50 protein-coding genes and 1 pseudogene (1 of these 51 only partly in view) are annotated in these 56,785 nt (G+C 63.0%); 27 read left to right on the top strand and 24 right to left on the bottom strand.

Annotation, left to right across the window (positions count from 1 at the left end):
* Positions 1–121: 121 nt before the first annotated feature.
* The 7 genes and pseudogenes from ACOZK4_RS05835 to xth all read left to right on the top strand — a co-directional run bounded on the left by ACOZK4_RS05835 (position 122) and on the right by xth (position 6,247).
* On the top strand, positions 122–2,191 hold the full coding sequence (locus tag ACOZK4_RS05835) for an ATP-dependent helicase (protein WP_421590978.1): 2,070 nt from the start codon (positions 122–124) through the stop codon (positions 2,189–2,191).
* A gap of 1 nt (position 2,192) precedes the next feature.
* Positions 2,193–3,281 carry a DNA polymerase IV gene (dinB, locus tag ACOZK4_RS05840; RefSeq protein ID WP_421590979.1) on the top strand — a complete coding sequence of 363 codons (1,089 nt, stop codon included), beginning with the start codon at positions 2,193–2,195 and terminating at the stop codon, positions 3,279–3,281.
* 90 nt (positions 3,282–3,371) lie between these two features.
* Positions 3,372–3,962 carry an SOS response-associated peptidase family protein gene (locus ACOZK4_RS05845; protein WP_421590981.1) on the top strand — a complete coding sequence of 197 codons (591 nt, stop codon included), beginning with the start codon at positions 3,372–3,374 and terminating at the stop codon, positions 3,960–3,962.
* A gap of 522 nt (positions 3,963–4,484) precedes the next feature.
* Positions 4,485–4,667 (top strand): hypothetical protein, encoded by a 183-nt coding sequence (locus tag ACOZK4_RS05850; RefSeq protein ID WP_421590983.1) that lies wholly within the window; start codon positions 4,485–4,487, stop codon positions 4,665–4,667.
* Positions 4,668–4,811: 144 nt separating this feature from the next.
* On the top strand, positions 4,812–5,012 hold the full coding sequence (locus ACOZK4_RS05855) for a DUF982 domain-containing protein (RefSeq protein WP_421590985.1): 201 nt from the start codon (positions 4,812–4,814) through the stop codon (positions 5,010–5,012).
* A gap of 143 nt (positions 5,013–5,155) precedes the next feature.
* The gene (locus ACOZK4_RS05860) at positions 5,156–5,413 is read left to right on the top strand and encodes a hypothetical protein (RefSeq protein ID WP_421590986.1); all 258 of its coding nucleotides are present in this window, start codon (positions 5,156–5,158) and stop codon (positions 5,411–5,413) included.
* A 46-nt stretch (positions 5,414–5,459) separates the two neighbouring features.
* Positions 5,460–6,247 (top strand): annotated as a pseudogene (gene xth / locus ACOZK4_RS05865) (exodeoxyribonuclease III).
* Between the two features lie 217 nt (positions 6,248–6,464).
* Here xth and ACOZK4_RS05870 read toward each other — a convergent pair.
* The 5 genes from ACOZK4_RS05870 to ACOZK4_RS05890 form a co-directional block, all read right to left on the bottom strand.
* The gene (locus ACOZK4_RS05870; RefSeq protein ID WP_421590988.1) at positions 6,465–6,986 is read right to left on the bottom strand and encodes a hypothetical protein; all 522 of its coding nucleotides are present in this window, start codon (positions 6,984–6,986) and stop codon (positions 6,465–6,467) included.
* Positions 6,983–7,417, bottom strand: a complete 435-nt coding sequence (locus ACOZK4_RS05875) for a tape measure protein (RefSeq protein ID WP_421590990.1) — start codon at positions 7,415–7,417, stop codon at positions 6,983–6,985. Before ACOZK4_RS05875 ends, ACOZK4_RS05870 begins: the two co-directional genes overlap by 4 nt.
* Positions 7,418–7,560: 143 nt before the next feature.
* Positions 7,561–8,364, bottom strand: coding sequence for a helix-turn-helix domain-containing protein (locus ACOZK4_RS05880; RefSeq protein ID WP_421590991.1), 804 nt, complete (start codon positions 8,362–8,364; stop codon positions 7,561–7,563).
* 396 nt (positions 8,365–8,760) lie between these two features.
* Entirely contained in the window at positions 8,761–12,183 is a 3,423-nt protein-coding gene (locus tag ACOZK4_RS05885) for a beta strand repeat-containing protein (protein ID WP_421590992.1), read from the bottom strand.
* A gap of 441 nt (positions 12,184–12,624) precedes the next feature.
* Entirely contained in the window at positions 12,625–12,861 is a 237-nt protein-coding gene (locus ACOZK4_RS05890) for a hypothetical protein (protein ID WP_313532329.1), read from the bottom strand.
* A gap of 286 nt (positions 12,862–13,147) precedes the next feature.
* Here ACOZK4_RS05890 and ACOZK4_RS05895 point away from each other — a divergent pair, with 286 nt between their 5' ends.
* Positions 13,148–13,582, top strand: a complete 435-nt coding sequence (locus ACOZK4_RS05895) for a pyridoxamine 5'-phosphate oxidase family protein (RefSeq protein ID WP_421590993.1) — start codon at positions 13,148–13,150, stop codon at positions 13,580–13,582.
* On the opposite strand, the gene ACOZK4_RS05900 is transcribed toward ACOZK4_RS05895, so the two are convergent.
* Positions 13,583–14,125 carry a Pycsar system effector family protein gene (locus tag ACOZK4_RS05900; RefSeq protein ID WP_421590995.1) on the bottom strand — a complete coding sequence of 181 codons (543 nt, stop codon included), beginning with the start codon at positions 14,123–14,125 and terminating at the stop codon, positions 13,583–13,585.
* A 181-nt stretch (positions 14,126–14,306) separates the two neighbouring features.
* On the opposite strand from ACOZK4_RS05900, the gene ACOZK4_RS05905 reads away from it, so the two are divergent.
* On the top strand, positions 14,307–16,265 hold the full coding sequence (locus ACOZK4_RS05905) for a CHASE2 domain-containing protein (protein WP_421590997.1): 1,959 nt from the start codon (positions 14,307–14,309) through the stop codon (positions 16,263–16,265).
* Between the two features lie 3 nt (positions 16,266–16,268).
* On the opposite strand, the gene hutC is transcribed toward ACOZK4_RS05905, so the two are convergent.
* Positions 16,269–17,003, bottom strand: a complete 735-nt coding sequence (gene hutC / locus ACOZK4_RS05910; RefSeq protein WP_421591212.1) for a histidine utilization repressor — start codon at positions 17,001–17,003, stop codon at positions 16,269–16,271.
* Between the two features lie 91 nt (positions 17,004–17,094).
* Positions 17,095–18,441, bottom strand: coding sequence for a formimidoylglutamate deiminase (locus ACOZK4_RS05915; RefSeq protein WP_421590999.1), 1,347 nt, complete (start codon positions 18,439–18,441; stop codon positions 17,095–17,097).
* Positions 18,442–18,556: 115 nt separating this feature from the next.
* Here ACOZK4_RS05915 and hutI point away from each other — a divergent pair, with 115 nt between their 5' ends.
* The 7 genes from hutI (at position 18,557) to ACOZK4_RS05950 (ending at position 26,392) form a co-directional block, all read left to right on the top strand.
* Positions 18,557–19,780 (top strand): imidazolonepropionase, encoded by a 1,224-nt coding sequence (gene hutI / locus ACOZK4_RS05920; RefSeq protein WP_421591000.1) that lies wholly within the window; start codon positions 18,557–18,559, stop codon positions 19,778–19,780.
* 40 nt (positions 19,781–19,820) lie between these two features.
* Entirely contained in the window at positions 19,821–21,356 is a 1,536-nt protein-coding gene (gene hutH / locus ACOZK4_RS05925) for a histidine ammonia-lyase (protein ID WP_421591001.1), read from the top strand.
* A 1-nt stretch (position 21,357) separates the two neighbouring features.
* Complete coding sequence (hutG, locus tag ACOZK4_RS05930; RefSeq protein ID WP_421591002.1) at positions 21,358–22,158, top strand: N-formylglutamate deformylase; 801 nt, start codon at positions 21,358–21,360, stop codon at positions 22,156–22,158.
* A gap of 16 nt (positions 22,159–22,174) precedes the next feature.
* Complete coding sequence (hutU, locus tag ACOZK4_RS05935) at positions 22,175–23,851, top strand: urocanate hydratase (protein ID WP_421591003.1); 1,677 nt, start codon at positions 22,175–22,177, stop codon at positions 23,849–23,851.
* A complete protein-coding gene (locus ACOZK4_RS05940; protein WP_421591004.1) occupies positions 23,851–24,429 on the top strand; it encodes a HutD family protein in 579 nt (192 codons plus the stop codon). The genes hutU and ACOZK4_RS05940 overlap by 1 nt, the downstream gene beginning before the upstream one ends.
* A gap of 84 nt (positions 24,430–24,513) precedes the next feature.
* The gene (locus ACOZK4_RS05945; protein ID WP_421591005.1) at positions 24,514–25,500 is read left to right on the top strand and encodes an aldo/keto reductase; all 987 of its coding nucleotides are present in this window, start codon (positions 24,514–24,516) and stop codon (positions 25,498–25,500) included.
* A gap of 115 nt (positions 25,501–25,615) precedes the next feature.
* Positions 25,616–26,392, top strand: coding sequence for an ABC transporter substrate-binding protein (locus ACOZK4_RS05950; RefSeq protein WP_313531783.1), 777 nt, complete (start codon positions 25,616–25,618; stop codon positions 26,390–26,392).
* A gap of 42 nt (positions 26,393–26,434) precedes the next feature.
* Here ACOZK4_RS05950 and ACOZK4_RS05955 read toward each other — a convergent pair whose 3' ends face one another.
* Positions 26,435–26,650: a hypothetical protein gene (locus ACOZK4_RS05955; RefSeq protein WP_421591007.1), complete on the bottom strand. Its 216-nt coding sequence runs from the start codon at positions 26,648–26,650 to the stop codon at positions 26,435–26,437.
* A 143-nt stretch (positions 26,651–26,793) separates the two neighbouring features.
* On the opposite strand from ACOZK4_RS05955, the gene ACOZK4_RS05960 reads away from it, so the two are divergent.
* Positions 26,794–27,750: a LysR family transcriptional regulator gene (locus tag ACOZK4_RS05960; protein WP_421591009.1), complete on the top strand. Its 957-nt coding sequence runs from the start codon at positions 26,794–26,796 to the stop codon at positions 27,748–27,750.
* Between the two features lie 79 nt (positions 27,751–27,829).
* On the top strand, positions 27,830–28,954 hold the full coding sequence (locus tag ACOZK4_RS05965) for an NAD(P)/FAD-dependent oxidoreductase (protein ID WP_421591011.1): 1,125 nt from the start codon (positions 27,830–27,832) through the stop codon (positions 28,952–28,954).
* Between the two features lie 36 nt (positions 28,955–28,990).
* Here ACOZK4_RS05965 and secD read toward each other — a convergent pair whose 3' ends face one another.
* The 4 genes from secD to ACOZK4_RS05985 form a co-directional block, all read right to left on the bottom strand.
* On the bottom strand, positions 28,991–31,519 hold the full coding sequence (gene secD, locus ACOZK4_RS05970; RefSeq protein ID WP_421591012.1) for a protein translocase subunit SecD: 2,529 nt from the start codon (positions 31,517–31,519) through the stop codon (positions 28,991–28,993).
* A gap of 104 nt (positions 31,520–31,623) precedes the next feature.
* Positions 31,624–32,040: a hypothetical protein gene (locus ACOZK4_RS05975; protein WP_421591013.1), complete on the bottom strand. Its 417-nt coding sequence runs from the start codon at positions 32,038–32,040 to the stop codon at positions 31,624–31,626.
* Positions 32,041–32,180: 140 nt separating this feature from the next.
* A complete protein-coding gene (locus ACOZK4_RS05980; RefSeq protein WP_421591015.1) occupies positions 32,181–35,651 on the bottom strand; it encodes an AAA family ATPase in 3,471 nt (1,156 codons plus the stop codon).
* Positions 35,651–36,919 carry a metallophosphoesterase family protein gene (locus ACOZK4_RS05985; protein WP_421591016.1) on the bottom strand — a complete coding sequence of 423 codons (1,269 nt, stop codon included), beginning with the start codon at positions 36,917–36,919 and terminating at the stop codon, positions 35,651–35,653. The genes ACOZK4_RS05980 and ACOZK4_RS05985 overlap by 1 nt, the downstream gene beginning before the upstream one ends.
* Positions 36,920–37,176: 257 nt before the next feature.
* Between ACOZK4_RS05985 and ACOZK4_RS05990 the strand changes: the two genes are divergently transcribed.
* Positions 37,177–37,641 (top strand): MarR family winged helix-turn-helix transcriptional regulator, encoded by a 465-nt coding sequence (locus tag ACOZK4_RS05990; RefSeq protein WP_421591018.1) that lies wholly within the window; start codon positions 37,177–37,179, stop codon positions 37,639–37,641.
* Positions 37,642–37,760: 119 nt separating this feature from the next.
* On the opposite strand, the gene ACOZK4_RS05995 is transcribed toward ACOZK4_RS05990, so the two are convergent.
* From ACOZK4_RS05995 to ACOZK4_RS06020, 6 genes are all read right to left on the bottom strand, one after another.
* Positions 37,761–39,953 carry an esterase-like activity of phytase family protein gene (locus ACOZK4_RS05995; protein WP_421591019.1) on the bottom strand — a complete coding sequence of 731 codons (2,193 nt, stop codon included), beginning with the start codon at positions 39,951–39,953 and terminating at the stop codon, positions 37,761–37,763.
* Positions 39,954–40,242: 289 nt separating this feature from the next.
* Positions 40,243–40,518: a DNA-binding protein HupB gene (gene hupB, locus ACOZK4_RS06000; RefSeq protein WP_023516583.1), complete on the bottom strand. Its 276-nt coding sequence runs from the start codon at positions 40,516–40,518 to the stop codon at positions 40,243–40,245.
* Between the two features lie 205 nt (positions 40,519–40,723).
* Entirely contained in the window at positions 40,724–43,150 is a 2,427-nt protein-coding gene (gene lon / locus ACOZK4_RS06005) for an endopeptidase La (protein ID WP_421591021.1), read from the bottom strand.
* Between the two features lie 420 nt (positions 43,151–43,570).
* Positions 43,571–44,848, bottom strand: a complete 1,278-nt coding sequence (clpX, locus tag ACOZK4_RS06010; RefSeq protein WP_257947384.1) for an ATP-dependent Clp protease ATP-binding subunit ClpX — start codon at positions 44,846–44,848, stop codon at positions 43,571–43,573.
* Positions 44,849–45,112: 264 nt separating this feature from the next.
* The gene (locus ACOZK4_RS06015; protein ID WP_421591022.1) at positions 45,113–45,478 is read right to left on the bottom strand and encodes an MmcQ/YjbR family DNA-binding protein; all 366 of its coding nucleotides are present in this window, start codon (positions 45,476–45,478) and stop codon (positions 45,113–45,115) included.
* Between the two features lie 25 nt (positions 45,479–45,503).
* On the bottom strand, positions 45,504–46,136 hold the full coding sequence (locus ACOZK4_RS06020; protein ID WP_313522456.1) for an ATP-dependent Clp protease proteolytic subunit: 633 nt from the start codon (positions 46,134–46,136) through the stop codon (positions 45,504–45,506).
* A 275-nt stretch (positions 46,137–46,411) separates the two neighbouring features.
* Here ACOZK4_RS06020 and ggt point away from each other — a divergent pair, with 275 nt between their 5' ends.
* The 3 genes from ggt to ACOZK4_RS06035 all read left to right on the top strand — a co-directional run bounded on the left by ggt (position 46,412) and on the right by ACOZK4_RS06035 (position 50,059).
* Positions 46,412–48,163 carry a gamma-glutamyltransferase gene (gene ggt / locus ACOZK4_RS06025; RefSeq protein WP_421591023.1) on the top strand — a complete coding sequence of 584 codons (1,752 nt, stop codon included), beginning with the start codon at positions 46,412–46,414 and terminating at the stop codon, positions 48,161–48,163.
* A 67-nt stretch (positions 48,164–48,230) separates the two neighbouring features.
* A complete protein-coding gene (locus ACOZK4_RS06030) occupies positions 48,231–49,481 on the top strand; it encodes a cytochrome P450 (RefSeq protein ID WP_421591025.1) in 1,251 nt (416 codons plus the stop codon).
* Between the two features lie 8 nt (positions 49,482–49,489).
* Positions 49,490–50,059, top strand: a complete 570-nt coding sequence (locus tag ACOZK4_RS06035; protein ID WP_421591027.1) for a hypothetical protein — start codon at positions 49,490–49,492, stop codon at positions 50,057–50,059.
* 63 nt (positions 50,060–50,122) lie between these two features.
* Here the strand turns inward: ACOZK4_RS06035 and ACOZK4_RS06040 are convergent, their stop codons facing one another.
* The 4 genes from ACOZK4_RS06040 to ACOZK4_RS06055 all read right to left on the bottom strand — a co-directional run bounded on the left by ACOZK4_RS06040 (position 50,123) and on the right by ACOZK4_RS06055 (position 52,862).
* A complete protein-coding gene (locus ACOZK4_RS06040) occupies positions 50,123–50,467 on the bottom strand; it encodes a cupin domain-containing protein (RefSeq protein WP_421591029.1) in 345 nt (114 codons plus the stop codon).
* A 64-nt stretch (positions 50,468–50,531) separates the two neighbouring features.
* The gene (locus ACOZK4_RS06045; RefSeq protein ID WP_421591030.1) at positions 50,532–51,815 is read right to left on the bottom strand and encodes an O-acetylhomoserine aminocarboxypropyltransferase; all 1,284 of its coding nucleotides are present in this window, start codon (positions 51,813–51,815) and stop codon (positions 50,532–50,534) included.
* A gap of 115 nt (positions 51,816–51,930) precedes the next feature.
* A complete protein-coding gene (locus ACOZK4_RS06050) occupies positions 51,931–52,359 on the bottom strand; it encodes a CoA-binding protein (RefSeq protein WP_313522461.1) in 429 nt (142 codons plus the stop codon).
* 65 nt (positions 52,360–52,424) lie between these two features.
* Positions 52,425–52,862: a CoA-binding protein gene (locus tag ACOZK4_RS06055; RefSeq protein WP_421591031.1), complete on the bottom strand. Its 438-nt coding sequence runs from the start codon at positions 52,860–52,862 to the stop codon at positions 52,425–52,427.
* Positions 52,863–53,113: 251 nt separating this feature from the next.
* Here ACOZK4_RS06055 and ACOZK4_RS06060 point away from each other — a divergent pair, with 251 nt between their 5' ends.
* The gene (locus tag ACOZK4_RS06060; protein ID WP_421591032.1) at positions 53,114–53,950 is read left to right on the top strand and encodes an EamA family transporter; all 837 of its coding nucleotides are present in this window, start codon (positions 53,114–53,116) and stop codon (positions 53,948–53,950) included.
* A gap of 1 nt (position 53,951) precedes the next feature.
* Here ACOZK4_RS06060 and ACOZK4_RS06065 read toward each other — a convergent pair whose 3' ends face one another.
* Positions 53,952–54,773, bottom strand: coding sequence for an enoyl-CoA hydratase (locus ACOZK4_RS06065; protein WP_421591033.1), 822 nt, complete (start codon positions 54,771–54,773; stop codon positions 53,952–53,954).
* A gap of 146 nt (positions 54,774–54,919) precedes the next feature.
* On the opposite strand from ACOZK4_RS06065, the gene ACOZK4_RS06070 reads away from it, so the two are divergent.
* From ACOZK4_RS06070 to speB, 4 genes are all read left to right on the top strand, one after another.
* Positions 54,920–55,351, top strand: coding sequence for a PaaI family thioesterase (locus ACOZK4_RS06070; RefSeq protein WP_421591034.1), 432 nt, complete (start codon positions 54,920–54,922; stop codon positions 55,349–55,351).
* A gap of 231 nt (positions 55,352–55,582) precedes the next feature.
* Entirely contained in the window at positions 55,583–56,047 is a 465-nt protein-coding gene (gene rplM / locus ACOZK4_RS06075) for a 50S ribosomal protein L13 (RefSeq protein WP_069059156.1), read from the top strand.
* Positions 56,048–56,049: 2 nt separating this feature from the next.
* Complete coding sequence (gene rpsI / locus ACOZK4_RS06080) at positions 56,050–56,526, top strand: 30S ribosomal protein S9 (RefSeq protein WP_421591037.1); 477 nt, start codon at positions 56,050–56,052, stop codon at positions 56,524–56,526.
* 156 nt (positions 56,527–56,682) lie between these two features.
* A protein-coding gene (gene speB, locus ACOZK4_RS06085; RefSeq protein ID WP_313522467.1) for an agmatinase crosses the window boundary here: on the top strand, positions 56,683–56,785 show its 5' portion. 851 nt of this gene lie beyond the right edge of the window; only the first 103 of its 954 coding nucleotides appear in the window; the start codon lies at positions 56,683–56,685; its stop codon lies beyond the right edge, outside the window.

Consider the following 56,785-nt stretch of genomic DNA (forward strand, 5'->3'; position numbering starts at 1 on the left):
CGGGCCTCCGCCCCGGATGACCCGCCGCCGCTAAGCCGTTGAAACGAATCCCTTAGCTGCATCAAGGGGATATCTGGCCGATGGAGGGTCAGGAAAATTTTCTTATGCGTGCTGGGGACAAGTGGCGGCGGCTCATCTCGAAAAACTCAACGATCGCCAGCGCGAGGCGGTCGAGCATGGCATAGGCCTAGCCGACGGTTCAATCGGTGGCCCGTTGCTCATCATCGCCGGCGCCGGAAGCGGCAAGACCAACACGCTGGCCCACCGCGTTGCGCATCTGATTGTCAACGGCGCCGATCCGCGGCGCATCCTGCTGATGACCTTTTCGCGCCGCGCCGCTTCCGAGATGGCGCGCCGTGTGCAGCGCATATGCCGACAGGTGCTCGGGGACAACGCCGCCGTCATGACGGACGCGCTCGCCTGGGCCGGAACGCTTCATGGGATCGGCGCGCGGTTGCTGAGGATGTATGCCGAGCAAATCGGGCTCAATGTCGATTTCACCATTCATGATCGCGAGGATTCCGCGGACCTGATGAACCTCGTCCGGCACGAGTTGGGCTTTTCCGCAAAACAGACCCGGTTTCCCACGAAGAGCACCTGCATCGCGATCTACTCGCGGGTTGTCAATTCGGAGGTCTCGGTCAGGGAGGTTCTGAAAATCTCCTATCCCTGGGTACTCGAATGGGAGGAGGAGTTGAAGCAGCTCTTCGCCGCCTACGTTGAGGCCAAGCAGGCACAGAACGTCCTGGATTACGACGATTTGCTGCTCTACTGGGCGCAGATGGTTTCCGAACCCGAACTGGCCGAGGATGTCGGCAACCGTTTCGACCACATTCTCGTCGACGAGTACCAGGACACCAATCGCCTGCAGGCGTCGATCCTTATGTCGCTGGCGCCCGGCGGCCGCGGCCTGACCGTCGTAGGCGACGATGCTCAGTCGATCTATTCCTTCCGCGCAGCGACTATCCGCAACATCCTTGATTTCCCACAGGAATTCTCGCCGAGGTGCGCAGACGTCATCACGCTCGACCGCAACTATCGTTCGACCCAGCCGATCCTGGCCGCCGCCAATGCCGTCATCGAACTTGCACGCGAGCGCTATACGAAAAACCTCTGGACGGACCGCGCTTCAGAACAGCGCCCTATGCTGGTGACGGTCAAGGACGAGATCGATCAAGCCGCCTATATCGTCGAGCAGGTGCTCGCCAACCGCGAGGTTGGCCTCACCTTGAAGCAGCAGGCTGTGCTGTTCCGCACCTCCAGCCACAGCAGCGCCCTGGAAATCGAGCTCACGCGTCGAAACATCCCGTTCGTCAAATTTGGTGGGCTCAAGTTTCTGGACGCAGCACATGTGAAGGATCTGCTGGCAGTCATGCGGTTTGCACAAAATCCGCGTGACCGGGTCGCCGGCTTCAGGGTGCTGAAGCTGTTGCCCGGCATCGGGCCGCAGACCGCCGGAAAAATCCTCGACACGATCGCGGCCGATCCCGAGCCACTGCAATCGCTGGCGGAAATCCCGCCACCGGCCAAGACGGGTGATGACTGGCCGGCCTTCGTGACGCTGGTCACCGCGCTGCGGAAGGCCGAGGCGGTTTGGCCGGCAGAGATCGGTACCGTGCGGATGTGGTATGAGCCCCACCTCGATCGCATCCATGAGGATGCCGACACCCGCAAGGATGATCTCATCCAACTCGAGCAGATCGCCAGCGGATACGCCAGCCGCGAGCGGTTTTTGACCGAGTTGACCCTCGACCCGCCCGACGCCACCAGCGACCAGGCCGGCGTGCCGCTGCTGGATGAGGACTATCTGATCCTCTCGACGATCCATAGCGCCAAAGGCCAGGAATGGCGTTCCGTCTATCTGCTCAACGTGATCGACGGCTGCATTCCGTCCGACCTTGGCACCGGCACGACCGCTGAAATCGAGGAGGAACGTCGGCTGCTCTACGTCGGCATGACGCGGGCGCGCGACAATCTGGCCCTGGTCACACCGCAGCGCTTCTTCACCCATGGCCAGTCTGCCACGGGCGACCGTCATGTCTACGCGTCGCGGACGCGCTTCATCCCCGCCACTTTGCTGCAGTATTTCGAGACGGCAACCTGGCCGAATATCTCGGCCGCCGCCAGCGAGCGCAGCGCAAATCAGATCCGCGTCGATGTTCGAGAGCGCATGCGTTCGATGTGGAAATAAGATGACCGACGAGGCCGCACCATCAACGAGAAAGATCATCCATGTCGATATGGATGCCTTCTACGCGTCGGTCGAGCAACGCGACAATCCCGAGCTTCGCGGAAAGCCTGTCGCCGTCGGCGGCTCGGCGGCGCGCGGCGTCGTTGCCGCGGCCAGCTATGAGGCGCGCGCCTTCGGCGTTCGATCAGCCCTGCCCTCAGTGACGGCGAAAAGACGCTGCCCGGAGCTGATTTTCGTGCCGCCGCGCTTCGAGACCTATCGCGCTGTCTCCGCGCAGATCCGGGAAATATTTGCCGAACACACGGACCTGATCGAACCGCTGTCCCTGGACGAGGCCTATCTGGATGTCACCGAGAACAAGCAGGGCATTTCAATCGCCACTGATATCGCGACGATCATCCGGGCGCGTATCAAGGAGGTCACAGGCCTCAACGCATCCGCCGGCATCTCCTATTGCAAGTTCCTCGCCAAAATGGCTTCGGATCTCAACAAACCCAATGGCCAAGCAGTGATTTCGCCGAGGAATGGCCCGGCCTTCGTCGAAGCGCTTGCGGTCAAGAAATTCCATGGCGTGGGCCCGGCGACGGCCGCCAAGATGGAGGGGCTCGGCATCTTAACCGGTGCGGATCTCAGGTCGAAACCGCTTGCGTGGCTGCAGGAGCATTTCGGAAAGTCGGGTGCCTGGTATTACAACATCTCCCGCGGCATCGATAACCGGGCCGTCCAACCGGATCGGCCGCGCAAGTCCGTTGGCGCCGAGGACACCTTCATTGTCGATATCGTCGATCTCGCCGCTGCCCGCGCCGAAATCACACCGCTTGCCGCCAAGGTCTGGCGCCATTGCGAGGCCAAAGGCCTCCATGGCCGGACGGTGACGCTGAAAGTCAAATATGCCGACTTCCAGATCATCACCCGCAGCAGGACGACATCAACACCCATCAGCAGGTTGGATGATCTCGAGGCCATCGCGCAATCGCTCCTCGAGCCACTGTTCCCAGCGCCCAAAGGCATACGCCTGCTCGGCGTCGCGCTATCGTCCTTCATCGATGACGAGGAAACCGAGACGGATCAGTTGGAGTTAGAGATCTAGCCGTACCGCTGTCGAAATCCCGACGAGACGCCTTACATTGCCAGGCAGCGCGCCGCGACGCGGTGACAATGCCGGTCATTCGGAGGAGCCATGTGCAACGATTATCGCCTGATGGTCGAACTGGCCTCGGTCATCGAGGAGTTTGAGCACCTGAAGATCAAGATCCGGTTTCCCGAGGGGCGGCCCAATATCGAGGCACGCGAGGACATCAAGATCACAGACGCCTCGCCGATTATCCGGACAGTCGAAGGCGAGCGCGACACCGGCGAACTGGTTCAAAGGCGATGGAGTTGGCCAAGTCCAACTAAAAAGCCGGTCTATAACTTCCGTTCAGAAGGGCGAGAGTTCACCACCAACCACTGCCTCATCATCGCCGATGGTTTCTACGAGTTCACCACACCCATCGACCCGAAAAAGAAGCGCAAGGACAAATGGCTGTTCCGCAAGATCGGCGAGCCTATCTTTGCCATCGCCGGTATATGGCGCGAGACCGAGGACGTAGGTGAGGCTTTCACGATGTTGACGATGGAACCGGGGCCGGACATCGCGCCCTATCATGACCGACAGATCGTCATACTTGAGCGCGACAGCTGGGCCGATTGGCTTGATCCGTCGGTGTCCGCCAAACTGCTGATCAATCCGCTGCCGGCCGGATCCCTCTCGGTGGTGCAGATCGGCTGATGCGCTTCTCCTTTCCTCACAGCCACGCGTTTTCTGGCGGCGAAGTCCGGATCGAAGATGCCGAAGCAACCGAGGGCAAATGCGTTGTGGAATTCGGTGACGGGGTGGCGATGATCGGAGACTGGCATCCGGACCATCACGCCATCGTCCTTGATGTCCCAACCTATCGTACAGCTAGGGGCACGGAGGTTGACGCGCGGCGATGGCGATTGGTCCACGACCACCAAGGTCGCTGGCGCTCGAAACGGTGCCCGTGAGCCGCACCGATCGCTGCTCACAGGAGCGTGGGCCTCATTGGCCTTGAGGCGCGGCTAGAGACGAAAGGCCCGAGCATCCGCCGGGCCTTTCGCTTTTGGCTGTCGCTGGCTGAAGCAAACACACACATTCCGACGACAGCCCACCCCCGGATAAGCCATCCTACATCCATTCCCCGTCGGCGCTTTAAACTTTGACGTATCTGCCGCCCAGCGGAAGGAACATTCCTGGGATTAGCACGGTTGGTCGACATGAAAGGAGTTCGACATGACCGACGATCCAAAAGACCCGAAAAAGCCGCAGGAAATTCCGCCCGGAGAGACGCCGGACTCGCTGCCGGATATTCCCGAACGCCCGATCGAAGAACCTGGACCGGATGTCGTTCCAGAGGAAGCCCCCGACATCACGCCCGTCCCAGGCGAGGAAGTCCCGACGAAGATGGGCAATTAGGGCGTCCGCGCAGAAAGCCGCCGCAATTTCCTCGAGCTGAAGGGAACCACTTTGCCTGAACGGCATTTATCGCCCCGGTCAGATTGGGAATAATGAAATGCTTTCTGTTATTTGGGACAATGCAATCGCCATCCTCTTTCTGGCATGCCCCGCGCGATCGAGATCAAAGACTCGCGGAACGCCATGTTCGTGCTGGCGGAAAGATGGCCGGTGACCTACGGACGCGCGTTCCAGCGGGCGCTCGCATTTTGCGCCAAGGCAATTGAAGGCAAATGCTCGCCATCCAGAGCGCGGTTGGCATTCCTCGCCGCAGCGCGGGAGGCCAACGTCCCGGTCGTTCGCTAAGGCTTGCACCCACGGCTGGTGTTAGCCTGTTCAGGAGACCGGAACGAAACCGCCGCTCTCGGCATTTCTCTGCCACACGATGTTGGCTCGTCGCCCCGCTGTCAAAGCGGGGCGTCTTTTTGGAGCCGTATAGGAGGTCCGCCATGAATGTCAGAATATCTCCCCCGCAACAGCCGATAACCGATCCACATGTCGCGCTGGAATGCGAGCAGGCGATTGATGGCGCAGTACGTGAGCTTGTCGATCATGCCATCGTCGCCGGTTGGCCGCCCGAGGTGGCATTTGAGGCGATCAAGCGCGCCACGGAACGTCAGGCAATGGCCTATCACGAAGATCCCGATCCCGCAGATGACACGATCGAAGCTCGCCCGCGGACAGGCTTCTCGCTGGCGCCCTTCTAATGGCCGTCGAAGGCGACCACGGGCGCTCCGAACGGCATGAGGATCGATGAAGATCGCGACCTACAACTTCAACGGGATCAACGGCCGCCTCGCCGTGCTTCTGCGATGGCTGAACGAAGACGCACCTGACGTCGTCTGCCTTCAGGAACTGAAATCGCCGAACGATCGGTTTCCACGCGCCGAACTGGAGCGCGCCGGCTATGGCGGGTCTGGCACGGCCAGAAAAGCTGGAACGGTGTGGCGATCCTCGCCAGGGGCCTCGTGCCTCTCCTCACGCGACGCGGTCTCCCGGGCGACCCTGACGACACGCACAGCCGCTATATCGAAGCCGCGGTCGATGGCCTTCTCGTCGGCTGCCTCTATCTGCCGAACGGCAATCCCGCTCCCGGGCCGAAGTTCGATTACAAGCTGCGCTGGTTCGCGCGGCTCCAGGAATATGCCAAGGAACTACTCGCTCTCGACATACCGGCAGCGCTGGTCGGCGATTTCAACGTCATGCCGACGGATCTCGACGTCTATGCCCCGGACCGTTGGCGCGACGATGCGCTGTTTCGGCCAGAGGTGAGAGAGGCCGATGCCAATCTCCTTGCCGAAGGTTGGACCGACGCTGTCCGCCATCTGCATCCGGATGAGAGCATCTACACCTTCTGGAAATATTGGCGCAATTCTTTCGAACGCGACGCCGGCCTGCGCATCGATCACGCCCTGCTCAGCCCGGTGCTTACCCCGTGGCTACGATCTGCGAGCGTGCGCCGGCGCCCACGAAGCTGGGAGCATACGAGCGACCATGCTCCGGTTATGATCGAGATCGATCCGCCGGCGGCCGAGGATTAGTCTAACGCAGCGCCAACATGAGCCGCTCACTAACAGTTCGTGGCCGTGCGTGCAGCTCTTCGAAGGAACTGTTGAGCACCAGTGGTTGATGCGCCCCTCAGCCAAGAGGCGCGTCTTGCATCTATGGAATTACATTTGGCACCTGGACAAGCGCGACGATAACCAAAATGCAAAACAACCGGCCTAAGCCGCTCTAAAAGGTTCAAACGAAAACCTTTTAGAGCGGCATGGCGATCTGCCCTGCCTTAAACGGATCAATGGGCTCGCCGACGCGATCCGGCCAATGTTTCAGCCAGGCGCTTTTGATTCCGCTTTCCGTTACCTCGGCATGGCCGAGACTGCCGTCGATTCGATAGCCCATATTCACCTGATCGCCGAGACCGAACCACAGGTTCAGCTTTTCGCGCCGCGCCTCGTCAAACGCCGGAATACCGTGCTTCACCGGATCGAAGCTTTCTGCCGAAGGCAACGCCGGCAGTCCGAAGCTCACAGAACCCGTTTCATGAACATAGAGCTTTCCCGGCTCCATATCTCGATACGCCTCTTTCCGGTTATGCCAGCCGATTGCCACCGGCCGGCGCTTCTCTTCCGAGTAACCGGCGATCAACAAATCGGTTTCGAAATAGTCCGCCTGCTTGTCGTAGAGCGCCATCATGTCCGAAAGATCGCCAACAAAGCCGTCAAACGTCTCGTGGTTCCATTCCTCATAAATCACCGTGAAGGAGTGCGAGGCGTTCACGCCAGCCGCATCAGGTCGGATTGGCGTGCACCAAGGTTTTCGGCGGCCATAGCGGCGCGACCATAGAGCTCAACCGTCGCCTCCAGAGGCGCGGCGTTGTCGAGGGAAAGTTGATAGAGCTGTGTCAGAACGTCAGCCTGCCGGCCTGCGGAGATGCCCGCCACCGCAAGCGAGTTCTGCGCCCTCGTCCATGCCTCGGCATAGGAAACGACCTCACGCACGGAGAGGGCTGCTGCAATGCCACTGAGAGGCGCGACAAGCGCACGGGCGGAACTGCTTCCGATCGCCGACAGCCGGCTATCCATCTGGCGATAGCGGTTCTCAATCTCGCGTGCCTGCACGTTTGTGATGGCCTTGGCGCGCTGAATCTCGCGTTGGTATTGCTTGATGTCGGCGGAGAGCTGCACGACAAGTTTTTCGATGTCTGCCATAAAGTATCCTCGTCTGAATCTGGTCTAAGTTTTCAAAGGCTTGAGCAGGTGGCTTTTTGCCTTCAATTTCCGCACGTTGCGAATGAATGACTGACGCCGGTATGCGGTTGAGAGGCGCCTTGACTTCTTACCCTCCCCCCTCCTCACCCGCCGCCCCGATCAAGGCCGGCAAAATGCAGCCGTTCCCGCAGCAAGCGCAGGCCATCGCCGTGCCGCCGCCTCTCAGCGCTGGTCGCCTCATCAGCGATTTCAGGTGTGATCAAGTCGATGGCGTAGGCATGGGCCTCGACGCCGAGTGCCATCAGGTCGCGGTCCCAACGCCGCATGGCCGCGCTCTCAGCTGCCTTCCGAGCTTCGCCCACAAGCGCAACCTCAGGTTCCGGCCTCGGCGCGGGCCAAGCTCGCCCGTTCAAAAGCCCCTTCAGCGCCATAACCCGCTGAGTGGAAGACTCACCGTCAGCTAGTGCGCCGTTACCACAAGCACCCGTCGGTTCTTTAGATTGGTTACTTAGATAGGTTTGTGTCGCAGAGCTGCGACGTTTAACGTCGCAGCTCTGCGACCTTGAACGTCGCGCGCTTGCGACTTTCACAACAGCATCGGCGGCAGCGCCAGCGCCCATCTTCATGCGGGCATTCCACTCTTCCACTATGGCGCGAAAGCGGGCCCAATTCGGCAGGTACGCGGCACGATGAGACTTGCCGCCATGGCTTGTCTTTTCGATAAAGCCTAGATCGTGCAGCTTCTCAGTGGCGCGGATGACAGTCGCACGGTCTATGCCGAGCAACGTTTCTAGCCGTTCAATGCTAGGATCGCATTGCCCAGTGCCCCGATTGAAATGGTCGATGACAGCGCCAGCAACACGCCGGCTTGCATCTGCTAAACCAGGCGCAATGCTGAGCGCCTTGTAGGCGAACAGAACATCGTTCTTCTGACAGGAATTCGACATATCGCCGCCCTCGCTTTAGAGGGCCGATGACACTGGAAACAGTGAGACACATGCATAAACGAGGCATTGTTTTTCCTCGATAATTTGAAGTGTCTCAATTCTGCTGTAAGTACTGAGAATATGGGAAACCGATGGGCCGTCATCGCCCACCATTCTTTTCCCCTTCCTCCGCAGACTAAGCATCGCTGGTAAGTCGTTTGTCTCGATCGCGGCGCGGCTTTGGGAACTTAGGCATTTTTCCTTTTTCATATGCAGGTCGACGATCGTATACGCTGGCGCGCGTGCGGCGCTTGTCCGCGTATTCAACGTAGCTACGTTCGCCTAATCCTAAAGCTCAAGGCGCCGATAGACTCGGCGCCTTGAGTTTGCGTTCATGCCCTAAGGCGCTGGGCGTACCTAGATGATGAAGAAGTCATTGTGGCTGATGCCGAGCCCCGGGGACAGGGTGGCGAATTGCACCGATCCTCCCGCGGCCTTGCCGTTCGAATCGTAAAACAGTTTCCCGGTATCGGTTTCATAGATGATGCGGTCATTGGAATCGGTGGCTGTGCCGCTGGCATTGGCGGTAAACTGCGCCGCACTCAGCACGCCGACACCGACGATCGCGTTGAAGATGGAATTTTCAAGCCGGATCGTGTCGTTGACGAAGTTGAAGTCGGTGATCTTGTCGATGTTGGTTGCACCGAGCGTCGTGTTGAACAGGAAGGTATCGTTCCCGTTCCCCCCAGTCAGCGTGTCACTACCAGCCCGGCCGTTCAGTGTATCATTGCCGTTCCCGCCAATGATGAGGTTGACGCCGTTGTTGCCGGTCAGCGTATCGTTGAAGGCCGAGCCGGTGAGGTTTTCGATCGAAACATAGGTGTCGCCCAGCGCTTCTCCGGTATTGCCGGCCGGGCTTGTCAGGCTGGCGACCACGCCGGCCGTCGCCGCCGCATAGGAAACACGGTCGGTGCCGGCACCGCCGTCGAGCTTATCCTTGCCCACGCCACCGAGCAGGGTGTCGTTTCCGTCGTTGCCAAACAGGCTATCGTTGCCGCCAAGGCCCGAGAGCGTATCGTTGCCCTTTCCACCGCTGATACTGTTGACGCCGTTGTTGCCGGTCAGCTTGTCGTTGAAGGCTGAGCCGGTCAGGTTCTCGATCGATATATAGGTGTCGCCCAGCGCTTCTCCGGTATTGCCGGCAGGGCTTGTCAGGCTTGCAACCACGCCGGCCGTCGCCGCCGCATAGGAAACACGGTCGGTGCCGGCACCGCCGTCGAGCTTGTCTTTGCCCACGCCGCCGAGCAGGGTGTCGTTGCCGTCGTTTCCGAAGAGGCTGTCGTTGCCACCAAGGCCCGAAAGCATATCGTTGCCCTTTCCGCCGCTGATGCTGTTGACGCTGTTATTGCCAGTCAGTTTGTCGTTGAAGGCGGAGCCGGTCAGATTCTCGATTGACGTATAGGTGTCGCCCAGCGCTTCTCCGGTATTGCCGGCCGCATTGGACAGGCTGGCGATAACGGCAGCCGTGGCTGCCGCATAGGAAACACGGTCGGTGCCTGCACCGCCGTCGAGCTTGTCTTTGCCCACGCCGCCGAGCAGGGTGTCGTTGCCGTCGTTGCCAAAGAGGCTATCGTTGCCGCCAAGGCCCGAGAGCGTATCGTTGCCCTTTCCGCCGCTGATGCTGTTAACGCCGTTGTTGCCGGTCAGCTTGTCGTTGAAGGCCGAGCCGGTCAGGTTCTCGATCGATATATAGGTGTCGCCCAGCGCTTCTCCGGTATTGCCGGCTGGGCTTGTCAGGCTGGCGATGACAGCAGCCGTGGCCGCCGCATAGGAGGCACGGTCAGTGCCGGTACCGCCGTCGAGCTTGTCCTTCCCCACCCCGCCGAACAGGGTGTCGTTGCCGTCGTCGCCGAAAAGGCTGTCGTCTCCGCCAAGACCCGACAGCGTGTCGTTACCATTGCCGCCGCTGATGCTGTTGACGCTGTTGTTGCCGGTCAGCTTATCGGCGAAGGCCGAGCCGGTGAGGTTTTCGATCGACGAATAGGTGTCGCCGGCAGCCTCGCCGGTATTGCTGGCCGCATTGGACAGGCTGGCGATGACGGCAGCGGCCGCATTGGCATAGCTGGCGCGGTCGGTGCCGCCTCCGCCGGACAGCAAATCGCCGCCTGCGCCGCCATCCAGCACATCGTCGCCGCCCAAGCCATTCAATTCGTCCCGCACCGATGTGCCGCGCATCGTTTCGCTGTCATCGTCGCCGAGAATGACCAGTTTGTCGTTTTCGGTGCCGCCCGGGTCGAAATCCTGCACCTGGAATTGCGACAGATCGACGGACGTCGCGTTGAGCATTTCGACGCGGAAGACGTCAGCCGTGCCGACCAGAGCGAAATCGACGACGAGATTGGCCGCAAGGCCGGCGCCGACCTGATCGGCGCGAACGACGACGAGCTTTGCTGGCGCCGCGGCCTGGAATTCGATTTCCTCTATCGATGCGACCGTCGTTTTGACGAGACTGATGTCACCGGTGGCTAGGATGCGGTCCGAATCGGCGCCGCCGTCGATCGTGTCATTGGTGAAGGCATCGAGGCCACCACCTTGGAACGTGTCGTTGCCGGCATTGCCGGACGCGATGTCCCGCAGGGAATCGATGGTGATCGTGTCGCTTGCGCCGTCGCTGACGCTGGTGCGGGTCAGTTGATTGACTTCGCCGGTGATCCGGCCACCACTGCCGTCGGTGTCCCCGGCATCCTGCCAAACGGTGACGAACTTCCCGTTTTGCAGCATGCCGAGGGCGGAAAGAATGTCACGGTCCGAGCCGTCGGCCGCGATTGCAAACTCGCTTGCCAGGTTGGCCGACAGTGCATTGCCGTTCTGGTCGAAGATGCGCGCAAAGATATCGTCGGTGGTGGCGTTGAAAGGTTTCGTCCAGCTGACGACGATGAAGCCGTTCGACAGGACGGCGATATCAGGATCGACTTCGTCAACTGTGCTTGTCGTGTTGACCTTGATGAAACCCGTCTGGGCAACGCCGTTGGCATTGAAAATCTCGAGCGTGATGCCGTTGCCCAGCGTGCCGCCTTCGCTCCAGCCGGAATCCGTATAGACCACGGCCCAGTTGCCGTTCGGCAGCGCGGTCAACGCGGACTGCGTGTTGTCACCAAAGCTGTCGATCAGGAAGTCGGCGGTGCGTACCGTGCCGTCGGCGTTGTAGATCACGGCCCTGAGCGGCTGGTTGGCAGGGTTGGTGTCGGTATAGGTAACAACGAAGCCGCCGTCAGCCAGCCCAACGACGGACGCGTCGTTCTGGATGCCGGTCGTTGCGACAGTGTTGACCGAGATGAAGCCTCCCAACTGCGAGCCGGCTGCATTGTAGCGGCCGACGAAAATATTGCCGCCGAATGTGAAGCTGATGGCAAAGCCGCCACCGTCAAGCGCGCTGGTGACCGGGTCTTCGAACGAGACAGACGGTCCGCTCAGCGTCAGTTCGCCGCCGACCGTATTGCCGTTCTGGTCGAAGATGCGGCCAAGCATGGCGCTTTCGGCAGGATTGTTGTCATCCCAGACGACCAGGACATTGCCATTGGCGAGTTTGGTCAGCGAGGGTTTTCCGGGAGGTTCGGTGTTGGCATCGTCGTAGGGGATGCGGAAGCCGCCGACCTGATTGGAATCGGCGTCATAGAAGTTCAAAAGAATGAAGTTGCCGCTCGCGGTGTTATAGGCGGCAACGAAACCACCATTGTCGAGGCCCAGCACATCCGGCAGAATCTGCGTGCCGGACGTGAAGGTATTGACCCCGAACTGGAAGGTCGTCGTGGTGGTATTGAAGGTGGTGGTAACGGTCATTTGCAGCACTCCTGAACTGATGCGATGGATCGGAATTCAGCGTGATTTCGGCAGAGCCGCAGGTGAGCGCTAATGCACTCAGCGTTGCGCAGCGGGCCATTCGGCAGGGCGAATGACCCGAGTACAAACCCGGCATTTGGGGCGCATGCGCAGTGGGAAACATGGAGAGAAAACGTCTCGTCCGATACGAGCGACGATGATGATGCCGCCTCGGGAACTTTCTCTCAGTTTCTTGGACGCCTTATTCTCCGAAGGTGCCCACAAATAACCAACGTGAGTGGTTCCAGGTTTATTCGGAAATAATTCGATTTTCTAAATTATAATATACAACCATCGCGGTGACATGAGATCCGGGTGATGTGCTGCGAGCCATTGAATCAGAGGCCGATCGATCGACATGCGCGGCGTAGCACGCCCACTCATTTTTGATGAAACAGCGCTTCATGCTGGACGGCGCGGGCCGAAATTGATCCTCACGACATTGCAGAATTCAGGCTGCGGCTTCGCTTGTTGAGCCGATGGATCGTCCTTGGCGTCCGAGCATGGCACCCGTTCGCTCGTGTCGTCCTTCATCTCCTGGAGTTTCCGGTACAGGTGCACCACGACCTTTTTATAAAAGGACACGACTTCACGGTGCTCATCGCGCGGAATGTAGAGTTCGTCGAACCGCTTGGTCATCGTCTTCACCTCCTGCTGAAGCAACAAATTCCCCGCGAATGCCGATGTTCCGGCCTGCCGAGCCTCATGGTTAACAGCGGGTAACAACCATGCATGACGAGCTTCACGGAACCTTCGCCACGCCGCGACATTCCCCTATCGAGCGCGGACCGTGTCAACCGGACGCGACAGGGATGGCGAACATGGTGGTTTTTCCGGTTTCTCATCATGGCCAACGAAACGGCAGTCGAGCGCCCCACCTGTCCGGCCCGTCTCACCCTGCCGCCCTTTGAAGAGGTCACGCCCCATGTCTTCGATGACGCTTCCCGAAATCGCTCGAAAGCTGAGAAAAATCGACTTCTGCATGATGTCGACGCATGGCGGATCGGCCGCCATCACCAACCGCCCGATGAGCAACAACGGCGATGTCGACTATGATGGCGACTCGTGGTTCTTCTCGTTTGAAGACACCAACAAGGTTGCCGAAATCCGCCGCGATCCGCATGTCTCGTTGGCTTTCACAGAGGCCCCTAGCCTGCTCGGCAAACCCGGTATCTTCATTTCCATCGAGGGCGAGGCACGCATCAGCAAGGACAAAGCCGAATTCGCGGACCATTGGGTTCCCGACCTGGAGCGCTGGTTCACGCAGGGCGTGGACACGCCGGGCCTCGTGCTCATCCAGGTGCGCGGCAAGCGCGTGCAGTACTGGGACGGCGAACACAACGGCACAATCCCGCTTTGATCACCGCGTCGCCAAAAGCGCCACATAGGCCAGCACCGTCAGCAGCAGGCCTCGGAACGCAAAGCCCACGAAGCGGTACTTTTCGCGGGCGATGCTGGCCATGGCATCGGCGTTCTGCATGTATTGTTCGAACAGGTAGTCGATGTCGCGAGCGAGTGCCGCCTTGCGAAAATCCTCGCGATGGTGCGGCCAGGCGCCCCAGAACAGCGAAGTGGAATTGTCGACGCGGCGCGGCAGGACGACGAGAATCGCTGATACGATGGAAAAGACGAGAGCCAGAGCGAGCAGGCCGGAGAAGATGTCCGAGGTCCAGTCGCCCTCGGCATAGCGCGACCATGTGAAGACCGCACGGCTTTCCGTTGACGTCACCAGCAGCGCCAGCATGAAGGTGAAGATATAGGCGGCCTTCTGGTCGGACAGCTTCACCTGGTCGTAGAAGACGTCGTTGACGCGGCGGATATGATCGAAATGTTCGAGCGCGATACCCTCGGTGCCGTCGAGCACCGGTTTAAGGATAGCCGCGCGTTCATCGTGTTTTACCATGTCTTGGTCCTTCGCCGTGTTCCAACGTGATAGCGAAGCGCCCCCGGAATGCAACGCCGGCCATGCCGGCCGGCTTGACTTTTTCAGGGGGATGACGAGTGCTGGCGGCCATGCACAATCGCCTGTTTCACTCCGGCTCATACTCCACCGCCCTCCTGCGCTGCCCGGCTGGGAGCGCCGGATGAGCATCCCCTTCCGTCATCCCGGCCTCTGGTCGCGGCGCTCGAAGCGGTTGGCGTTGCTCACCTTTGCGGTCGTGGCCCTTGTTTCCGCGCTGGCGCAGCTGCCCGGCTGGTCGCTCGCCGATCTGCGTGCTTTCGACTATCTCTCGACGATCGACACGCCGAGCCCGCCCAAGGACAGCCCGATCATCGTTGCGATCGACGAACCGTCGCTGGCCGAGATCAATGCGCAGTGGCCCTGGCCGCGCGAGCTGCATGCGCGCCTCATCGAAAGCCTGCGCAAGGCAGGCGCAACCGCCATCGGACTCGACATCATCTTCGCCGAGCCCTCCAACCCCGCCTCCGACGCAGCGCTGGCAGGGGCCATCGGCCCGGATGTCGTTCTGGCGGGGGATGAAAGCACGATCGTCACGCCGCAGGCCGACCAGCTGCTGCGCACCACGCCGCTGCCAGCCTTCACCGAAGCGGGGGCCGTGACCGGCATCGCCTCCATCGCGCTCGGCGGCGACGGGGTTTTCCGGGACCTGCCGCGCTATGAAGACGGCTTTGCGATGTCGCTTGCCCGCGTCGCCGGCCGCAAGAGCGTGTCGCCCGAGGGCCGGCTGCTGCAATCCTTCGGCCCCTCGCGCAGCTATCCGACAGTCTCCTACTACCAGGCGCTCGATCCGGAGAGCATGCTGCCGAAGGATACGTTCAAGGGCCGGGTGGTGATCGTCGGGCTCAGCCTGCAGAATGCGCCGGTCATCAATTCGGGCGGTGCGGACGCCTTCGCCACCTCCTATACCGTACATACCGGCCGGCTTGTGCCGGGCGCGGAAATCCAGGCGACCATCTTCGACAATCTAACGGCAGGCGCAGCCATCCGGCAGGACGGCACACCTTTCGCAATCGCGGCGATCACCCTTGCCGCTTTGCTGTCGGCGCTCTTCGTGCGCCGCGCGACGCGCTGGGAGACGGCGGCGCTCAGCCTCTTTGCCACGCTGCTCATCGGCTTCCTCAGCTTCGCGCTCATCCGCGAGGCAAACCTCTTCATTTCGCCCGTCGGCCCTACACTCGCGCTGCTTTTCGTCGCCGTTGGACAGACCGCGTTCGACTACGCTGAAGAGCGTCGGCAGCGGCGCGAGATCGTGCGTGCTTTCTCGCAATATCTTTCGCCAGCCCTCGTCGAGCGGCTGGCGCGCGATCCCTCGCAGCTGAAACTCGGCGGCGAGCGGCGCACGCTGTCGATCCTGTTTTGCGACGTGCGCGGTTTCACCACCATCGCCGAGGCGCTGAAGGACGATCCGGAGCAGCTGACGACGCTGATCAACCGGCTGCTCACCCCCCTTTCCGATATCGTGCTGAAGCATGGCGGCACGATCGACAAATATATCGGCGATTGCCTGATGGCCTTTTGGAATGCGCCGCTCGACGATGACGAGCATGCCCGCCATGCGGTCGCGGCGGCGCTCGACATGCTGGAGGCCATGACAGCGCTCAATGCCGAACTTCGCGCGGAAGCGGCGGCCGCGGGGACACCCTATCACATGCTGCGCATCGGCATCGGCATCAATACGGGCGACTGCGTGGTCGGCAATATGGGCTCCTCGCAACGCTTCGACTATTCCGTGCTGGGCGACGCCGTGAACCTCGCCTCCCGCCTTGAGGGCGCGTCAAAGACCTATGGCGTGCCGCTGCTGATCGGCGAACGTACGGCAGAGCTCACTGACGAGCACTTTGCCGTGCTCGAACTCGACCGCATCACAGTGAAAGGCCGGACTGCCGCCGCACCCGTCTTCACCGCCGTGCGCAGCCTGCCGGACGTGGCGAAAGCCACCCATGCCCGTTTCATCGAGGATAAATATGCCGGCCGCCTGACGGCCGACGACGCGGCCTTCGATGCGCTTTCGGAGGCAAGCCCGGTGCTGGCGCCCTACTATGAAACGATTCGCGCCGCGCAATTTGCCGGCGGCGCGTGAGGCTCAGACGGCCTGCTTGGGATGGCTCGGGGCGAATTCGGCGACGAGTTCGTGTTTCTCGCCGGGATAGGTCAGCCGCACATGCGTGATGTAGACGCCGCCGCTCCAGGTGCGGCGCTCGACGACGAGGCAGGGCGTGCCGGGTGCGATCGCCAGAAGCTCGGCGGTGCGGGCATCGGCGCCGACCGCGCGGATACGGTGTTCGGCGGCACTCCACGGCACCTGGCTGATCAGCCAGGCCCCCGGCGCGGTGTCCTCGAAACTCTCGTTTGCGGCGTCAGGTACCGCCGCGAGGTTGATAAGGCGCTCCTCCAGGCAGAAGGGTTGAGCACCGGCATAATGCAAAGCGGAAATCTCGACGAGGCGGGCCTGTTCGGCGAGTTCCATCAGGCGACGGTCGGCCGCCTTGGCGGCACGGCTCAGCCGCACGCGCCGCTCGTAACGGTAGGGCAAACCAAGCGATTCGACTTCGAGTCGGATATCGTGGATTTCCAGCACGGCGGACTGGGCATGCGGATGCGTGACATAGCTGCCAGACTTGCGGCGGCGCTCGATCAAGCCGCGCTTGACGAGCTCGGTGATCGCCTTGTTCACCGTCATGCGCGAGCATTGATACTGCTCGGTCAGCTCGTGCTCGAAGGGGATGCGATGGCCCGGCGGCCACTCGCCCGACAGGATCTTGCCCTCCACATCCTCCAGGATGCGGCGGTGCAGCGAGGGCTCCTTGGCCTCGACCACGCTTTTGTCCTCGTCGGTGGAAATGGTCGCCTCCGGCTTGCCGGGCGCGGAATCGCCCGGTGGCAAAGTCATAACGTCTTTCAAGGCGGGCTCAAGCCTCGGCCAGCGCCCGCATGGTCGCGGTGAAGCGCCGGCCAATCGCCGCGCGCGCCACGTGGCGGCCGCCCTCCACCTGCTTGCGGCCATGAACCCAGACGCAATCGACCTCGGCGCCATTGGCGAAGATCCAGCCGTCGAGCAGCGCATCGCTCTCGAGATCGAGGCCGTGGCGGGCCTTCACGCTGACAAAATCGGCGACGTTACCTGCCGCGATGCCCGTTTCGGCACCAAGGGCGGCGGCACCACCGATCAGTGCGCCGTCGAAGAGCGCGCGGCCCGTCGAGCCGCCCGGTGCGGCCAGCACGTTGCGGGCGCGGTGGAAGAGGCGCTGCGAATATTCGAGTTGGCGCAGTTCATCCGGCAGGCCGATCAGCACATTCGAATCCGAGCCGACACCATAACGGCCGCCGGCCGCGAAGAAATCCGGCGCCGGGAAGGTGCCGTCGCCAAGATTGGCCTCGGTTATCGGGCAAAGGCCGGCAATGGCACCGGCTTCAGCCATGCCGCGCGTCTCGGCTTCCGTCATATGCGTGGCGTGGATGAAGCACCAGCGGCCGTCGACCGTCTGGTTGTCCAACAGCCATTCGACCGGGCGATGGCCGGACCAGGCGATGCTGTCCTCCACTTCCTTCACCTGTTCAGAAATGTGGATATGAACAGGCGTGTCGCCGGCCATGGCGACGACGTCGGTCAGCTCCTCCGGCGTGACGGCGCGCAGGCTGTGCGGCGCGACGCCCGTGATGCCTTCCGGCAGCGCATTCGTCAGGGACCGGCAGCGCTCCAGCAGGCGGCCGTAGGATTGGCGGTCGTTGATGAAGCGGCGCTGCCCCTCGCCCGGCGCCGTACCGCCGAAGCCGGCATGGGCGTAGAAGACCGGCAGCAGTGTCAGCGCAATACCCGTCGCCGAGGCGGCCGATGCGATGCGCGCGGCCATCTCGGCGATATCGCCATAGTGCCCGCCATCCTTGTCATGATGCAGATAGTGGAACTCGCCGACGCGGGTGAAACCGGCTTCGAGCATTTCCACATAGAGCTGGCCGGCGACGGCCTCGACATCGTCGGGCGTCATGGACAGCGCGAAACGGTACATGACATTGCGCCAGCTCCAGAACGAATCGCTGCCGGGGCCGCGCATTTCCGCAAGGCCCGCCATGCCGCGCTGGAAGGCGTGGCTGTGCAGGTTCGGCATGCCCGCGACGATCGTGTCGTGGCGCTCGTCGCCAGCTGCTGCGGCCTTGCCCGTTTCCAATGCCGCGATGCGGCCGCCGTCGAGGCTGATCCGCACGTCCTTCGCCCAGCCGCCCGTGAGCAGCGCCTGTTTTGCGTGAATAACGACCATGGCCCGTCTCCCTCTCCCGATTGCATACAATCGACGCCGCCGTTCAAAAATGGCTCTTGCGTCCCTTTCGATTATGTATATACATTATCCCCATCACAGGGAAGAGGCAATCACCATGACGGCAACGGAAAAGGACACGGCCCGCGTCTGGCGCAATGCACGGCTCGCGACGCTCAAGGAAAGCCTGCCGGGTCTCGGCATCGTCGAGAACGGCGCCATTGCGGTGGTTGACGGCCGCATCGCCTATGCCGGCCCCGAGGCCGATCTTCCCGCCGAATTTTCCGCTGCCGAAAGCGTGGATTGCGAAGGCCGCTGGATCACCCCCGGCCTCGTCGATTGCCACACCCACCTCGTCCATGCCGGCGACCGCGCCCATGAATTTGAACTGCGCCTTGCCGGCGCCTCCTATGAGGAGATCGCGCGGGCCGGCGGCGGTATCGTCTCCTCCGTCAAGGCCTTGCGGGAAGCGAGCGAGGACGATCTCGTGCGCCAGACGCTGCCGCGCCTCGATGCGCTGATGTCAGAGGGCGTGACGACGGTCGAGCTGAAATCCGGCTACGGCCTCGACACGGAAAACGAATTGAAATCGCTGCGCGCCGCCCGTCGCGTCGCCGATGAGCGCGACATCACCGTGCGCACCACCTTCCTCGGGGCGCATGCGCTGCCGCCGGAAATGAAGGGCGACAAGACCGCCTATATCGACAAGGTCGTGGGCGAGATGCTGCCCGCCGTCGCAGCCGAGGGCCTTGCCGACGCCGTCGACGGGTTCTGCGAGGGCATTGCCTTCTCGACCGATGAAATGAAGCGGGTCTTCGATGCCGCCAAGGCGCATGGCCTGCCGGTGAAACTGCATGCCGACCAGCTTTCCAACCTGCATGGCGCAGCGCTTGCCGCCGAGTATGGCGCGCTTTCGGCCGACCACCTTGAATATACCGACGATGCGGGTGCGGCCGCCATGGCCAAGGCCGGCACCGTCGCCGTCATCCTGCCCGGCGCCTTCTACTTCATCCGCGAAACCAGGAAGCCGCCGATCGATCTTTTCCGCAAGCACGGCGTGAAAATGGCCGTCGCCACCGACAGCAATCCCGGCACCTCGCCGCTGACCTCCCTCCTCCTCACCATGAACATGGCCGCAACCCTCTTCGGCATGACCGTCGAGGAATGCATCGCCGGCACGACGCGCGAAGCCGCGCGCGCGCTCGGCCTGGTCGATGAGGTGGGGACGCTGGAGGCTGGAAAGTGGGCCGATTTCGTCCTCTGGGACATCGGCCGGCCGGCGGAACTGGTCTATCGCATGGGCTTCAATCCCATGTTTGCCCGGATCCGCAGCGGACATTGATCAATCTTTGCGCAGCCGAGCGCTGCATCGGGGAATAAACATGACGATCACGCTTCACCCGGGCTCCGTGCCCCTGAAAACCCTTGAAACCATCTACTGGACCGGCGAAGCCACCAGGCTCGACGCATCCTTCGACGCCGGCATCGAAAAGGCCGCCGCCCGCATCGCGGAAATCGCCGCCGGCGACGCGCCGGTCTACGGCATCAACACCGGCTTCGGCAAACTCGCCTCCATCAAGATCGCGCCCGCCGATGTCGCCACGCTCCAGCGCAACCTGATCCTGTCGCATTGCTGCGGCGTCGGCAAACCGCTGTCGGAAAACATCGTGCGCCTCATCATGGCGCTGAAGCTGATCTCGCTCGGCCGCGGCGCTTCCGGCGTGCGTATCGAGATCGTCCGTCTTCTCGAGGCCATGCAGGCCAAGGGCGTCATCCCGGTCATCCCGGAACAGGGCTCCGTCGGCGCTTCCGGTGACCTCGCACCGCTCGCCCATATGGCCGCGGCAATGCTCGGCGAAGGTGAAGCCTTCTATGCCGGCGAACGCCTGCGCGGCGGCGAAGCCCTCGCCAAGGCGGGCCTGAAGCCCGTCGTTCTCGCCGCCAAGGAAGGCCTTGCCCTCATCAACGGCACGCAGGTTTCCACCGCGCTGGCGCTCGCCGGTCTGTTCCGTGCGCACCGCGCCGCCCAGGCCGCCCTCGTCACCGGCGCCCTCTCCACCGACGCCGCGATGGGCTCCTCCGCACCCTTCCATCCCGATATCCACACGCTGCGCGGCCACCAGGGCCAGATCGACGCCGCCGCCGCGCTTCGCGCGCTGCTTTCCGGCTCCGTCATTCGTGACAGCCACATCACCGGCGACGAGCGCGTGCAGGATCCCTATTGCATCCGCTGCCAGCCGCAGGTCGACGGCGCCTGCCTCGATCTCCTGCGCTCGGCTGCCCGCACGCTCGAAATCGAAGCCAATGCCGTCACCGATAACCCGCTCGTCCTCTCAGACAACAGCGTCGTCTCGGGCGGCAATTTCCACGCCGAACCCGTCGCCTTCGCCGCCGACCAGATCGCCATCGCCGTCTGCGAAGTCGGTGCGATCGCGCAGCGCCGCATCGCGCTGCTCGTCGATCCGGCGCTGTCCTTCGGCCTGCCGGCCTTCCTCGCCAAGAAGCCGGGCCTCAATTCCGGCCTGATGATCGCGGAAGTCACCTCGGCGGCGCTGATGAGCGAAAACAAGCAGATGGCGCATCCGGCCTCTGTCGACTCGACACCGACCTCCGCCAACCAGGAAGACCATGTCTCCATGGCCTGCCACGGCGCCCGTCGCCTGCTGCGCATGACGGAAAACCTTTCCGCAATCGTCGGCATCGAAGCGCTTGCCGCAGCCCAGGGCATCGAGTTCCGCGCCCCGCTCGTCACCAGCCCGGAACTGCAGAAGGTCATCGCGGCACTGCGCACCGTCGTCGCCACGCTGGAAGAGGACCGCTACATGGCGCCGGACCTCGCGAGCGCCGGCACCTTCGTCACCTCGGGTGCGCTGGCCGCTTCGGTCTCCAAGGGCATCCTGCCGGTGCTGGGGGCATAAGGTGGCGGTCTTCGAAACCCATCAGGGCACCTCGCCCGTCATTCTCGCCTTCCCGCATACCGGCACGGATGTCCCGGCCGATATCTGGGCGCGCCTTGATGACAACGGCCGCATCCTTGCCGATACGGACTGGCATATCGAACGCCTCTATGACGGCCTGCTTCCCAACGTGACGACCGTGCGCGCCACGTTCCACCGCTATGTCATCGACGCCAACCGGGATCCCGAAGGCGTCAGCCTGTATCCCGGCCAGAACACGACGGGCCTCGTTCCGGAAACGGATTTCGACGGCACGCCGATCTGGAAGGATGGCGAGGCACCGACCGAAGCCGACATCGCCTATCGGCTCGCCGATTTCCACGCGCCCTACCACGCGGCCCTCGCCGCCGAAATCGAGCGCGTGAAGGCGATCCACGGCGTGGCGATCCTCTACGATTGCCACTCGATCCGCTCGCTGATCCCCTTCCTGTTCGAAGGCCGGCTGCCGGATTTCAACGTCGGCACCGATATGGGCCGCACGTGCGACAAGGCGATCGAAACGGCGACCTACGAGGTCTGCGCTTCGGCCGAAGGTTACACCAGCATCCTCAACGGCCGCTTCAAGGGCGGCTGGACGACACGCCACTATGGCAAGCCGGAGACCGGCGTGCACGCGATCCAGATGGAGCTTGCACAGGTCAGCCACCTTGCCACGGAGGTTCCGCCCTTCGATCTCGACGAGACGAAGGCCGCAAAGCTCCGCATTCCTCTCAAAGACATCCTGCAACGCATCGAGGCGCTTGCCTCCACCCTGACACGCTGAACCGGGAGAACAGCCAATGACCGCCAATCCTCGCCACAACATCCGCGACGTGCGCGCCGCCACCGGCACCGAACTGACCGCCAAGAGCTGGATGACCGAAGCGCCGCTGCGCATGCTCATGAACAACCTCGATCCGAACGTTGCGGAAAACCCGCATGAACTGGTCGTCTATGGCGGCATCGGCCGCGCTGCCCGCACCTGGGCGGATTTCGACAAGATCGTCGCCTCGCTGCGCGATCTCGAAGAAAACGAGACGCTGGTCGTGCAGTCCGGCAAGCCCGTCGGCATTTTTCGCACGCACAAGGATGCCCCGCGCGTCCTGATCGCCAACTCCAACCTCGTGCCGCACTGGGCGACCTGGGATCATTTCAACGAGCTGGATAAGAAGGGCCTTGCCATGTACGGCCAGATGACGGCCGGCTCGTGGATCTATATCGGCAGCCAAGGCATCGTTCAGGGTACCTACGAGACCTTCGTGGAGGCCGGCCGCCAGCATTATAATGGCGACCTCAAGGGCAAGTGGGTGCTGACCGGCGGCCTCGGCGGCATGGGCGGCGCCCAGCCGCTCGCCGCTGTCATGGCCGGCGCCTCGTGCCTTGCCGTCGAGTGCAACCCGGACTCGATCGAGTTCCGCCTGCGCACCCGCTACATCGACGAAAAGGCCGAGACGCTCGACGAGGCGCTGGCGATGATCGACCGCTGGACGAAGGCCGGTGAAGCCAAGTCCGTCGGCCTGCTTGGCAACGCCGCCGAAATCCTGCCGGAAATGGTCCGTCGCGGCATTCGCCCCGACATGGTCACCGACCAGACGTCTGCCCACGACCCGATCAACGGCTATCTGCCGAAGGGCTGGACGATGGCTCAGTGGAAGGAAAAGCGCGAAAGCGACCCGAAGGCCGTCGAAAAGGCCGCCCGCGCCTCCATGCGCGAGCATGTCGAGGCGATGATCGCCTTCCAGGACATGGGCATCCCGACCTTCGACTACGGCAACAACATCCGCCAGGTCGCCAAGGAAGAAGGCCTGGAAAACGCCTTCGCCTTCCCCGGCTTCGTGCCGGCCTATATCCGCCCGCTGTTCTGCCGCGGCATCGGTCCGTTCCGCTGGGCTGCGCTTTCGGGCGATCCGGAAGATATCCGCAAGACCGACGCCAAGGTCAAGGAACTGCTGCCTGACAACAAGCACCTGCACAACTGGCTCGACATGGCCGCCGAACGCATCGCCTTCCAGGGCCTGCCGGCACGCATCTGCTGGGTCGGCCTCGGTGATCGTCATCGCCTCGGCCTCGCCTTCAACGAGATGGTCAGGAACGGCGAGCTCAAGGCCCCGATCGTCATCGGCCGCGACCATCTCGACTCCGGCTCCGTCGCCTCGCCGAACCGCGAGACGGAATCGATGAAGGACGGTTCGGACGCCGTGTCGGACTGGCCGCTGCTCAACGCGCTCCTCAACACCGCCTCTGGCGCGACCTGGGTGTCGCTCCACCACGGCGGCGGCGTCGGCATGGGCTTCTCGCAGCATTCGGGCGTCGTCATCTGCGCCGATGGCACGGATGCGGCCGCCGAACGCCTCAGCCGCGTGCTGTGGAACGACCCGGCAACGGGCGTCATGCGACACGCCGATGCGGGCTACGACATCGCGCTCGATTGCGCGAAGGAAAAGGGCCTGCGCCTGCCGGGTATCCTGGGCAACTGATGGCGAAGCTCCTTCGCAACGCCGACCATCGCCGCATGCCGTGGAAGAACGGCGGCGGCGAGACGGTCGAGGTGATCGTGCATCCGGAAGGCGCAAGCCTTTCGGATTTCGGCTGGCGCGTCAGCATGGCGACGGTGGCGAGCGACGGGCCGTTCTCGGTCTTTCCCGGCATCGACCGCACGCTGGCGGTGCTTTCCGGCGAGGGCATGGATCTCTCCATCGAGGGTCTGGGCGACCGGCTGCTGACGCCGGCCTCCGCCCCACTGCCCTTCCCGGCCGACGCGCCCACCACGGCGCGCCTGATTGGTGGCCCGATCACCGATCTCAACGTGATGACGCGGCGCGGTGTCTTCGGCCACACGCTCACACATCATGTCGTCACGGGCTCAACGGCGCTTCCGGCATCGTCAGGCGAACGCCTGCTGCTGGCGCTGGAACCACTCGGCGTATCCACCACGGAAGGCCTCATCGGCCTCCAGCCGCTCGATGCCTTGGTGCTCGGCGGCTCGGAGAAAGCCGACGTGCTGGCCGCAGGAGAACGCAGCGCCTTCTATCTGGTAGAAATCACTCCCGCCTGAGCGATCGGCGCAAGCGATTTCCTTGTCCGCCCCCATGCGGAGTGCTACCTCCCGGCACATCAATTTTTGCCGGGAGACATTTTCATGAGACATCGCAAATTCGGCCGCACGGGTTTTACCACCACGGATATCGGTTTCGGCGCCTGGCAGATCGGCGGCGCCTGGGGTGATGTCAGCGAGGCCGATGGCCACGCCGCGCTCAATGCCGCGCTCGATGCCGGCATGAGCTTCATCGACACCGCCGACGTCTATGGCGATGGCCGCTCGGAAAAGATCATCGCCGATGTGCTCAAGGATCGCGGCGGCCAGCGCCCGATGGTCGCCACCAAGGCCGGCCGCCGGCTCTCGCCGCATGTCGCCGATGGCTACACCAAGGCCAATCTCGAAGGCTTCATCGATCGCAGCCTGAAAAACCTCGGTGTCGAGCGCCTCGACCTCGTGCAGCTGCATTGCCCGCCGACCGACGTCTATTACCGCCCGGAGGTTTTCCACGCGCTTGACGAGATCAAGGCCGCCGGCAAGATCGCCAACTACGGCGTCAGCGTCGAGAAGGTCGAGGAAGCGCTGAAGGCGATCGAATATCCCGGCGTGGTCAGCGTGCAGATCATCTACAACATCTTCCGCCAGCGCCCGGCGGCGCTGTTCTTCAAGGAAGCCGCCCGCCGCCAGGTCGCCGTCATCGCCCGCGTGCCGCTGGCCAGCGGCCTGCTCTCCGGCAAGATCACCCGCGAGACGGCCTTTGCCGCCGATGACCACCGCAACTTCAACCGCAACGGCGATGCCTTCGATGTCGGCGAGACCTTTGCCGGCGTGCCCTTCGAGACCGGCTTGCAGGCTGTCGAGGAAATCCGCGCGCTGGTGCCGGCGAGCCAGACCATGGCGGCCTTCGCGCTGCGCTGGATCCTGATGGCGGATGCTGTCAGCGTCGTCATTCCCGGTGCCCGCAATGCTGAGCAGGCCGAGGCCAATGCCAAGGCCGCCGGCCTGCCCGCGATCCCGGAAGACGTCATGGAAGCGACGCGCGAGATCTATTACCGGCTCGTCGCGCCGCACGTTCAGCACCGCTGGTAAATCAATGCGAGCGCATAAACGGAAATGATAGCCGACATCAGGTCTATCTATTTCGTTTATGCGCAACCTCGCGCTACCGTTCCCCATCGGTCACGACAACAACAGGGGAACGACCATGAAAAAAATGCTGCTCGCACTGGCGCTGGCAGGCTCCACCCTCCTTTCCGCAGCCGCTTCCGCCGAGACGCTGAAGATCGGCACGGAGGGCGCCTACCCGCCCTTCAACTTCCAGGATTCCAACGGCAAGCTCGGTGGCTTCGACGTCGAGATCGGCCTTGCGCTCTGCGAGAAGATGAAGGTGGAATGCGAAGTCGTCGGCCAGGATTGGGACGGCATCATTCCGGGCCTTCTCGCCAAGAAATACGACATGATCATCGCCTCGATGTTCATCACCGAAGAGCGCAAGAAGCAGGTCAACTTTACCGACCCCTACTATCTTGCCGCGATGACCCATGCCGCACCGAAGAATTCCGGCATCACGGATTTCACCAATGAGGGCATGAAGGGCAAGACGATCGGCGCCCAGGGCGGCACGACGCAGGCCGACTACGCCGCCGCCGTTTATCCCGATGCCGATCTCAAGCTCTATCCGACGCAGGACGAAGTGAACCTCGACATGGCGAACGGCCGCCTCGACCTTCAGGTCGGCGATATGATCCCGCTGCTCGACTGGGTTACCAAGAACGATGACGGCAAGGCCTGCTGCGAGCTGATCGGCGAGCCGATCACCGACAAGAAGTTCGTCGGCGAAGGTGTGGGCATCGCGGTCCGCCAGGAAGACAACGACCTGCGCGAAAAACTGAACGCCGCCCTGAAGGAAATCCGCGAGGATGGCACCTACAAGAAGATCAACGACAAATACTTTTCCATCGATATCTACACGATGAAATAAGGATTTTGGGGCGGCTTCGGCCGCCCCTTTTCGTTTCCGGCATCACGAACCGGGCCGGGCGTTCCCGACGCTCTTCGTCATGCGGTAGGCGGTCGAGATGAATGGCTCGGCCTCCTCATCCTCAATCGGACTGACGAGAAAGGGAAACGGGTCGAGTGCCCGTCGCGGCCGAAAATCCATGCGCGCTTCTACGCCCGACGCCAGCATGTCATCCACATAGGACCCCGCGAGCCCGCTGGTGCTAAACCGTTCCCACATATGGCATTTCCCCTTCTTTCAGGGTGCCCAATGCGTCGGAAACGGAATTGGTTCCGCGAAAAAACACGGCCGGCGATCACATTCTTGACCGCGCAAAGCAGGCTTCGCTTGCCTCTCCTTGCGCTGTCATCCTAACTACACGCATGCCGATAAATCGCCTCGAACGCTTTGCCCACAACCTCGACTGGAACCTGCTGCGCACCTTCGTCGTCGTGGTGGAGGAAGGCTCGATCACCCGCGCGGCGAACCGCCTGCTTCTTCAGCAGCCCGCCGTCAGCATGGCGCTGAAGCGGCTCGAGCAATCCGTCGGCCATCGATTGATCGATCGCAGCCCCGGCCGCTTCGAACTCACCGAGGCCGGCGAGCGGCTGCATGCGCTCTGCCACGATATCTTTTCCGCCATCGTGCGCCTGCCCGAGGCCATGGAGCCTTCCGGCGAAGACGTGTCGGGCCATATCACCATCCACGCCGTCAGCCACGCCATGAACCCGGCCTGGGATCGGGCGATCGCCGATTTCTTCCGGCTGCATCCGCGCGTCACCGTGGGCGTGACCGTCGAGACGACGACGGACGTCATCCGCTCGGTGGAGCGCGGCGTCGCGACACTCGGCCTCTCCGACGGGATCATCCCGGAGGGTTTGGAGAAAGCGCCCTTCTGTTACGAACGCTATGCGCTCTATTGCGGCCGCGCACACCGTCTGTTCGGTACGCGCGACGCCCGACCGGAGGATCTGCGCGGCGAACCCTATGTCAGCTTCCTCGCCGATGTGCTGGGCGGGCCGCATATGGGGCCGGTGACGGCCGTGCGGGCCGTCGGCTCCTTCGGCCAGCAGGTCCGTGCGCTGGCCTTCAACGTGGAGGAAGTGCTGCGGCTGGTGGTTGCCAATGCCGGCATCGGCATGCTGCCGGCGCACCTGACCGGCGCGGCACTGGCCGCCGGCGAACTCTGGCAATTGCCGCCCTATGACGACCTGCCGGTGGCGGAGACCTTTCGCATCACCAATCCCGGCTCCGCGCTCAACCCGGCCGAACGCGCCTTTCTGAGCCATGTCGCCGATGTGCCACCGTGGCGCTGGGGCGAGCCGCATCAATCGAACTGATATCGGTCGTCATTGCTATAAATTTGAAAAATGCCACCGGCTTGCTTAGGCCTATTTCCTCAGCACACCGGAGGGGACCATGCAGACTTTCGACATCGCGATCATCGGCGGCGGCATTGCCGGCATCTCGCTTGCCTATTTCCTGAGCCCCCACCGCTCCGTCGTCGTGCTGGAGCGAGAAGACGCGCTCGGCTATCACAGCACCGGCCGTTCGGCGGCGGAATTCACGTTGCGGGACAATGCACCGCTGGTGAATGCGCTCGCCCGCGCCAGCCATGCTTTCCTGATGGAACCGCCCGCCGGTTTTGCCGATGTGCCGCTGCTCATCGAGCGCGGCAGCATCATCCTCGGCACCGAGGACAAGGCGACGCTGGTGCGCGAGCGCTTCGAGCAGGCAAAGGCGCTGGGCATCGCCGTCGAATGGCTGGACGAAGCCACGATGCTTTCCCGCGCGCCCATGCTGAAGCCCTCCTATGCCGCAGCCGCCTATTTCGACCCGGACTATTGGGACATCGAGGTGGACGCCCTGCTGCAAGCTTATGCCCGCTACGCCCGCCGCCACGGGGCGCAGATCCTTGAAAAGCGCCAGCTGACCGGCGCCCGCCGGGTCGGCAATCAATGGCTCGTTGAAACGAACGAAGAAACGATCGCGGCCGGAACGGTGGTGAATGCCGCCGGCGGCTGGGCGGATACGGTCGCGTCGCTCTGCGGTGTCACCCCCATGGGCATCGTGCCGCATCGCCGCACCGCCATCACCGTCGACCTGCCCGAGGGCATCGACGCCAGTCGCCTGCCCGAAATCAACGAGGTGGAGGAAATCTTCTACTTCAAGCCGGAAGGCGGCCGCCTGCTCGCCTCGCCTGCCGATGCCACGCCCTGCGAAGCGGCCGACGTGCAACCGGAAGAGCTCGACGTCGCCTATGCCGCCCACTATGTCGAGGAGGCGACGACGCTCAATGTGCGCCGCATCTTCAAGAGCTGGGCCGGCCTGCGCAGCTTTTCCGCAGACCGCCTGCCCGTCATCGGCTTGGCCAGGGATGCCGAGAACTTCTTCTGGCTCGCCGGCCAGGGCGGCTACGGCATCCTCACCTCGCCCGCCCTCGGCAGTCTCGCCGCCGCCCTTCTGACGGAAAGCCCGGTGCCGGAGCCGCTGGCCCGCGAGGGCATCGGGGCCGACACGTTCAGTCCCGCACGCTTTCCCTGAAACGAAACGGGCGCCTCAAGGGCGCCCGTTCTGGTTTCAAGCTTCCGCTGCCGGCGTGCCGGCGGTGCGAGTTGCGCTGCGATCCTTCCAGTACCGGTTGAGGAAGAGCAGGATCGGGCCGCCGATATAGATCGACGAGGTCGTCGCGACGATGACGCCGAACAGCATCGGCCAGGCGAACGGCTTGACCGTATCGCCGCCCCAGATCGCCATCGGCAGCAGCGAGACCGCGACGGCGAGCGAGGTGAAGATGCATCGCATGACCACCTGGTTGATCGACAGGTCGATGAGATCGGAGAACGGCATCGACTTGTACTTGCGCATGTTCTCTCGCATGCGGTCGTACACCACCACCTTGTCGTTGACCGAGTAACCGATCAGCGTCAGCACGGCGGCGATGGCCGTCAGGTTGAAGTCGATCTGCATCAGCGAGAAGAAACCGATCATCTTGGTAATATCCAGGATGAGCGTCGCGATGGCGCCCACGGCGAAGTGCCATTCGAAACGCCACCAGATGTAGATCAGAATCGCCAGCATGCCGAGACCGACGGCGAGGAAGCCGGAACGGGCAAGCTCGGTGGAAACCGTCGGGCCGACCACTTCCGTGCGCTCGAAGCTCGCATCCGGGATCACTTCGGCAACGCCGTCGCGGATCTTCTGAAGGGCTGCGGTCTGCACCTCTTCACCGCCCGGCTGACGCTGGACGCGGACGAGCACCGAGGTGCCCTGCCCGAATTCCTGCAGCGCCACTTCGCCGAGGTTCAGGCCTTCCATCTTCTCGCGCAGCGGCGCGAGGTTGATCGGCGTCTTGGAGGTCGCCTCGACCTGAATACCACCGACGAAGTCGATGCCGTAGTTGAGGCCCGGCGTGAAGAACAGGATGATCGAGCTCGTCGAAATGAAGGCCGACATAGCAATCGCGATATAGCGGCCGCGCATGAAGGAGAAGGTCGGGATTTCCCAGACTTGGCCGAAGAGCGAGTGGATTTCGATCTTCTTCATCTTCCGCACGATGACGGCTTCGCGCATCAGGAAACGCACGAAGGTGATGGAGGTGAACATCGAGATCGCAAGGCCGATGATCATGGTGATCGCGAAGCCGCGTACCGGACCCGAGCCGAACATGAAGAGCAGGATCATGCCGACCATGGTCGTCATGTTGCCGTCGACGATGGTCGCATAGGCCTTGTTGAAGCCGACATCGAGCGCCTTCATGGCGCCTGCCCCGCCCGCCGTCTCTTCGCGGATACGAGCGTTGATGAGGATGTTGGCGTCCACGGCCATGCCGATGCCGAGGATGATACCGGCAATACCCGGCAGCGTCAGCGTGGAACCCAGAATGCCGAGCAGGCCGATCGTCAGGATCGTGTGCAGCACGAGGCCGAGATTGGCGATAAGGCCCCAGGAGCCGTAGAGCACCTGCATCAGCACCACGACGGCCGCAAGGCCGGCGAGACCGGTATAGAGACCCATGCGGATCGAGTCCGAACCGAGGTTCGGGCCGACGGTTCGCTCTTCGATGATGGTGAGCGGTGCCGGCAGGGCACCGGAGCGCAGGAGCGCCGAAAGGACGGTCGCTTCCTGCGGGTTGAAGTTGCCGGAGATCTGGCCCTGGCCGCCGATGATCGGCTCGCGGATGACGGGAGCCGTCAGCACCTTGCCGTCAAGAACGATGGCGAAGGGCTTGCCGACATTGGCCTGCGTGATCTCCGCGAACTGGCGTGCGCCGGTCGAATCGAAGCTGAACGAGACGATCGGCTCGCTCGTGCGCTGGTCGAAGCCGGCCTTGGCATCCGCCAGACGGTCGCCCGAGATCGCGACGCGCTCTTCGACAGCGTATTTGTTGTTGTCGTTGGCGCCGGGCAGGATGAGCACGCCGCGCGGGGCGACGCCGTTCGGGTCCACGGTCTGGTCGACCATGTGGAAGCTCATCTGCGCGGTCGAGCCGAGCAGCTGGCGCAGGCGCGTCGGGTCCTGGAGACCCGGCAGCTGCACGAGGATGCGGTCGCCGCCGACGCGCTGGATGAGCGGTTCAGCAACGCCGACCTGGTCGACGCGGCGACGGATGATCTCAAGGCTCTGCTCGACGGCGGCCGACATGCGCTCGTTGACGCCGGCTTCCGTCAGCGTGACGTTGATCACGAGGTCGGTGTTGGCGACATCGATATCGGAGGAACCGCCGCCGAAACCGAGCGTCGAGGTCGGCGCTGCGAGCTTGCGCACTTCCGGCAGGACCTTGTCGAGGGCTGCCTGGTCGGGCAGCGTGATCGTCAGCGTCGTGCCGTTGAGGCGGGCGGCCGAGGCGCGCTCGCCTGCGGTGCGCAGGATGGCGCGCGTGTCGTTCAGCAGCGAATCCATGCGCGCCTTGCGCAGTGCCGCGGAATCCACTTCGAGCACGAGGTGCGAGCCGCCCTTCAGGTCGAGACCGAGGGTGACCGGGTTGGCGGGCAGATAGCGCCCGTATTTTGCCTGCTGTTCAGGCGTCAGCACGTTCGGCACGGCCGCGAGCATCCCGAACAGGATGATGGCGGCGGAGACAAACAATGCCCATTTGGAGGTTTTCATGGGGTTGTTCCATTTCAACTGCGGGAAAGGCGCGACAAAAGCCGGCGCCTTCCGTGGGATCGGAATTTCAAGCAAATGGCGCGGCGCATCGGCGCCACAAGGCCTCAGGCAGCGAAAGCCGGGGGCGCGCGGCTGCGGAAGGACGCAGGATGATCCGTTGCGGGCGCGCTGTCATCGACAATGACGGCGGCGGCAATCGACACGACTTCGAACGGGTAGAGAAGAAGGCCGGCACCGGGAACGAGCGCCTTGCCGGCGCCATCGCCCTCGGGAAGACCGGTTTTCGCCTTGGCGATCCGCCGTTCGGCATGACCGTTGGCCGGGAACCACAGTTCATCACCCGCCGCAGACAGCGGCGACGGCGCGACACCACCTTCGGCGGCCGTGCGCTGGGGGTGGCGCGGGGCATCTCCCGGCAGCGAGAACTGCGAGAGAAACACGGTGAAGAGCAGCACGAGGAAGCTGACGGGCGCAAAACCCCGCTCCCACATCCTTGCCTCTTTGCCGGTTCTTTCCGTCATTCCCGTCCGTTTCTTCGAAGGCGGAGCACGGCGCGAAGCAGGGTTCGCAGCAATGCCGATGGTGCGCCAAGAACCATTTACGCCCTGCCAAGTCAAGTTCAGGGCTTAGCGTCTGCTTTCCATAACAAACGTTTCAGCCCTCAGAGATGATGGATCGTCACGTCGGGGCAGGCCTCGCGGGCGAGATCGCAGAGATGCTGGTGGTGCGTGAGGTAGATCACCTGTCCGCCCGTCGCCATGTCACCCATCACCCTGAGCGCATTGAGGGCGCGGCCGTCGTCGAAGGTCTCCATGATGTCGTCGGCGATGAAGGGCACGATCTCGCGGCTGGCGGCGATCTCGTTATAGCCGGCGACGCGCAGGGCGAGATAAAGCTGGAAGCGCGTGCCCTTGGAGAGGTCCTTCGCCAGTTTCGAGGCGCCGGAGGCCGCATTGGCGACAAGGAATTCGCCCTCCTTCTCCAGCATCGTCGAGAGACCGGCATATTCGCCGCCGGTGATATCGCGAAAGGTTTTCGACGCGCGCTCCATCATCGCGCTGCGATGGCGCTCGCGATAGAGCCGCAGCGCCTGCTCGGCCGCGAGAATGCCGGCGCGTGTCGCCATGTAGCGCCGCGATTTCTCCGCCAGATCCACCAGGGCGGTGCGCCGCCGCTCCTCCAGCACCGCGGCCGCATCGCTGCCGGCGACCTTGGCCAGGGCTTCCTCGGCCCGCGACCGCGCGACGTGCTGCTCTTCGACTTCCCTGTCGAGACCATCCAGCCGCGCGGCGAGATCGACCTTTTCCGCCACAAGCTGCGCCTCGTCGACAACAGCCAGCAGCGCCTCCGCCTCTTCGACGGTGCCGACGCGCATCTGCTGGACGAGATCGCGCCCGACTTCGGCAATGCGGCCGCGCAGGTCATCGCGCTGCCGATGGGCTTCGAGCAGGATTTCGGCTTCCGCGAGGCTTTCACAGCCGAGGAGGGCGAAGATTTCGCCAAGCCGCGCGGTCAGCACGGCGCGGCGCTCGGCGAGCCCCCTCTCCTCGTCATCCAGCCGAACCAGCATGTCGTCGATGACCTTCGCCCGGTCGCGCACCGTCTCCGCTTCGGCAAGCCGGCGGCCGATGGCGGCGACGGTGGCAAGCGGATCATCCGCATCGAAAGGTTGCGAAAGCGCATCGGCGAGCCGGCTTGCATGATTGCCGTAGTCTTGCCGATCCCGCTGCATTGCCGCGATACGGTGATCAAGCTCGGCGCGGCGCTCGACATTCTGCGCCAGAGCCTGCAATCCGGGCAGCAGAGCGGCGATGCGCTCGGGCTCAGCGGGAGCAGCATCCGTCGCAAGCCATGTACCGGCGATTGCCTGCTGCCAGACCTCCAGCCACACGGTGTCAGCAGTATCCGCCTCGTCGGCAGCCCTGCGTCGCACGTCCACATCCGCCGTCGCACGGGCAAGCCGCTCGGTCGCCGTCAGCCGTTGCGTCTGTAGCGCTTTCAGAGCGTCCTGCCTGTCTTCGGCAAGGAAGAGGATTTCCTCGAAGGTCGGCCCCACCGCGACGCCATCCTCAAGGAAGCGCGCAAGCCGGGCCGAGACATCGCGCGCCTCATTCTCGACAAGTCCGGCTTCAACCGCCTGTCGGGCATGCGCAGCAGCCTTCTCCAGCGCGAGAGCACGCCGCTCCAGCCAGGCGGACAGGTCCTGAAGCGTGGTGTCATCCGGAAGGCCAGCGCTTTTGACGCGTGCGGCAACCTCCGCTTCGACATCCGCAATGGCCTTCTCCAACCGGGCCGTTTCGCCGGCCAGAAGATCGAGCCGTGCGGCGCCTTCGGCAACGGAGCGTTCCAGCAGGCGGATTTCGGAAAGGCGGTCGGCATTGCGCAGCCGTGCCTCGCGGGCGCGGTCGTCGTCCTGCATCCGCGCCTCGAAAGCGGCTGCCGTCTCCCGGTCGAGGCGGACGAGATGGACCTGCCAAGCCGCATCGCGCAGGTCGCGGAGCTGTCCGGCATGCTCTTCGCCCGCCGCACCCGTCGCCGTCACCAGCGCGGTCAGCATCGCCTTGGCGGACGCGGCTTCGCGCTCGGCCGCAACGACCTGCTCGCGGTGCCGGCGAAGCGTCTCCGCCGCAGCCTCCTGCCGCCGGCGCAGGTCCTCCAGCACCGATGCCGTTGGCACGGCCATGCCCTCCAGCGCGGCCTCCGTGCCGGACCAAGGCGTCAAACGCATCTTTGCCGCTTCCGCCTCCTGGCGTGCAAGGGCGACAAGGCGCCGGCTTTCCCGCAGGCGTGCGGGAAGATCGCCGGAGCGGGCGGCGCGCAGGGCGGCGGAGAGTGCCGATTGCGTTTCGTCATCGCCGACTGCCTCCGCCCCGCCAAAGGCTTCCGCCTTTTCGCGCGCAGCCTCCCGCGCCTCTTGCGCATCCTTCAGTTCGCGTTGGGCGGCCTCCCGACGCTCGGCAAGGGCCGCGCGGCGGGAAAGCAGGCTCGTCAGCCGCTCGGCAAGGCCGGCGGGCAGCAGGATATCGGCAGGGTTCGTCTCCGCCGGCAGATCCAGGGCGAGGATGTTTGCGGCGATCGTCGCGACCAGCCTGTCGCGGTCGGCGATACGGGATGCGAGGTCCAGCGTGGCGGTGCGGAAGCGTGCCTCCAGGGCAGAGCCGGAGAGCGCGGCGAGGTCTGCTTCGACGGCAAAGACCGCGTTGTCTTCCGAAAGCCCGGCCCGTTCCGCCATGCAGCGCTCGTGCTCTGAAAGCACGCGCGCCGCGCGGGCCGCGATTTCCGCTTCCTCGCGGGCCAGCTCGCCCGTCAGCCCGCGCCAGGTCGCGGGCGGCGTTTCGCCGAGGTCGAAAGCGCCGAGTTCCGCGCGTAGCGCCCGCAGGCGTGCAAGATAGGGCAGCGCGGTCAGGCAGCGTTCGGCCTGTTGGAGGGACGCACGCGCCGCAGCCCGGGCCGCGGTCGCCGTGTCATGGCGTTCGGTGGCGGCGTCGCGTTCGCGCACCAGAATGCCGTAGTCGCGAGCGGCGATGTCGAGCGCCTTGCGCTCGGCGGCGAGCGCCTCGATTTCGGCTTTCAATGTGGAAAGCCCATGCCGGCGGCCGGCGGGGCGGTAGAATTCGTCAGCCTGGGCTTTCAGGGCGGCAAGGCTGGACGCCATGTCGGAGAGGCCGGAGCTGGCAGAGAAGAGCATGGCGCCGAGTTCGCCTTCGCTCTTCAGAATGTCCTCGCCACCTTTTTCGATGCTTTCGTCATCGAGCGAGAACATGGTGCGGTAGGCATTGCGGTCCATGCCGCCGAGAACGGAAGCGAAAAGCGTATCGGGCAAGGGCCGGTCGTCAGCGGTGACGAGTGTGGCCTGGTTGCGCTTCAGGCGATAGGCTTCGTGATGCTCCGCGCCGACGGAAAACCGGCCACCGACCCGCATCAGGGGATAAGGATGCAGGAAGCCGTAGGCGCTGGTGCGCTCGATGCCGAAGAGCACGTCGAGATAGGCGGAAAACAGCGTCGACTTGCCGGCCTCGTTGGGGCCGTAGACGAGGTGGAAATCCGGCCTGCCCGGCTGCGCCGCGCCGAAATCGAGGCTGCGCTCGGTGAACTTGCCGTAGCGGGTGAGATCGAGACGGTCGAGACGCATCAGGCCCTCTCGCCTCCACCGCCGAGGCGCGCCACCACGGTATCCGATCCCTCGAGCGCGAGGTCGGAGAGCAAAGCCTCTTCCGCCGCCTCATCGCCCGCCAGCAGGCCGCGCGCCTCCTTGGGCAGCTGGCGCAGCACATCCGCCAGCGTCTCGCGCAGTTCCGCGCGATAGGCGTGGGTCGCGAGAACATCCTCCCGCATCAGCCGGGCCAGCTCGGTGATCGGCCCCGCATCCGCACCGGCGTCGGCGAGCGATGCGGATACGGTGAGTTCGACCGCTTCGATCCAGCATTCGCCGAGCGAGGCGGCAAGGTTCTGCACCTCGCCGAGCAGCAGGTCCTCATCGCGGCGCAAACGCCAGGCGAGCGGGGTGGCGCCCGTCATGGCGAGGCGCGCGACGAGATGGGCGCCGTTTGCTGCCTCACGGGCTTTGGAAAGCACGGCTTCCGTGCGATCGAGCATACCGTGCCAGTCGTCTATGCCGGAGAGATCGACGGAAAGACGCTCGAAGACCGCGACGGCGACGGGACGCTCCTCGCAGGTGATCACGCCATCCTCGCCGACCGTGGCGAGCGTGACGCCCTTGGCGCCGCCTTCATTGATGTCGCGGCCCTGCGGATTGCCGGGCATGACGATCCACGGCCGCTCCTGATGCACACGCCGCTGGTGGATATGGCCGAGCGCCCAATAGTCGAAGCCGTGGGCGACAAGGTCCGGAACGCTTGTCGGCGCATAGGGATCGTGACGGCTGCCGCCGGCAAGGCTCGTATGCAGCATGCCGATATTGACGGCATCGGCCACCGGCGCGCGGAACGTCGGCAGCAGCGAGGCCGGTGCGTGCGGCTGGGCGAAGCTGACGCCGTGCACATGGATGTCCCGGCCGTTTTCCAGCGCGCCGGCTTTGACGGGTTTGCCGCGCCCGTCGAAGAGATGCACGTTGGGCGGAAAGGTCAGTTCGCGGGTGATCTGCGACTGCGCATCGTGGTTGCCGCGAATGAGGAAGACGCGGATGCCGGCCGTCTCCAGCCGCCGCATTTCGCCCATCAGGAAGAGCGCCGTGGCCATCGAAGTTTGCGCCCCGTCATAGAGGTCGCCGGCGATCAAGACGGCATCCACCGCCTCTCCGATGGCGAGATCGACGATGCGCGAAAGGGCTTTGCGCGTGGCACCGCGCACGAGATCGCCGAGTTCGGCATTGCGCAGCGCCAGCGACGAAAGCGGCGAATCGAGATGCAGGTCTGCGGTGTGGATGAAGCGGAAAGGCATGGCCGGACAATCGCCTCCCCCCTCCTCCGGGTCAATGCTTGCGGGCCAAAGGGGGCCGTTATGCAGGGAAAATCGCCCCACCCCGAAAAGGGCAGCGAAAAGCCGAGAATAATGCCGGGAGCATGACCGTTCGCATTTACAGTGATCGTTCAATATATATGATCAAATTATCCGAAAAGCTTCGTGATCATTTGACATGGTACCTCATAATACCTATATTCCACCTCATGAGTAGCACGATAGAAATCTCCCAAGGCATGTTCAAACTCTACCATCAGGTGAGCCGCCTGGTGAATGAGTGCATGATGGACGAAGGTGTGTCGCTCGCCCGCAGCAAGTTCCTGCTTCTTCTCGAATGCCAGGGCCCTCAGCGGTCGACGGATATTGCCTGCGCCCTCGGTTTCGCACCCCGTACGGTTACGGAAGCGATCGATGGTCTTGAGCGCGACAAGCTGGTCAAGCGCGATCCCGATCCGAAGGACCGCCGTGCCAAGATCGTCTCGATTACGGATATGGGCCGGACCGTCATCTCGGCCGCCCAGCAGCCGCAACACAAGACGATCGAGGCGATCTTCGCCGTTCTGACCGAAGATCAGAAGCAGCACATGAAGGAAATCATCCGCTGTCTCAGCGAGAAGACCGACGAGCTGCAACGGGAACGCGACAAGAGCGCGGACGATGCCGGCGTGGCACCTGCCCGTCCCCTGCAGGCCGTCAGCTAGTTTGAACAGTACGACAATCGAAAAGGCCGGGACCGCGAGATCCCGGCCTTTTCATTTGCGCGTCTTTCAATACGCCGCCCGGCGCCTCCCCTCAAGGAAAGGCGCCGGATCGCGGATCCTTACATCGCGTTGATCGGACCGATGCCGAAGAACAGCGTTTCGCCGGAGGAATCGTCCACACCGTCATTGTCGGTGACAACGAACCCGTTGCCGGCGGCGTCGATGGCAAAACCCTCGACCTTGTCGACGACATAGCCGTTGGTGGCCTTGAGGTCGGGAATGAGGTCGCGAACCTCTTCCTTCTTGACGACCGGGAGTTCGCCGCCGAGCTTGGCCGGCTTCAGATCGGCAAGGGCGACGCGGTAGAGCTTCTTCAGCTTGGCCGCCTGGCCGATCAGGTTGTCACGCTCGATGATATAGGCGTAGTCACCGTTCGCGGCGATTTCCGACAGACCGACCCAGCCGCTTTCCGTCTTTTCGAGCGGATAGTGAACGGCGCCCCATTCCTTGGACGACGGCTTGTAGGAGACGAGCTTCACGAAGCCCTTCTCGTCGTCGCCCCATTCGCGCTGCACGGCCATCCAGAGCGTTAGGTCGTCGCCTTCGCCGACGCTGGTGATGCCTTCGAAGCCGAAGCGCTTTTCGTGGGCGCGCAGCTCGGCGGGAATGGCGATTTCCTTGTCGATCTCGCCCTTCTCGGTCACGTGGATGATGGCATGGCCGACGAGCTTGTCGGCATCGCCTTCATTGGCAAGCCAGTAGCCGCCTTCGCCATCCGGCGTCAGGCCTTCGCTGTCGAGCTTCTGGGCGGCGGCACCGTTGCGGGTGATGCGCAGCGCATCGACGATCTTCGCCGGCTTGGCGGTGGCGTCGATCGTGAAGATCGTCGGCTGCGAGGCGTAGAAGCTGTCGTTGACAGCGACGATCATGCCCGGCTTGTCCTTGACAGGAGCGAGGCCCGACAGGGCGCCGAAGCCGATAAGCTCGCCGTCCTTCTCGGTGGAGACGATCTGCGGATAGGTCGCCTCGCCTTCGGCACGCTCGTAGAGCATGACATGCGAACGCGCACCGCCGTCCTCGACGAGATCGGCCTCGTTGGCGGTCACGAAAAGGTTGCGGCCCGGAATGGCGACGGCGCCTTCCGGCGCGATGCCCGACGGCAGGAGCTGGAGAAGCTGCGGCTCTGCACCCGTGTCCTTGTAGACGCCGACGATCGACGCGCGCTCGGCGAGCACGAAAAACAGATTGTCGTCGCCGAACTTGGCGGCCTCAAGGCCTTCCGGCTCGACGCCCTTCTTGTTGCGCTTGTCTGGATAGTGGCCGATTTTGGCGATCTCGCGCTCGAAGGCAGTGCCGTTCTCATAGAGGACCTTGCCGTCCTTGCCGAAGATGGTGAAGCCGCGCGCGCCGCCCTTCCAGTCGCCTTCATTGGCAACGACGAGACGGTCATCGTCCAGCCACTTCACGGCGTCGGGTTCGCGGGCAACGTCCTTCACGTCACCGGTGAATTTCAGCGCGCCGTCCTTCTTGGTATCGACGCCTTCCAGGCTGACCGTGCCGGCGGAGAAATGGGTCTTCACCGTCGCCGTCTTGCCGTCGATGATGACGATATGATTGTTTTCCTGCAGCGTCAGGGCGATTTCGTCCTGGCTGTTGAAGGAAACGAATTCCGGTTCCGGATCATCGCCGGCGACTTCGGCCAGACCGGTCAGCGCGACATGCTTGATCGAGCCGCAATCGACGACACCGTCCTTCAGCGACAGGATCACGAGGTCGCCGGCCGGCATCTGCGGCAGGTCGCCGTCATTGACGTCTTCGTCGCGCTCGTTCTCAATGGCGATGGCGGCGAGGGTCTTGTCCTTGTTCAGCGCAATCGAGTCCGGCTGACCACCAAGGTCGCAGGTCGCGTCGATCTTTTTAGAGACGAGATCGACCTGGGCGAGCACGCCCGACGGCTTGACGAAGCTTTCACGCGTGTTGACGGCGACCAGCGCCTTGCCAGCGGCAACGGCAACGGATGTCGGCTCGCCTTCGAAGGTGACGGAGCCGCCGGCCTTCGGGGCCCTGGCGTCGGTGATGTCGATGATGCCGATCGCCTTGTTCGGGCTGTCGGAATAGACGAGCGTGTTGCCGTCTTCGGAGGCGGCGATGATTTCCGCCGACGTCGGCGTCGCCTTGTCCTTGCCCTCGGGCAGGTTATCGGCAACGGCGAAGGACGCAATGCGATTGAATACGGGCTCGGCGCTGGCGGCAGAGGCCACCGATGCGGCGAGAACCGCGGCCAGCGCCGCGGTGAGGGAACGGGTTTTCATGAAATCCTCCGGAATCCGGTTTCTTGGAACCGGGCGGTTCTGAGGCTTTCATGTTACAGGCGCATGACACTTCAGCGACGGTTCCACACGCACAGCCGCCAAACAAAAGGGGGCCCGGATGAACCGGACCCCGAGCCTGAAATTCAGGATTTGCGGCGGAGTGGATGACCGCTCTGCCCTGCGGCGCCGCGCGTCGCGAGAACGCGTCCGGGACGCTGCGGAACTTCAGATCTGCGACACAATGCGAGCCCCGGGCTCAAATGCCTGGGGCTACCGCACTGGTTTGGGATCAGCCGTTGACGGCGTCCTTCAGGCCCTTGCCGGCCGAGAACTTCGGCACGTTGCGAGCCGGGATCTCGATCTCGGCGCCGGTCGAAAGGTTGCGGCCCTTCGAAGCTTCACGACGCGACACGGAGAAATTGCCGAAACCGACGAGACGAACGTCGCCACCGTTCTTGAGTTCGCCCTGGATCGTTTCGAAAACGGCGTCGACAGCAGATGCTGCGTCCGTCTTGGAGAGGCCAGACTTCTCGGCGACCGCGGATACGAGTTCATTCTTGTTCATGTTTCCACCCCTTTCATACGGTTTGAAACGACTCATACAAGTCGGGGGCAGAATACGCATCGCCCCTCGCCTCGCAAGAATATTTCGTCGCAATCCCCTGAGAATCCGGGGTTTACACACGTTTTTCAACGAAAAAGACCGGCCGCAAGGCCGGTCTTTTCCTGTTTTGCTCCAAAATGCCGGGCGTTTCACCCGGCATTAAGGCTCAATGCGCGATTGCGCCGGTGCCGTCTTCGGTCGATTCGACCGCCGGAACACGGGCAGCTTCTGCCGCAGCACTGTCCCATTCGATCGGCTCGGGCTTGCGCAGCAGGGCGTGCTGGATGACCTCGCCCATGCGCGAGACCGGGACGATCTCCATGTTGTTTTTCACATTGTCCGGAATGTCGGCCAGGTCCTTGGCGTTCTCTTCCGGGATCAGCACCTTCTTGATGCCGCCGCGAAGAGCCGCGAGCAGCTTTTCCTTCAGGCCGCCGATCGGCAGGACCCGACCGCGCAGCGTCACTTCGCCCGTCATCGCGATATCCTTCGAGACCGGAATGCCGGTCATGATGGAAACGATGGCGGTCGCCATGGCGATACCGGCCGACGGACCATCCTTCGGCGTCGCGCCTTCCGGCACGTGCACGTGGATGTCGGTCTTGTCGAAGCGCGGCGGCTCGATGCCGAAATCGACGGCGCGCGAGCGGACGTAGGATGCCGCTGCCGAAATCGATTCCTTCATCACGTCCTTCAGGTTGCCCGTGACCGTCATGCGGCCCTTGCCACCCGGCAGGCTGACGCCTTCGATGGTGAGCAGCTCGCCGCCGACTTCCGTCCAAGCAAGTCCCGTGACCACACCGACCTGATCCTCACGCTCGGCTTCGCCGTGGCGGAAGCGCGGGACGCCGAGGAAGTCATGGATGTTGTCAGCCGTGACCTCGACCTTCTTCGCCTTGCCCTTGATGATCTCGGTGACCGCCTTGCGGCCGAGCTTCATCAGTTCACGCTCGAAGTTACGCACGCCCGCTTCGCGGGTGTACTGCTGGATGACCGCCATCAGCGCGCCGTCGGTGACCGAAAACTCCTTCGGCTGCAGCGCGTGGTCGCGGATCGCCTTGGGCAGCAGGTGCCGCTTGGCGATTTCCAGCTTTTCCTCTTCGGTGTAGCCGGCGATGCGGATGACTTCCATGCGGTCCATAAGCGGAGCCGGAATGTTCAGCGTATTCGCCGTCGTCACGAACATGACGTTGGACAGGTCGTATTCGACTTCCAGGTAGTGATCCATGAAGGTCGAGTTCTGTTCCGGATCCAGCACCTCGAGCAGGGCCGAAGACGGGTCGCCGCGGAAATCCATGCCCATCTTGTCGATCTCGTCGAGCAGGAAGAGAGGGTTGGATTTCTTGGCCTTCTTCATCGACTGGATGACCTTGCCGGGCATCGAGCCGATATAGGTGCGGCGGTGACCGCGGATTTCGGCTTCGTCGCGAACGCCGCCGAGCGCCATGCGGATATATTCGCGGCCGGTCGCCTTGGCGATCGACTTGGCGAGCGAGGTCTTGCCGACGCCCGGAGGGCCGACGAGGCACAGGATCGGGCCCTTGATCTTGGTCGAGCGGGCCTGCACGGCGAGATATTCGACGATACGCTCCTTGACCTTGTCGAGGCCGAAGTGATCCTCGTCGAGGACCTTTTCCGCAGCGTTGAGGTCGGTCTTGATCTTCGACTTCTTGCCCCACGGAATACCCGTCAGCCAGTCGAGATAGTTGCGCACGACGGTGGCTTCCGCCGACATCGGGCTCATCTGGCGCAGCTTCTTCAGTTCCGCGTCGGCCTTTTCGCGGGCTTCCTTGGAAAGCTTGACCTTGGAGATCTTGTCTTCCAGTTCGGCCATCTCGTCGCGGCCGTCCTCGCCGTCGCCGAGCTCCTTCTGGATCGCCTTCATCTGTTCGTTGAGGTAGTATTCGCGCTGGGTCTTCTCCATCTGGCGTTTGACACGCGAGCGGATGCGCTTTTCGACCTGCAGAACCGAAATCTCGCCTTCCATGAAGCCGAGCGCCTTTTCCAGGCGCAGCTTGACGCTGGTCGTCTCGAGCATTTCCTGCTTCTCGACGATCTTGATGGAGAGGTGCGAGGCGACCGTGTCGGCGAGCTTCGAGTAATCCTCGATCTGGCTCGCGGCACCGACGACTTCGGGCGAAATCTTCTTGTTGAGCTTTACGTAGTTTTCGAACTCGGAGACGACCGAGCGCGACAGCGCTTCGATCTCGACCGGGTCTTCGTCCGGCTCGGCCAGGACATGGGCCATCGCCTCGTAGAATTCTTCACGGTCGGTATAGCCGTCGATTTCGGCGCGGGCGCGGCCCTCGACCAGAACCTTGACGGTGCCGTCGGGCAGCTTCAGGAGCTGGAGAACGTTGGCGACGGTGCCGATGCGGTAGATGGCGTCGGTCTCCGGATCGTCGTCGGAAGCGTTGATCTGGGTGGCAAGCATGATCTGCTTGTCGGTGCCCATCACCTCTTCCAGCGCGCGGATCGACTTTTCGCGACCGACGAACAGCGGCACGATCATGTGCGGGAACACCACGATGTCGCGCAGGGGCAGGACCGGGAAGGCCGTGGAATCTTGCGGCGCAGACGTCTTCTTCGTCATGTCATTTCCTTTCAAACGTCCCGTTTCCGGGAACCGGTCCTGTCGGTGTCTGGGGACACCGGGCCGGCGATCTTTTCCATCCACAAGTGGCGTGCGGTTGACGTATTTTCAAGCCCGGTTGCGGAGTGCCCCACTCCACTGCGGACAAGACGAACCAACGACAGGAAGTCTAGTCCTCCGCGCTGTCGCGGAACTTGCGGCCTTCCTCCGGCAAAGCTGCCGGAGCCTACGCGAGACACAGAATCGAAGTCTTCCATCTTCGCTCGACTGATAACGTTTCGCAACGCCTTGTCGAAGCAGCGGAAGGTTCATCATCATGACCTTTTAAGGCCAAGGCGACCAGTCACGAAATGTCGCTAGACGTCCCCGAAACGAAAAGACCCGCCGGCGGCGGGTCTTTCCTGAACGGTTTGGCATCGATCAGGCCGATACGTTGGCCTTCTCCTCGGAGCGCTCCGAGTAGATGTAGAGCGGGCGGGCCGAACCGCGGACGACCTCGTCGGAGATGACGACCTCGCGAACGCCCTCAAGCGTCGGAAGTTCGAACATCGTGTCGAGCAGGATCTTCTCCATGATCGAGCGCAGGCCGCGGGCGCCGGTCTTGCGGATGATCGCACGCTTGGCGATTTCGCGCAGAGCGTCCTCGTGGAAGGTCAGTTCCACGTCTTCCATCTCGAACAGGCGCTGATACTGCTTGATCAGCGCGTTCTTCGGCTCGGACAGGATCTGGATCAGCGCGTCCTCGTCGAGGTCTTCCAGCGTCGCCAGAACCGGCAGACGGCCGATGAATTCCGGGATAAGGCCGAACTTCACCAGGTCTTCCGGCTCCAGTTCGCGCAGGACTTCGCCGACGCGGCGATCTTCCGGCGAACGCACCTGCGCGCCGAAACCGATCGAGGTCTTTTCGCCGCGCGCCGAAATGATCTTGTCGAGACCGGCAAAGGCGCCGCCGCAGATGAACAGGATGTTCGTCGTGTCGACCTGCAGGAATTCCTGCTGCGGATGCTTACGGCCGCCCTGCGGGGGAACCGAGGCAACCGTGCCTTCCATGATCTTCAGAAGCGCCTGCTGCACGCCTTCACCCGAGACGTCACGGGTGATGGACGGGTTGTCGGACTTGCGAGAGATCTTATCGACTTCGTCGATATAGACGATGCCGCGCTGCGCACGTTCGACATTGTAGTCGGCCGCCTGGAGAAGCTTCAGGATGATGTTTTCGACGTCCTCGCCGACATATCCGGCTTCGGTGAGCGTCGTGGCATCCGCCATGGTGAAGGGCACGTCGATGATGCGGGCGAGCGTCTGGGCGAGATAGGTCTTGCCGCAGCCCGTCGGGCCGACCAGCATGATGTTCGACTTCGCCAGTTCCACGTCCGAGCCCTTGGCGGCATGCGCCAGGCGCTTGTAGTGGTTGTGCACCGCGACCGACAGGATGCGCTTGGCCTGCTGCTGGCCGATGACATATTCGTCGAGGACCTTGATGATATCCTGCGGCGTCGGAACGCCGTCACGGGATTTCACCATGGATGTCTTGTTCTCCTCGCGGATGATGTCCATGCACAATTCGACGCATTCATCGCAGATGAACACGGTCGGTCCGGCAATCAGCTTGCGGACCTCGTGCTGGCTCTTGCCGCAGAAGGAGCAGTAAAGGGTATTCTTGGAGTCGCCGCCGTTGCTGCCGCTGACCTTGCTCATATCACTTTCCTTCCAGCACGCCGTTCATCTCTCGGAGAAGATGGCCGGACCACTCAAACCGCCCTTTCGGAAGCGCTCAGCATCCTTCAAAGGCTTCCAGGGGTACTGACCGGCCCGGGCCACGCCCTTGAACCGGTTGCAACGCATTCCCCGTTAAACACCGAATGCTAAGCCGTCACAAATCAACATAGCATTAACGGCCAATATTACCGGCTTTATGGCGAGGATAAAGCCCCGCGATCATTACAAATCGCGCGATTGCCTTCATTCGCCCCTTAAGCCAAGATCGGCACGGGCCTTGCGCGTCAACTTCGCCGCCACCAGACCGTGGCTTTCCCTTAGATAGTCACACAGGGCCGCATCATCAACTGATTCGCCCGTCTGCCGCTGAATCCACTTCATTCCGCGCGAGGCGAGATAGGGTGCCGGGCGGCATCCGGGCTGCTCACGCAGAATGTCGTAGGCGAGCTCCGTCACCTTGAACGTCACCCCGAGCCCAACCCCCTCGCTCCAGCCGGCGATGGCGAAAACCTTGTCGCCGACCTTCCAGACATGCGCCCCGCCCCATTGCACGACATGCGTCGTGGCGGGGAGCGAAGCGCAGAAAGCGTTGTAGTCGTCGAGCGTCATCCGGCCTCGCAGCCCCGAACCCGGATTACGCCGCGTCCGGTCCTTCGAGCGCCTCGCGGCTGGTGATGACGCGGTCGATCAGACCCCAGTCCTTCGCCTCGTCGGCATTCATGAAGTGGTCGCGGTCGAGCGTCTGTTCGACTTCCTCATAGGTGCGGCCGCAATGCTTGACATAGACCTCGTTCAGCTTGCGCTTCATCTTGATAATGTCCTTGGCATGGCGCTCGATATCCGAGGCCTGGCCCTGGAAACCGCCCGAGGGCTGGTGAACCATGATGCGGGCGTTCGGCGTGGCGAAGCGCATGTCCTTGTGGCCGGCGGCGAGCAGCAGCGAGCCCATCGAAGCGGCCTGGCCAATGCACAGCGTCGACACGGCCGGCTTGATGAACTGCATCGTGTCATAGATCGCCATGCCGGAGGTGACGACGCCACCCGGCGAATTGATGTAGAGCGCGATTTCCTTCTTCGGGTTTTCGGCCTCGAGGAAGAGAAGCTGCGCGCAGACGAGCGTTGCGATGTGATCTTCCACCGGACCGGTGAGGAAGATGATGCGCTCCTTGAGGAGACGCGAATAGATGTCGTAGGAACGCTCGCCGCGGTTGGTCTGCTCGACGACCATCGGCACCAGAGCCATGGCGGTATCTACGGGATTTCTCATATCGATCCTTCATCTCAAGTGCCCTGAAACCCTCGCCAAGCGTTGGGAATCAGCAAGTTTCGTCTCCCCTACATAGAGTGTCAGGGTATCGGACTTCAAGACGGCGCCATGTTTTGCGGCGCTCAATGCGAGAATGCGGTTAACTCACGCAACGTCGGGCGGCGATTTCCACAAGGCAAGCGCTGTCAGGGTGAAGAAAGCGTGAATTCCGTGCGCCATCTTGCCTCCTCTTTGCGATTGCCCGCACTATATGCCTCCCAGCGAAGGCAATCACCATGAAACGATCCCTCGTCGCCCTCGGGCTTCTCTTTCTGACATCGACGGCGGCGCCGGCCCAGCAGGCCTCCGACACCGTGTCGCCGGAACGCGCGACCGGCCTTGCGGCGGCGAAGATCACGACCGCCAAGGCGCATATGGTCGCCGCCGCCCATCCTCTGGCGGCCGAGGCAGGCGAAACGGTTCTGGCGGACGGCGGCAGCGCCATCGATGCGATGATAACCGTGCAGACCGTGCTCGGCCTCGTCGAGCCGCAATCCTCCGGCCTCGGCGGCGGCGCCTTCCTCGTCTATTACGATGCGGAGGCGAAGCGTCTCTTCACCCTCGACGGCCGCGAAACCGCCCCCATGGACGCCACGCCAAAACTCTTCCTCGACGACAAGGGCGAACCGATGCAGTTCTTCGACGCCGTCGTCGGGGGACGTTCGGTCGGCACGCCCGGCACCGTCATGCTGCTGCAGGAGGCGCACAAGCGCTGGGGTCGCAAGGACTGGAAAGACCTCTTCTCACCGGCTGAAAAACTGGCACGGGACGGGTTCGCCGTTTCCCCGCGGCTCGCCAAGCTGATCGCGACGGAGGGCGACAAGCTCAAGACCTTCGAGGCAACCGCCTCCTATTTCTTCGGCGCCGACGGCGCGCCGCTGGCCGCCGGCACGATCCTGAAGAACCCCGCCTATGCAGAGACGCTTTCCGTCATCGCCAAGGATGGCGCCTCGGCCTTCTACAGCGGCCCGATCGCCGAATCTATCGTCGATACAGTGCGCATGTCGGGCAAGAATTCCGGCGTGCTGACGCTCGCCGATCTCGCGAACTATCACGTCAAGGAGCGGCGGCCGGTGTGTATCAGCTACCGCGCGCTCGATATCTGCGGCATGGGACCGCCCTCCTCCGGTGCCGTCGCCATCGGCCAGATGCTCGGCCTTCTGGAAAACTTCGATCTGAAGGCGCTCGGCAAGGACAACCCCGAAAGCTGGCGGCTGATCGGCGATGCCCAGCGCCTCGCCTTCGCCGACCGCGAACGCTACCTCGCCGACACGGATTTCGTGCCCTCCCCGATCAAGGGCCTCATCGACAAGACCTATCTCGGCGAACGCGCAAAGCTGCTTGACGGCGACAAGGCGCTGGCAAAGGACGCCGTCACGGCGGGCAAGCCGGAATGGGACCACGCCTTCAATTTCGGCCGCGACGCCGCGCTCGAACTCCCCTCGACCAGCCATTTCGTCATCGTCGACAAGGACGGCAATGTCGTCTCGATGACGACGACTATCGAGAACGGCTTCGGCTCGCGGCTGATGACCAACGGCTTCCTGCTCAACAACGAGCTGACCGACTTCTCCTTCAAGACCCACGACGAGGGCATGCCCGTCGCCAACCGCGTCGAGCCCGGCAAACGCCCCCGCTCCTCCATGTCGCCGACCATCGTGATGAAGGACGGCAAGCCGCTTCTCGCCATCGGCTCGCCCGGTGGCAGCCAGATCATCGGCTATGTCGCGCAGGCCCTCATCGCCTATATCGACTGGGGCATGGATGTCGGCGGCATCGTTGCCATGCCGCACCTCATCAACCGCTTCGGCCCCTACGATCTCGAAGCCGGCACTGATGCGGAGAAACTTGCCGAACCGCTGAAGGCGCTCGGCTACGAGGTCAAGGCAAGCGATATGAATTCCGGCCTGCACGCCATCGAACTCACCGCCGACGGCCTGAAGGGTGCGGCCGATCCCCGCCGGGAGGGTGTTGCACTCGGACAATGACACGGCTGTTGACCACGGGATCGTCGCGCTTTCACGGCGCGGCGAAATCCGCTAGGTCTTGGATATCATGACGACGACACATCTCCCCTTCCTCTCCATCGATCCCGCCAGTCGCCGCGTCTCGCTCGACGGCCGCAACACCGATTTCTACCGCGATCCGAACCCGGTTTACGCGGCGCTGCATGCGCACTGTCCCACCTTCTGGTGGGAAGAGCAGAAGATGTGGTATTTCACCGGTTACGACCATGTGAACGGCCTCCTGCGTGACCGTCGCTTCGGCCGGCAGATCCTGCATGTGGCGACGCGCGAGGAACTCGGCATGCCCGAGCCACAGGCGCATCTGAAGCATTTCGATGCCGCCGAGGCCTGGTCTCTGCTCGAGCTGGAACCGCCGGAGCACACGCGCCTGCGCACCCTCGTCAACCGCGCTTTCGTCTCGCGCATAATCGAGAAGCTGACGCCGGAAATATCAGCGCTCTGCCATGAGGCGATCGATCGTTTCGAGAAAGACGGCAAGGTCGAGCTTCTCGCCGCCTTTGCCGACATCCTGCCGGTGACGATGATCGCCCGCATGATCGGCATTCCCGACGAGATGGGGCCGCAGCTTCTGAAATGGTCGCATTCCTATGTGCGCATGTACATGTTCGGCCGCACCGAGCAGGACGAGCTGAACGCCGACAAGGCAGCACAGGAATTTTCCGATTACGTGCGCAGCGTGATTGCCGAGCGCCGTGCTGAGCCGCGTGACGACCTGCTCTCGCACATGGTGCACACCGAACATCGCGGCCAGCTCCTGACAGAGGATGAGCTGATCTCCACGACCATCGTGCTGCTCAATGCCGGTCACGAGGCGACGGTGCACCAGATCGGCAATGCCGTGCGCACCATCCTGGAAAACGACGCCGACCCGGCCGTGCTCTTCGCCGACGAGAAGGCGACGGAGCGCACGGTGGAGGAATGCCTGCGCATCTCCGCCCCCGTCCACATCTTCGACCGCTTCGCACTCGAAGACGTGGAACTGGACGGCATCCAGTTCCGCCGCGGCGACAAGGTCGCGATGATCCTGGCCGCCGCCAATCTCGACCCGAAGAAATTCTCCGATCCGCTGATCTTCAAGCCCGACCGCAACGAAGGCGCCAACCTCTCCTTCGGCGCAGGCATTCATTTCTGCATCGGCGCACCGCTGGCGCGGCTGGAGCTCAACATCGCTCTGCCGATCCTCTTCCAGCGCCTGCCGGGCCTGAAGATCGCGAAACAGCCCGTGGTGAAGGATGTCTATCACTTCCACGGGCTGGAGGCGCTGGAACTGGAATGGTGAGACGCTGAGTGGCACACGGCGACAACATTGTTATCATCGGTGCGGTCTTCGGCGCGGTCTATCTGTTCGTTCCCATCGCCACGCTCGCCTCCGGCTTTCTTCGGTCGCGCGGTGATGCATGGACGTTCCCGGCACTCGTAGCCGCCAATGTCGCGTTGTGGGTCCTATTCACGACGTCCACAAGTGAAGGCAGTTTGGCTTGGGGTCTTTCTTTTCCACACCTCTGCCTCGTTGTCCTGACGTCGGTTATCGGGGGCGTGGCACGCTTCTTTCGCTCTCCGTCCGCTACGGAGACATCAGGAATCGACAGCATGCTGCTGGGCTTCGCCATCGGCGTTCCGGTGCCACTCACCCTACTCGGCCTCGTGGGTCTCTTCGACCATCAGCCACATATCGGCGTGACCGCCGTCCTCGTCTTTATAACTGGTTTCCTGCTTTGTCAGGCCAGTTTAGGCCGCAGTAGATTGCGGATGAAGCAGCCTTTCGACACCTACGGCTTCATATGCTTCTCACTCGCCGGGACGCTGGGCATCGCGACGTTCTTGGCCAATTTTTTCCCGCTACAGGCAGCATCCTAGCCCCCCAGCAGGACCGGAGCCGTACACGCTGCTCGATCTGGCAAAAGCCTTGTTGGCGAAACCCTAGACGCGGATGACGTAGTCCTTGCGAGTCGTTTCAACGACTTCCCAGGTTCCCTTGAAGCCGGGTCTGAGGATCAGGCGGTCGCCGGCTTTCAGGTGGGTGGTCTCGCCGTTTTCCGAGACGACGATCGAGTGGCCCTCGAGGATGTGGAAATATTCCCACTCGTCGTACTGGATGCGCCACTTGCCCGGCGTGGACTGCCAGATGCCGGCATAGATGCCGCCCTCCGCTTCCTCGATGTTCCAGGTGGTGAAGACCGGATCGCCCGCGATCAGCCGGTCTTCGGCCGGGCGGCCCTCTTCCGGCGTGACGGCGGAAATGTCGAAGGGTTGGACCTTGCTCATGTGTCTATCCACTTGCTGAAATGAAACGGGCGGCCCGAGGACCGCCCGTATGGGATTCTGGGGATCAGGCCTTGGCCAGCGCCTGCTCGATATCCGCGATGATATCGGCGGCATCCTCGATGCCGATCGACAGGCGCACGACGTCGGGGCCGGCACCGGCGGCGACCTGCTGCTCTTCGGAGAGCTGGCGGTGCGTGGTGGAGGCCGGGTGGATGACCAGCGAGCGCGTGTCGCCGATATTGGCGAGGTGCGACAACATTTCCAGCCCTTCGACGAAGCGCTTGCCCGACTCGTAGCCACCCTTCAGACCGAAGGTGAAGACGGCGCCGGCGCCCTTCGGCGAATAACGCTGCTGCAAGGCGTGGTTGGCATGGTCGTCAAGGCCGGAATAGTTGACCCAGGCGATCTTGTCGTGGGACTTCAGCCACGTGGCGACGGCGAGTGCGTTGTCGGAGTGGCGCTGCATCCTGAGCGGCAGGGTCTCGATACCGGTGAGGATCTGGAAGGCGTTGAACGGCGAGATGGCCGGGCCGAAGTCGCGCAGGCCGAGCACGCGGCAGGCGATCGCGAAGGCGAAATTGCCGAAGGTCGCATGCAGAACCATGCCGGCATATTCCGGCCGCGGCTCGGAAAGCATCGGGTACTTGCCCGACGCCGTCCAGTCGAAGGTGCCGCCGTCGACGATGACGCCGCCCATGGAATTGCCGTGGCCGCCCATGAACTTGGTCAGCGAATGCACGACGATGTCGGCGCCATGCTCCAGCGGACGCACGAGGTAGGGCGTGGCCATCGTGTTATCGACGATCAGCGGCAGGCCGTGGCGGTGTGCCACGTCGGCAATGGCGGCGATATCGACGAAAGTGCCGCCGGGATTGGCCAGGCTCTCGATGAAGATCGCCTTGGTCTTGTCGTCGATCTGGCTTTCGAAGCTTACAAGATCGGCGGTATCGGCCCAGCGCACGTGCCAGTCGAAGCTCTTGAAGGCATTGCCGAACTGGTTGACCGAACCGCCGTAAAGCTGGCGCGCCGCAATGAAATTGTCGCCCGGACGCATGATCGTGTGGAAGACGAGGAGCTGGGCGGCGTGGCCCGAGGCGACGGCGAGTGCCGCCGTACCGCCTTCAAGGGCTGCGACGCGCTCTTCGAGCACGGCCTGGGTCGGGTTCATGATGCGGGTGTAGATATTGCCGAAGGCCTGCAAGCCGAAAAGCGACGCCGCGTGATCGGTGTCGTTGAAGACGAAGCTGGTCGTCTGGTAGATCGGCGTCGTGCGCGCACCGGTCGTCGGGTCCGGCTGGGCGCCGGCGTGAATGGCGAGCGTGGAAAATCCTGGCTTGTTCTTCGTCATGAAATGCCTCCCTGGCTGAAAGTCGGGGCACTATTTCAGAGAGCTAAGAGCCGGTCAAAGAAAGATTTTCCGGAAAAGCGCCGGTGCGACAAAGCGCTTTTCGCGCCCGGAGCGTTCAGGCGACGAGGCGCGGATATTCGATGGCCGGGCAGCGATCCATCACGACTTTGATGCCGGCCGCTTCCGCCTTTGCCGCCGCCGCGTCGTGGCGCACGGAAAGCTGGCCCCAGATCGCCTTGGGGAGAGGAGAGAGCGCCAGAACCTCATCGACGAGATCCGGCAGCGCATCCGCGGCGCGAAACACATCGACCGTGTCGATCGGCTCGACGATATCGGCAAGGCGCGCGACGACCGGCTGACCGAGGATTTCCTTGCCGGCCTGGCCGGGATTGACCGGGATGACCCGGTAGCCCTTGCGCAGCAGGAAAGCCATGACCCGATGGCTCGGGCGCTCCGGGTTTGGCGACGCGCCGACGAGCGCGATGACCTTCGTCGAGCGCAGGATGTCGGCGATATAATAGTCCGGATAGGAATCGTGATTCATGGCGCTGTCCCGTTTCTCCGGGGAGAATTGGGGTAACGTTGCGTGAAGTCAATATTTGACGGTTGTCAGGATGCTTTCAGCATCAGCACCGGATATTCCGTCACCGGGCAGCGATCCATGACGACCTGGATGCCGGCCGCTTCTGCCCGCGCCGCCGCCGTATCGTCGCGCACGGAAAACTGGCCCCAGAGCACCTTCGGCATCGGCTTCATCGCCAGAACCTCGTCGACGACGGCATCGAACTGGCTCGCCGCGCGGAAAACGTCGACCATGTCGATGGCGTCGGGGATATCGGCGAGATGCGCATAGACGGTCTGGCCGAGAATGGTCTTGCCGGCATGGCCGGGATTGACGGGGATGACGCGGTAGCCTTTGCCGAGCAGGAAGCCCATCACGCCATGGCTCGGCCTGCCATCGTTCGGCGAAGCACCAAGCACAGCAATGGTGTGCACGGATGACAGGATATTGCGGATGTAGCTGTCGGGATAGCGATCGTGGTTCATCGCAGCCTCCTCCGGCGTTTGCGACCGTCTCTCACTCATCTTACAAGACACAGTCTAGCGCAGAACCTTAAACAAGACGATCGCGCTTTTGCCCGCTTCCGGCCGCCGATTGTGCCAAATCGGATCATTTCCCTCGCTTTCGCGGCTGATCACGGCAATATTCGCAAAAAATCCCGATTGCAAATCAGCGTGTTTGGGCAGATGAAGACATCACTCCCCGTCCCGCCCGCCTGCCCCTCCGAGGTCCCCGATTGCCGTTAGACGTTCTCTTTCTCGTGCTTTTCGGCGCGGCCCTGCATGCGACCTGGAATGCCATCGTCAAGGCCGGGACGGACAAGTCGCTGGATGCGGCGATGGTGGCGCTCGGCGCCGGCGCCGTCGGCCTGTTCTTCCTGCCCTTCGTGCCGCTGCCGAAGCCGGAGGCCTGGCCGTTCATCTTCGTCTCGGCCTTCCTGCAATTCGCCTATTTCCAGCTCGTGGCCGGCGCGTATCGGGCGGGCGATATCGGGCTCGTCTATCCGCTGATGCGCGGCACCGCCCCCCTTCTCGTCGCCATGACGAGCGGCGTGGTGCTCGGCGAGCACCTGACCACGACGGCGATGATCGGCGTGCTCGTCATCTCGGCCGGCGTGCTGACGCTCGCCTTCGAATCGCGCCATGGCGGTCGCCATGCCATCCTGCTGGCGCTGGCGAACGCGATCGTCATCGCCATCTATACCTTCGTGGACGGCGCGGGCGCGCGCGCCTCCGGCAACGCGATCTCCTACACGCTCTGGATGGCGCTGTTGCCGCCCTTGCTGCTGTTTGCCTGGGCGATCTACCGCCGCGGCACCACCACCGTCTGGACCCACGTTCGCCGCAACTGGGCGCGCGGCCTCTTCGGCGGCGCCGGCTCCATCGCCTCCTACGGCCTCGCGCTCTGGGCCATGACCAAGGCCCCCGTTGCCACCGTCGCCGCACTGCGCGAAACCGCCATCCTCTTCGCGCTGCTGATCTCGGTGTTCATCCTCAAGGAGACGGCGAGCATCTGGCGCTATGTGGCGGGGGCGGTGATTGCTTGCGGCGTTCTGGTGCTGAAGCTGGCCTGAACTATTTGCGATCCCACTCCGGCATGCGCTTGCTCAAAAACGCGCCGATGCCTTCCTTCGCGTCATCCGCCATCATGTTCTCCACCATCGTCGCGACCGCCACGTCATAGGCCTCCGCCACCGACAGGCCCGCCTGGGCGCGGATGGCAGCCTTGCCGATGCGGAGCGCCTGCGGGGATTTGGCGGCGATGACGGCGGCGTATTTGTCGACGACCTGACGCAGATACTGTTGCGGCACGATGCGGTTGATGAGGCCGAAATCCTTGGCGGTGGAGGCGTCGATGGTCTCGCCGGTCAAGAGCATTTCCATCGCCTGCTTGGGATGGGCCGCTCTGACGACGGCGACCATGGGGGTCGAGCAGAACAGGCCGATATTGACGCCCGGCGTGCAGAAGGTCGAGGTGTCTGTGCAGATGGCAAGATCGCAGCTGGCGACGAGCTGGCAGCCGGCGGCGGTGGCGAGACCGTCGATCTCGGCCACCACGGGCTGCGGCAGGGCGGCGATCTTCAGCATGATATCTGCCGCCATGCGCATGGTCTTTTCGAAGAAGGCGCGGCCGCCATCGGCATCCTCTCGATGCGCGGTCATTTCCTTGAGGTCATGACCGGCGGAAAAGACCTTTCCGGTGGAGGAAAGCACGACGATTCGGATCGCGTCATCCTTTGCGGCGGCATCCAGTGCCTCGCCGAGCGCTTCCATGGTGGCGATGGAAAGCGCGTTGGCCGGCGGATTGCTCAGCGTGATCCGCAGGATCGGTTCGGCTCTTTCCACCCGCACCAGAGCGCCCGATCCGTCTTTCCGGAATTCCACCACGTCAGCCATATCCGCCTCCATCTTTGCGTCGCCTGCGGTCCTACGCCGCGCGCAGGATCGTTTCAAGCGCACTTCAAACGCACCGGCATAGACTTTGAGAGGGCTTGCGGCAGCGGGAAAATCGGTCTGTAAACGGCCTCATGGAGAGACATGCAATGGAACTGACGCCGATCATGAGCCCGGAAGCGCTGAACCGCTTCCTCGAAGCCGACTTTCCGCAGCTTCATACGGATGGCAAGGTGTTCGAGGTGATGGCGGTCGGGGCCGGCACCGTCACCATGCGACTGGAGCCCAACGAGCGGCACCTGCGCCCCGGCGGAACGATTTCCGGCCCCACCCTCTTCGCGCTTGCCGATGTCGGTGCCTGGTGCGCGGTGCTCGCCCATATCGGCCCGGTGGCGCTCGCCGTCACCACCAATCTCAACATCAACTTCCTGCGCAAGCCCGAGCCCGGCCCGCTCTCCTGCACCTGCCGCATCCTCAAGCTCGGCAAGCGGCTGGCCGTCGTCGAAGCCTCCATTTTCGGTGCAGACGAGACAGATCTGGTGGCGCATGCGACCGCGACCTATTCGATTCCGCCGCAATAATTTGTGGTATTAAAATACCGCCAAAGCAAACCATTGTTTTTGCTGGACTATTCTTGACGTCGTCCGGATGGCGTCTCTTGACGCTCCGACATGTCTCACTTATACACCGCCCCAGATCGCGGTCCTCAGGGGACGCGTTCGATTTTTGGCATCCGCAAGGAGCCAAACCAAGCAACAAGAAGCGCCCAAAGCTGCAAGGCTTCGGGACCCCTTTAAGAAAGAGCTACTCCCATGGGTACTTTCGTACAGAAGCCCGCCGAGGTAGAGAAGAAGTGGATCCTCATCGACGCCGAAGGCCTCGTTGTTGGTCGTCTCGCTACCCTCATTGCAAACCGCCTGCGCGGCAAGCACAAGGCCACCTTCACGCCCCACGTCGACGACGGTGACAATATCATCGTGATCAACGCCGACAAGGTCGTCTTCACCGGCAAGAAGTATTCCGACAAGACGTACTACTGGCACACCGGTTATCCGGGCGGCATCAAGGAGCGTACGGCTCGCCAGATCATCGAAGGCCGCTTCCCGGAGCGCGTCCTTGAGAAGGCAGTCGAGCGCATGGTTCCGCGCGGCCCGCTCGGCCGTCGCCAGATGAAGAACCTGCGCGTCTATGCCGGCTCGAACCACCCGCATGAAGCCCAGCAGCCCGTCACCCTCGACGTCGCCAAGCTGAACAGCAAGAACACAAGGAGCGCCTGATCATGGCCGACCTCTCCTCGCTCAAGGACCTCGGCGTCGTTGCCGCAGCTCCCGCTGCCTCCGCCCCGGTTCACGTCAAGAAGGTTGACGCCCAGGGCCGTTCCTACGCCACCGGCAAGCGCAAGGACGCTGTCGCCCGCGTGTGGGTCAAGCCGGGCTCCGGCAAGATTACCATCAACGGCAAGTCGTACGAAGCCTACTTCGCACGTCCGGTCCTGCAGATGATCCTGCAGCAGCCGATCGTCGCAGCTGCCCGTGACGGCCAGTTCGACATCGATGCGACCGTTGCCGGCGGCGGCCTTTCCGGCCAGGCCGGTGCTGTTCGTCACGGCATCTCCAAGGCACTGACCTACTTCGAGCCGGGCCTGCGTCCGGTCCTGAAGAAGGGCGGCTTCCTGACCCGCGACTCGCGCGTCGTCGAACGCAAGAAGTACGGCAAGGCCAAGGCCCGTCGTTCGTTCCAGTTCTCCAAGCGTTAATCGCTCGGAAATTCGGGTTCGGAAAGGCCGGGGTTCGCCCCGGCCTTTTTCGTTTTGGGCACGCAAAAATCCCTTGCCTTGCGCGCGGCGATTGGCGAACGTCCCGCCACATTTGTTTGCGCATTTTTTTGCTGGAAATGCTCTGGAGGGACTTTCATGGCCAACAAGACGATCGACCACGCCATCACCGGCAAGACGCTGAAAAGCGCGGCCTCGGACCCGACCCATGCGGGCATCCTGTCCTTCATGCGCCGGCGCT

This window comes from Shinella sp. M27 (assembly GCF_049199905.1).
Taxonomy (GTDB): domain Bacteria; phylum Pseudomonadota; class Alphaproteobacteria; order Rhizobiales; family Rhizobiaceae; genus Shinella.

What these genes read in the sequence shown, in the direction of transcription:
- hutI (WP_421591000.1), top strand. Translation starts at nt 18,557, where the DNA reads ATGACGGCAACGGAAAAGGACACGGCCCGCGTCTGGCGCAATGCACGG.
- ACOZK4_RS06050 (WP_313522461.1), bottom strand. Translation starts at nt 52,359, where the DNA reads ATGAATCACGATTCCTATCCGGACTATTATATCGCCGACATCCTGCGC.
- ACOZK4_RS05875 (WP_421590990.1), bottom strand. Translation starts at nt 7,417, where the DNA reads ATGGCAGACATCGAAAAACTTGTCGTGCAGCTCTCCGCCGACATCAAG.
- ACOZK4_RS05850 (WP_421590983.1), top strand. Translation starts at nt 4,485, where the DNA reads ATGACCGACGATCCAAAAGACCCGAAAAAGCCGCAGGAAATTCCGCCC.
- ACOZK4_RS06055 (WP_421591031.1), bottom strand. Translation starts at nt 52,862, where the DNA reads ATGAACCACGATCGCTATCCCGACAGCTACATCCGCAATATCCTGTCA.
- ACOZK4_RS05860 (WP_421590986.1), top strand. Translation starts at nt 5,156, where the DNA reads ATGAATGTCAGAATATCTCCCCCGCAACAGCCGATAACCGATCCACAT.
- secD (WP_421591012.1), bottom strand. Translation starts at nt 31,519, where the DNA reads ATGAAAACCTCCAAATGGGCATTGTTTGTCTCCGCCGCCATCATCCTG.
- ACOZK4_RS06040 (WP_421591029.1), bottom strand. Translation starts at nt 50,467, where the DNA reads ATGAGCAAGGTCCAACCCTTCGACATTTCCGCCGTCACGCCGGAAGAG.
- ACOZK4_RS05965 (WP_421591011.1), top strand. Translation starts at nt 27,830, where the DNA reads ATGCAGACTTTCGACATCGCGATCATCGGCGGCGGCATTGCCGGCATC.
- dinB (WP_421590979.1), top strand. Translation starts at nt 2,193, where the DNA reads ATGACCGACGAGGCCGCACCATCAACGAGAAAGATCATCCATGTCGAT.
- lon (WP_421591021.1), bottom strand. Translation starts at nt 43,150, where the DNA reads ATGACGAAGAAGACGTCTGCGCCGCAAGATTCCACGGCCTTCCCGGTC.
- ACOZK4_RS05885 (WP_421590992.1), bottom strand. Translation starts at nt 12,183, where the DNA reads ATGACCGTTACCACCACCTTCAATACCACCACGACGACCTTCCAGTTC.
- rplM (WP_069059156.1), top strand. Translation starts at nt 55,583, where the DNA reads ATGGGTACTTTCGTACAGAAGCCCGCCGAGGTAGAGAAGAAGTGGATC.
- ACOZK4_RS05945 (WP_421591005.1), top strand. Translation starts at nt 24,514, where the DNA reads ATGAGACATCGCAAATTCGGCCGCACGGGTTTTACCACCACGGATATC.
- ACOZK4_RS05905 (WP_421590997.1), top strand. Translation starts at nt 14,307, where the DNA reads ATGAGCATCCCCTTCCGTCATCCCGGCCTCTGGTCGCGGCGCTCGAAG.
- ACOZK4_RS05995 (WP_421591019.1), bottom strand. Translation starts at nt 39,953, where the DNA reads ATGAAAACCCGTTCCCTCACCGCGGCGCTGGCCGCGGTTCTCGCCGCA.
- hutH (WP_421591001.1), top strand. Translation starts at nt 19,821, where the DNA reads ATGACGATCACGCTTCACCCGGGCTCCGTGCCCCTGAAAACCCTTGAA.
- ACOZK4_RS05960 (WP_421591009.1), top strand. Translation starts at nt 26,794, where the DNA reads ATGCCGATAAATCGCCTCGAACGCTTTGCCCACAACCTCGACTGGAAC.
- ACOZK4_RS05990 (WP_421591018.1), top strand. Translation starts at nt 37,177, where the DNA reads ATGTTCAAACTCTACCATCAGGTGAGCCGCCTGGTGAATGAGTGCATG.
- ACOZK4_RS05915 (WP_421590999.1), bottom strand. Translation starts at nt 18,441, where the DNA reads ATGGTCGTTATTCACGCAAAACAGGCGCTGCTCACGGGCGGCTGGGCG.
- ACOZK4_RS05940 (WP_421591004.1), top strand. Translation starts at nt 23,851, where the DNA reads ATGGCGAAGCTCCTTCGCAACGCCGACCATCGCCGCATGCCGTGGAAG.
- ACOZK4_RS05855 (WP_421590985.1), top strand. Translation starts at nt 4,812, where the DNA reads ATGCCCCGCGCGATCGAGATCAAAGACTCGCGGAACGCCATGTTCGTG.
- ACOZK4_RS06045 (WP_421591030.1), bottom strand. Translation starts at nt 51,815, where the DNA reads ATGACGAAGAACAAGCCAGGATTTTCCACGCTCGCCATTCACGCCGGC.
- ACOZK4_RS06065 (WP_421591033.1), bottom strand. Translation starts at nt 54,773, where the DNA reads ATGGCTGACGTGGTGGAATTCCGGAAAGACGGATCGGGCGCTCTGGTG.
- rpsI (WP_421591037.1), top strand. Translation starts at nt 56,050, where the DNA reads ATGGCCGACCTCTCCTCGCTCAAGGACCTCGGCGTCGTTGCCGCAGCT.
- ACOZK4_RS06020 (WP_313522456.1), bottom strand. Translation starts at nt 46,136, where the DNA reads ATGAGAAATCCCGTAGATACCGCCATGGCTCTGGTGCCGATGGTCGTC.
- ACOZK4_RS05955 (WP_421591007.1), bottom strand. Translation starts at nt 26,650, where the DNA reads ATGTGGGAACGGTTTAGCACCAGCGGGCTCGCGGGGTCCTATGTGGAT.
- ACOZK4_RS06030 (WP_421591025.1), top strand. Translation starts at nt 48,231, where the DNA reads ATGACGACGACACATCTCCCCTTCCTCTCCATCGATCCCGCCAGTCGC.
- ACOZK4_RS05985 (WP_421591016.1), bottom strand. Translation starts at nt 36,919, where the DNA reads ATGCCTTTCCGCTTCATCCACACCGCAGACCTGCATCTCGATTCGCCG.
- clpX (WP_257947384.1), bottom strand. Translation starts at nt 44,848, where the DNA reads ATGAGCAAGGTCAGCGGCAGCAACGGCGGCGACTCCAAGAATACCCTT.
- ACOZK4_RS05980 (WP_421591015.1), bottom strand. Translation starts at nt 35,651, where the DNA reads ATGCGTCTCGACCGTCTCGATCTCACCCGCTACGGCAAGTTCACCGAG.
- ggt (WP_421591023.1), top strand. Translation starts at nt 46,412, where the DNA reads ATGAAACGATCCCTCGTCGCCCTCGGGCTTCTCTTTCTGACATCGACG.
- ACOZK4_RS05900 (WP_421590995.1), bottom strand. Translation starts at nt 14,125, where the DNA reads ATGGTAAAACACGATGAACGCGCGGCTATCCTTAAACCGGTGCTCGAC.
- ACOZK4_RS05975 (WP_421591013.1), bottom strand. Translation starts at nt 32,040, where the DNA reads ATGACGGAAAGAACCGGCAAAGAGGCAAGGATGTGGGAGCGGGGTTTT.
- ACOZK4_RS06070 (WP_421591034.1), top strand. Translation starts at nt 54,920, where the DNA reads ATGGAACTGACGCCGATCATGAGCCCGGAAGCGCTGAACCGCTTCCTC.
- hupB (WP_023516583.1), bottom strand. Translation starts at nt 40,518, where the DNA reads ATGAACAAGAATGAACTCGTATCCGCGGTCGCCGAGAAGTCTGGCCTC.
- ACOZK4_RS05895 (WP_421590993.1), top strand. Translation starts at nt 13,148, where the DNA reads ATGTCTTCGATGACGCTTCCCGAAATCGCTCGAAAGCTGAGAAAAATC.
- hutU (WP_421591003.1), top strand. Translation starts at nt 22,175, where the DNA reads ATGACCGCCAATCCTCGCCACAACATCCGCGACGTGCGCGCCGCCACC.
- ACOZK4_RS05845 (WP_421590981.1), top strand. Translation starts at nt 3,372, where the DNA reads ATGTGCAACGATTATCGCCTGATGGTCGAACTGGCCTCGGTCATCGAG.
- ACOZK4_RS05950 (WP_313531783.1), top strand. Translation starts at nt 25,616, where the DNA reads ATGAAAAAAATGCTGCTCGCACTGGCGCTGGCAGGCTCCACCCTCCTT.
- ACOZK4_RS06015 (WP_421591022.1), bottom strand. Translation starts at nt 45,478, where the DNA reads ATGACGCTCGACGACTACAACGCTTTCTGCGCTTCGCTCCCCGCCACG.
- ACOZK4_RS05890 (WP_313532329.1), bottom strand. Translation starts at nt 12,861, where the DNA reads ATGACCAAGCGGTTCGACGAACTCTACATTCCGCGCGATGAGCACCGT.
- ACOZK4_RS05880 (WP_421590991.1), bottom strand. Translation starts at nt 8,364, where the DNA reads ATGTCGAATTCCTGTCAGAAGAACGATGTTCTGTTCGCCTACAAGGCG.